Raw genomic sequence first — 57671 nt, forward strand, 5'->3', positions numbered from 1 at the left:
CCGGCTTCGCTGGACTGCGGTTGGCCGTCAGGAAGGTATCGAGGAAGGTATTGAGAAAGGTATCGAGGAAGGTATTGAGAAAGGTATCGAGGAAGGTATTGAGAAAGGTATCGAGCAGGGAAGGGAAGAGGTTGCCGAGCGGATGCTCAGGAAGGGGTGTACGGTCGATGACATCCGGAGCTACACCGGGCTGACAGTCCGGCAGATACGGTCCTTGCAGGGTGGTGATTAGGTGGTGGCGGTCTGACCGACGACCTGTTAGCGCTTCTGTCCCTGATCAGTCAACATCGCAGCGATTGACTTTACGCGGGGAAGCCTGGCGGTTACGGTCCATGCGGATCACGGTGTCGGATGATGCCTGCACAAGACATGGTGCTCGTCTGCGCAGCCGCGCCCGGCCACCGCTACGCGTGTCTCGGTCCTTTAAGCACTGATGCACGATATTGTTGACCGTTTACCTCACAGAACTTCGTACCCTCGTCGAGCTTGCCCTTTCAAACCAACACCCATTCTGTACGTGAGTCAATTGTTCATATTGACTTAGCGCAACAAAAGACCCGCCCTGAAGCCTCTCCGTCAAGCAACTTTCTTAGCTGATTTCACGGTTATAATTGCCCCGACACCAAGTCCTGATCAACCAACTCAGCGCGATATCATGTGTGGAATCATCGGAGCAGTTTCGCATCGCAACGTCGTACCAGTTCTTCTGGATAGTCTGCATATCCTCGAATATCGCGGCTACGATTCGTCTGGAATCGCTGTGATCAACTCTGACGGCGTCATGAGCCGGGAGCGAAAAGTTGGCAAAGTCAAACAACTCGCACACAGCCTCAGCAACGGCATCGTGGTTTCGGGCACAACCGGTATCGGCCACACACGCTGGGCTACGCATGGTGAAGTCAGCGAAGCCAATGCCCATCCACTGTCGTGCCACGAAAAAATTGCTGTTGTCTGCAATGGCATAATCGAAAACCACGAAGAGCTTAGAGCGGAACACTTGAGCGAAGGTTGCGAGTACAACTCAGATACGGACACTGAAGTCATTCTGCATGAAATTCACAGATTTCAGGAGTCTGGACTCACCGTGTTGGATGCTGTCAAGAAAACCGTCGGCAGACTGGCGGGTTCCTTTGCTTTTGCAGTACTGTCGATTACGACTCCCGGGAAGATAATCGTCGCAAAGAACGGGAGTTCCTTGCTGATCGGCTTCGGCGAAAATGAGACATTTATCGCATCCGATACATTGGCACTCGCCAAAATTGCCAAGACAATGATCAATCTGGAAGACGGTGACATAGCTGAAGTTTCCTCACAAGCGGAAACAATTATTTTCGATCACTCAGGATCCTGTGTCCAAAGACCCGACGAGAAAATCCCGGTCAATGCAGGGAATATCGACCTCGGTCCTTATGCCCACCATATGCAAAAGGAGATCTTTGAGCAGTCCTCAGCAGTCGCAAGTACGCTTAAGGATAGGATTACCAGCGACAGCGTGGTGGAAACCGAATTACTGACGGGACAGGAAACTGGAATCTTGGATCGCGTTGAGGCAGTCCGGATCGTAGCCTGCGGTACGAGCTACTACGCCGGGTCAATTGCAAAACTGTGGTTCGAGTCGTTTGGCATACCATGTGAGACAGAGATAGCCAGTGAATTTCGATATCGAAAACCGGTAATCCACGACAACACTCTGTTGATCGCAATCTCCCAATCGGGAGAGACTGCGGATACGCTGGCAGCCCTCGAGTACGCCTCCGAACTCGGGTGTCGATATACACTGGCAATCTGCAACTCACCCGCCAGCAAGATAACTCGTATGGTTGATCTGGTCCTTCATACCCGCGCTGGACCTGAAATCTCAGTCGCTTCAACCAAAGCCTTTACAACACAGCTCGTTTCACTGCTGCTGTTGATGATTGTGTTGGCAAGACGCAAAGGCTTGACGGCCAATGATGAGTCCAAGATTGTTCAGGAAATTCGCGCACTGCCTTCTCGAATCGATGCGGCACTTCAGATGGATCGAAAAATCCATTCACTCGCCAAGCACTTCGTGGATAAGGAGCACACCTTGATGCTGGGTAGAGGTACGCATTACCCGATTGCTTTGGAGGGGGCGCTGAAGCTCAAGGAAATTTCATATATTCATGCGGATGCCTATCCCGCCGGCGAACTCAAACACGGTCCATTGGCACTGATTGACGCAAGCGTGCCCACGGTTGCGGTCGCGCCCAACAATCATCTGCTCATAAAACTGAAAAATAATATCCAGGAGGTCAAAACCCGCGGGGGCAGACTATTTGTTTTTTCGGATGCCGGTGACTCAATCAGCAGTGACGATCTGATCGAAGTGATTGATGTAGTCCAGTCGGGGCCTTTCACATCTCCGATTATTCACGTGATTCCCTTGCAACTGCTCGCCTACCATGTCGCTGTCATGCGCGGCGAGGATGTAGACAATCCCAGAAATCTGGCGAAGTCAGTAACTGTTGAGTAGATTGGGCCACTGTGGGTGGCAGACTCCGACATGGCACGACCACAGCGTGTCCGTTCGCATAAGCAAAACCCCGTCGGCAGGTGAATTTCATCTGCCGACGGGGTTTTATCCTTTCCTGACAACCGAAAACTGATCAGGTCAGTACCGGTTGCCGGCTATTTCACAGGCTATCCGCCTCCGGACCTGTGATGCTTGTCTTCCTCCTTGAGGTTCGATGTCTCCCTGGACAACTGGCATGCATGCCATGCCACCCAGAAGACAACGCCCGCCAATACGAGCAACCATTCGGTTCCTACGAAAGGATATATCGGACCAATCTCGGCAATTGTGCCAGCCCAGTCCGTAAATGATCCTGTCATCATTTCAATATACCTCCAAAAGTATCAGTTAGCCGCTTCTGGCAGCCGCTTCCGCGTCGATAATCGCTTGTTCATCTGCATCAATCTGTGCTTGTACGTAGGTATCAAGTCCAGCAATCTCAACAGAAGGCGGAATGCGAAGAATGCCAAATACGTTCAGAATCTTTGCGATGATGTAACCGGGGATAAATCCCAGGACACCGAACATGATGATCGCACCGATAAATTGACCAATCGGATTGATCGAGGCAAAGGTGGGATCCGGCGATGAGGGGTAACCCCAAAGCATAAATCCGGCAACCACCACACCGAAGAATCCGGCGTAACCATGAACTGCGACGGCGCCGACTGCGTCGTCAATCTTGAATCGTCGTTCCATGTAGTAATGCATCTTGTACATGAACAGTACACCGATAATGGCGATGAACATCGCTTGAATCGGATGGTAAAGGTCATTACCGGCCGAAGCCGCGATAATTCCCGCAAGACCTGACGAATAGGTCCAGAACGCATCACCCTTGGATACCCAGTATCCGGCAAGCAGACCGCCTGACAGTGACATCAGGAAGTTGAATGTGATTGCACTCAGGGTTGTCGGACCCAGGTAGATATTGGTGGCTGAGAAAAACTCACCGTCGCCGGCCTGAACATCCCAGATCGGAACATTACAGGCGACATAAAAGCCCCAGAATCCGGTATAGATCAGGAACAGCCCGATCGTTACCAGCCAGGGATTTCTCGGATGGATATCGCGTGGCGTACCATCTGGTGCGAATTTTCCGATTCTCGGACCGAGAACGAGCAGAACACCCAAGGCGAAACCTCCGGCTATTCCGTGAATCACACCTGATGCGTATGCATCATGGTATCCGAGCAATTGGACCATCCAGCCCGCTGAGTGCCAGCCCCAAGCCGCATCTATGATCCAGAATACCGATCCGATCGCTACCGCCAGAATCCAAAATGCACCTGATTGGATCCTTTCGATTACTGCACCGGAAACGATCGACGCCGCTGTCCACGAGAATAGAAGAAACGCGGCCCAGAATACACCGTTGATTCTTTCCCATCCATCTCCGCCGGCACCCATGTGGGCACCCATGAGCTGGCTCCACGGCTCGGCCCAAGGCGCAGACTCGATTCCACCTGTTATCCAGGGACCGTTTGGAAAGGCGAAATAAATCCACCATCCGAAAAAGAAAAATGTAATCGTTACCAAGGGAATCAGCATTGTGTTCTTCATCAATGTATGAATGTGGTTTTTCCGGCGGGAAGCACCGACCTCATACATACAGAACCCAACGTGAATCAGGAACATGATAACAACGGTGAGCCAATAGTAGAACTCAGTAAATATAACTACGAGTGCCGTTAATTGGTCGTCCATTTGTTAACTCCTCACTATTGTGAATCCGCAAGTGTTAATCTTGTAACGTTTGCCCAGTCAGAATAATCTGACGCGGAACTACGCTTTTTTGTTTTATTCATTTCAATTTTACCGCAAATTTACGGCTAATTTGCAATGATGTTACAAGTCCGCTGAGTCAGACAGAAGCAAGAAAGTACACATCACGCTGACCGCAGTGAGTGTCGATGACGAGGTGGGGTTGACTGGCGAAAAGAACAACCGGCTCACTCCCCTACCCAGCTGATCTGTTCGGAACTAAGTTCCAGATCCACCGCGGCCGATATCAATGCCTGGGTGTATGGGTCTTGGGGGTTGTCAAATATCTGATCCGTGCTGCCCTGCTCGACAACCAATCCTTCCCGCAGCACGATTACCGAATTTGACATCGCGCGCACGACAGCAAGGTCGTGACTGATAAACATGTAGGCCAGGGCATAGTTTTGCTGAAGACGCCGCAACAGCTCAATAATCTGTGACTGGACAGACCGGTCCAATGCCGATGTCGGCTCGTCGAGGACGATAAACTTCGGTTTCAGAATGATTGCACGCGCGATCGAGATTCTCTGTCGCTGTCCACCGGAGAACTCATGCGGATAGCGATGACGGGTGTCCGCGTCCAGCTCCACTTCGTTCATCACCTCAATCACTCTCTGCTCCCGATCGGTACCCGTCATGTGCCTCTCATGTACACGCAACCCTTCCGCAATGATTTCGGATACTGTCATCCTTGGGCTGAGACTGCCATACGGATCCTGAAACACGATCTGCATGCCGCGGCGCAACTCCCGAAGTTCCTTCGACTTTCTTCCCTGGATCTCCTCACCTTCGAACCGTATGACGCCGCGACTGCTGATCAGCCTCAGCAAAGCCAATGCGAGCGACGACTTTCCTGAACCGGATTCGCCGACCACACCGACAGTCTCGCCTTCGCGCACCGTTACACTGACATCATCAACCGCTTTGATATGACCGACAGTCCTGCGCATGACTCCCCGTCGGACCGGGAACCACACCCGCACCGACTCCGAGTCCATGATTACCGGTGCCGCAGCCTTCGGATTTTCGGATCGTCCGGAAGGTTCCGCATCAAGCAACATCCGCGTATAGGCATGCTGCGGCGACCCGAATACCTGTGCCCGGGTGCCGATCTCAACGAATTCACCGTGACGCATTACGCATATCCGGTCAGCCAGCTTGCGCACAATGTTCAGATCATGACTGATCAGCAGCATCGACATGCCCAGTTTTTGCTGAAGATCGCGCAGCAACGAAAGAATCTCTGCCTGTATGGTGACATCCAGTGCGGTCGTCGGCTCATCGGCGATCAGCAGTCCCGGTTCGTTGGCTATCGCCATAGCGATCATGACCCTTTGACGCTGGCCACCGGACAATTGATGGGGATAGGAGTTCATCCGTTCGCTGGCATTTCGGATCCGAACCAGTTCGAGCAGTTCCAACGAACGGGCAGCAGCGTCAGATTTGCTCATGCCGCGGTGGATGATCAATGTCTCACTGATCTGCTTTGAGATTGTATGAAGAGGGTTCAGGGATGTCTGAGGCTCCTGAAAGATCATCCCAATCCGATTTCCACGATACTCCTGCAGCATTTCCGGCGCTGCACCGAGCAACTCCTGACTTTCGTAGCGGATGCTGCCTGAAGGGTGATAGGCGTTCGGATAGGGCAAAAGCTGCATGATCGAAAGTGCTGTCACAGTCTTTCCTGATCCGCTTTCACCGACTATGGCCACGGTCTCACCGGGAAGTATGTCGAACGATACGTTGTTCACCGCGTCGCTCGTTTCCACAACCGTTGTGAAGGACACAGACAGGTCGCGAACTTTCAGCAGCGCAGAGTTTTCCGGCGCGTTTTTCATCGCTCTGTTTTCCTGGGGTCGAAGGCTGCCCGTACCGCATCACCGATAAACATCAGCAGGCTGAGCATCACCAAAATGATGAAAAAGCCAGTTAACCCCAGCCAGGGTGCCTGCAAATTGGCTTTGCCCTGTGCAAGCAGCTCACCCAAAGAGGCAGAACCCGGTGGCAGTCCGATTCCGAGAAAGTCCAGGGAGGTCAGAACAGTAACCGATCCTGCCAGCGTGAAGGGCATGAAGGTCATCGTCGCCACCATCGCATTCGGCAGCACATGCTGAAAAATAATTCTTGAATTCTTCGCTCCCAGTGCCCGGGCTGCCCGGACATAGTCGAAGTTTCTGGCACGAAGGAACTCCGCTCGCACCACACCGACGAAACCCATCCACGAAAACAACAGCAGCAACCCCAGCAACCACCAAAAATTAGGTTCGACAACGCTGGCCAGTATGATCAGCAGATAGAGCGTAGGGAGTCCAGACCACACTTCAATGAACCGCTGAAACAGTAAATCCAGCCAGCCGCCAAAAAATCCCTGCACTGCGCCTGCCGCCACGCCGATTATCGCAGATATGACAGTCAGCGTGAATCCGAACAGTACGGAAATCCTGAATCCGTACAGCAGTCTGGCCACAACATCCCTGGCCTGATCGTCTGTACCCAGCCAATGCTCCCGGTCCGGGGATGACGGCGCGGGCGATGGCAGATTCCAGGCCACCGTCTGATGGTCATAGCGGATCAGCGGCCAGATAATCCACCCGTCCTCTCGGATCAGTTCCTCTACGTAAGGATCCTTATAGTCCGCTTCCGCCTCAAAAATACCTCCGAACTCCGTCTCCGGGTATGACTGAAGGATCGGGAAATAGAGGTTGCTGTTGTATCGGATCAGGAGCGGCTTGTCATTGGCAATGAATTCCGAGAACAGTGAAATGCCAAACAGTACCAGAAAAACCCACATCGACCAGTAGCCGATTCGATGGGCACGGAAACTGTCAAGCCTCCGCTTGGTGAGCGGCGTGATCTGCATACCAAAGAACCGGGCCTGATTGCTGGCTGGCAGTTCGCGCATTGTGTCAGGTCTCCCTCGATTCGAAGTCAATACGCGGATCAATGAACATGTACATCAGGTCGCCTACCAGATTCATGACCAGTCCGAGCAGCGAGAAAAAGTAAAGCGTCGCAAACATGACCGGATAGTCCCGCTCAAACGCCGCCTCAAATCCCAGCAGACCCAGCCCATCGAGTGAGAAAATGATCTCAATCAGCAGCGAACCGGTGAACAGGATTGAAATGAATGCGCCGGGAAACCCGGCAATTACGATCAGCATTGCGTTGCGAAAGACGTGGCCATAAAGGACTCGGTGTTCGGTCAGTCCCTTGGCCTTGGCAGTCAGGACAAATTGCTGGCTGATCTGGTCGAGGAAAGAATTCTTTGTCAGTATCGCAAGTCCGGCGAATCCACCGATGACCATAGCGACCACAGGCAGGGTGATATGCCAGAAGTAGTCCAGTATTCGATGCGGCCACGACAGACTGTCCCAGTTATCGGACGTCAGCCCGCCAAGTGGAAACCAATCCAGATAGCTGCCGCCGGCAAAGACCACCAGCAACAGCACCGCAAACAGAAATCCCGGAATGGCGGTCCCCATGATCACCGCCACCGTGGTCCATGTATCAAAACGACTGCCGTCCCGCGTCGCCTTGAGCACACCGAGTGGAATAGAGATCAGATACACCAGAATGGTTGTCCACAAACCAAGTGAGATCGACACCGGCATCTTATCCAGAACCAGATCCGTAACCCGCTGATCCTTGAAGTAACTGCTGCCAAAGTCAAAGAAAATGTAGCTCTTCATCATCTGGACGAAGCGGATGTGCAACGGCTTGTCGAAGCCGAATTGCTTTTCGAGTTCAGCAATGAACTCTGGGTCCAGCCCCTGTGCTCCACGATATCTGCCGGTCGAGTTCTCGACCGCTATCGAGACACCCGTATTATCCATCTGCTCAATCGTCTCACCGGTTCCAGTGCGAGTCACCCGCTCGACGATGTCGCCGCCCACCCCGGTGATTTCGGCAATGATCTGCTCAACCGGGCCGCCAGGTGCGATATGAATGACGATAAAGTTGATGATCATGATCGCGAACAACGTCGGAATCATCAACAGTATGCGACGAATGATATAGGCGGTCACCGGCCATCGCCCTCTACGTCGTCAACTCCATTCGGGGCCAGCTGTCAGCTGGCTCACTGGGTATCCATTTTCTGTCTGAGCCGCGCTTGCTTGTCCGCATCGAACCACCAGCGAGAAGTCACAGCACCTTGCATGACAGGAACATCAGGTCGAGAGTACTTATCCCAATACAGCACCCGATCGAATCGGATGTGCCAATTCGGAATCACGTAATAGCCGAACAGCAAAACCCGATCCAGTGCACGAGTGCGCTGAACCAGCGACTCCCGATCGGAAGCTTCGATCACCAGTTCAATCAGTTCATCGATGACGGGGTCCATAATACCGGCATAATTGCGGGTTCCGTACTGATCGGCTGCATATGACCCCCAATAGCTTCGTTGCTCATTGCCGGGCGACAGGGACTGACCCCAACCGCTGACGATCATGTCGAAGTCCTGTTCCCGAATCCGGTTCACATACTGACTTTGGTCAACGGTACGGATATTCGCCTCAATACCGAGTCGCTCGAGATTTTTAGTGAACGGAAGCACGATTCTTTCAAACGCCTGCGATGTGAGCAGGATCTCGAACTTCATCACTTCACCAGTCTGTTCGTTGACAAGCTTCAGATCATTCACTTTCCAGCCGGCCTCAGCCAGCATCTTTCGCGCCGTCAGGAGATTCTGTCTGGAATTGCCGCTGCCATCGGTTACGGGCACGCTGAACGCTTCGGTGAAAATCTCCGCAGGCAGCTGGTCACGATATCGTTTAAGAATTTCAAGCTCCTCATCCTGAGGCAGGTCCCGGGACGCAAGGTCAGCATTGGAAAAATAGCTTGTCGTGCGCGTGTACTGCCCATAGAACAGATTCTCATTCGTCCACTCGAAGTCAAACGCATAAGCAAGTGCCTTGCGGACTGTCCTATCGGAAAAAATGCTTCTGCGTGTATTCATGACGAACGCCTGCATTCCGGTGGACATCTGATGCGGAATCTTCTCCTTGATCAGCCAACCATTGTTGACTGCCGGCGTGTCGTAGTCGGAACTCCAGGCCTTGGCCTGATTCTCGAATCGTATATCGATATCTCCCGAGTTCAGTGCCAGTCTGATTGCGGTATCGTCCCGGTAAAAGTCAGTCCGGATGGTGTCAAAATTGTAAAGCCCCTTGTTGACCGGCAAATTCCTGCCCCAGTAGTCCTCGACTCGTTCCTGAACAACATAGCGGCCGGGTTCGAATTCCTTGATTCGGTAGGGCCCACTGCCGAGCGGTGGCTCCAACGTGGTCTTCTCAAAGTCCCGGTTCTCCCAGTAATGCTTCGGCAGTATTGACAATTGCCCGACAATCAGGGGCAACTCCCGATTTTCCGTCTCCTTGAAATTGAAACGGACTTTCCTTTCGCCAAGCTTCTCGGCGGATATCACATCCTCATAGTAATACCGCAAACTGGGGCGGCCCTTGGTGGTGATGGTTTCGAAAGACCAGACCACATCATCAGCCGTAATGGGCATGCCGTCGTGCCACCGTGCCTCAGGCCGCAAGTTGAAGATCACCCACGAGCGATCTTCCGGCACCTCAAGTGACTCGGCGATCAGTCCATACTCCGTAAATGCCTCATCAAAACTGCTAGTGAGCAGTGTTTCTGTCGATCCGGTACCAATTGCATTGCCTTTGGGAATTAATGTGTTGAAACTGTCGAACGTCCCGCGCGCCGCCTGAAACAGGGCCCCACCCTTGGGTGCATCTGGATTCACATAATCGAAGTGTTCGAAATCAGGTCCATACTTCGGCGCGCCGTGCATGGCGATTCCATGAACCGGCTCGACTGCCTGTTCGGCCGTTGCTGCATGAGCACCGAACATCAGTACCGCACCAGCCAGGATATGAACCACAAGATTCCTTCTCGCAGTCCGTCTTTCAGGGGATATCAGAACCTTCAAAATACGCACCTCGCCAATTGTTGGATGTTGAGAATGATCCTCCACGTGTCAATTTTATTGGAATTGGCAGTTAATACGATTAAATCCCAATAAATTTTCGTGAACAATCCCGACCGAAGCGCATGGATCAAAGTCATAACTGCGCAGTTGAACGCGTTGCAACATGTCTTGACCGAATCAATTGCGAATCCCTGCTGTCAAAAAGCCCTGTAGCTGATTCGACGGCAGCAGACTTGTCTGGCACAGTGTCTATTGAAAAAATTGGCAACAGTCAGGATAGATGGAGAATTGCTTTGTTCGCCAGAAATCATGTTCATTCATTATCGGATTATGCAGGCGGCAGATCATGGCAGTGAGATGCTAGCTGTCCAGTGCGACTGATTCAAGCGCGCTCGCGTCAACAGCCCTGTCAGCGAAGCCTCATCTCGTTGAAAACCGCTCAGCACAGAAAATAGCAGGCTCGCCATCAATCCGATGATCTCGACTTCCACTGCGATACGAAAGTCCCACCACCGGTAGATGCGGGAAAGTCTCGTCCTTGGGTCCAGCCGCCGCCGAACGGGAGACGACGGATTGATCCGGACCTGCGTCCCATCCAACCCAGCGCGAACGAAGTTGAATTCATGACCAGTCGATAGATTGGGGGATGCAGGGTCAGCATCTTCCAGGTCCATAGTCCGAGGCGTGACTTCCAATCGATCAGTCCGCGCTCGAAAATTTGATTTCTAAGCGACCGAAGCAACTTGGGCAAAGGAATCCTGACCGGACACACCTCCTCACAACGACCGTTCAGCGTACAGGCGTTGGGGAGGTTGGCCGCATTCTGCAATCCAACAAGCAATGGGGTCCAGACCGACCCCATCGGTCCGGGATACACCCAGCCATAAGCGTGTCCGCCAATGGACTGATAGACTGGACAGTGGTTCATGCAGGCCCCGCAGCGGATGCATCGCAACATTTCCCAGAACTCGCCCTCAAGCATTTTGGATCGGCCGTTGTCAAGCATCACAACATGGTATTGCCTGGTTTCATCCATACCCTCGGCACTGGCGGAACCCCCATATATGCTGGTATACGATGACATTTCCTGACCGGTCGCACTGCGTGCCAGTATGCGAAGGAACACGGAAAGGTCGTCAATCGACGGAATCAGCTTTTCGATCGAGGCCGTTACAATGTGGACCTTCGGTAATGTGCTCGTCAAATCACCGTTTCCCTCGTTTGTGACGAGAACAGAACAGCCGCTGTCCGCCAACAGGAAATTGGCACCTGTAATACCGACATCCGCCTTCACGAACTGTTCCCGCAAGACTGTCCGTGCCTCATTTACGATGGTCGCAACTTCCTCAACTTTCTGTGTCAGTCCATACTTGGCGTGATGTTCGTGAAACAGTTCGGTAATCTGATTGCGGGTTTTGTGAATCGCCGGTGCGATGATGTGACTGGGCCTCTCTTTCGCCAATTGGATGATGTATTCGCCGAGATCCGTCTCGACAACCTCAATGCCCTGCTCTTCGAGCGCGTCATTCAGACTCATCTCCTCGCCGATCATCGACTTGCCTTTGGTCACGCACCGGGCATCAACCCCTCGGCAAATATCCAAGATGATCTCAACAGCTTGCTGCGGCGTGGAGGCCCAGTGCACGTGACCACCGGCATCGATTACGTTATTCTCATACTGTTCCAGATATCGATCCAGGTTCGTCAGCACTTGATTCTTGATCGCGACCGCCCGATCGCGCAAGTGATCGAAGTCAGTCAGGTCATCGACGGCGGTCTTGCGCTTGTCAACAAATCCACCGCGGGCTTTTTGCAGTGCGGCCTGCAGTTCCTCATTCAACAGGGCGTCTTTCGAACGACTTCTGAATTGTGCCGATGCGACTTCCATGACATCCTAGCGGGGTTGCCCGATAGCAGGTTGGTTCGTCTGACCCGCGAGTACTTCGGCAATATGTCGGACGCGGACGTTGCTGCCGCGGCGCTTGAGCATGCCTGCAATGTTCATCAGACAGCCCAGGTCACCGCCAAGGAGAACCTCTGCACCGCTGGTGTCAACATTGTTCGCTTTTTCGGTAGCGATACTGTTCGAGATCTCTGGATACTTGACGCAGAATGTTCCGCCAAACCCACAACAAGCAGTGGAATCGTTACATTCGGTAATTGTCAACCCGTCAATCTGCCCGAGCAACTGACGCGGCTGACTGCAGATACCCAACTCCCGGAATCCCGAGCACGAATCATGGTAGGTGCAGTGAAGTTCATGTCGGACACTGAGCTGGATGTCGGCAACATCTGTAAGAAACTCAGTCAGCTCATAACATCTGGAAGCAATGTCCTTGGCTCCTTGCAAGAACTTCGGCCGATCGGCGAGGATTTCAGGGTAGTGAATTTTCACCATGGCTGCACAGGACCCGGAGGGAACAACGACATGTTCGTAGCGCTCAAAAACTCGCACAAAACGTTCGGCGATTCTGACAGAATCGACTAGCGCACCACTGTTGAAATGCGGTTGCCCGCAACAGGTCTGCCCGTCCGGAACCTCCACCTTGTAGCCGGCTTGCTGAAGCAGCCGAGCGGTCGAAAACCCAATCTCGGGCCTGATCAGATCCACCAGACAGGTGGCGAAAAGTCCGACGATCCCCTTGGTGCTTGCCACGATGATTTATCCGGATAGTCGCAGGCTAGTCAAAATGCTTGCTCGGCAACGCCATCGCGACTTGTCGGCGTCATAACCTGTGTCAGCCCGGTCAACTGCAACCCCTGCAAACGGCAAAGTGTCCCTGTAGAATTTCGCGACCCTGACTTGAGGTGGGGCGGCACCTTCCATATGCCACAAGGCAAACCTGGATGGCGGCGTCAGAAAACTTTTCTTCAGATCAACAGCAAACAATATGGCAAACCGGCAGTCGAATTCGATTTTCGCAATGTGATCGCCGAATTCGAGATGTTCCATGATCGATGCGAACACATCCAGCACGATACGCGTAATTTCGATCCAGTGTCTCCGTGACGTCCAGCCGCAAAGTCTTTGACTACATCAGATTTTCCGGTATCCAACTCGCCATTCGCCATCGAACCCTGGCAACGCAAAACGGTGCTGAAGCAAGTCCTGCAAATGTGCGGTCGAATAGAAATAATGTTCGAAAATCACATTCTTGAGTAACAGATATCATACTGATTTACTTTCAGTAAGGTCAGAAAATTTGGAAATTCGCTGTTCAACAGGAAACTCAAGGCATTTTGCAGTTTCGTGACATGCTCCGTCTGGATTGGTGGCGGCCAACCGACGCACAGGACAATCCTCATGACTTTCCCTCATACAGGAAAACTGCAACACATGCACTCACCTGATTCGCTGCAATGGCAGTCATGAAATGCCAGGTAAGGCACACTTACGCCAAAAACGATAAAATCAAGGTGTAATTGATCGTTCATCCCATGACAACTATGAACACAGACAGCAGCAATACAGTAACGGACACCTTGAACCGGCCGATCAGAGACATACGAGTCTCGATTACCGATCGGTGTAACTTTCGCTGTACGTATTGCATGCCGAAAGAGTTCTTTGGATCCAATCACGCGTTCTTGCATCGTAAGCAGTTGCTGACGTTTGAGGAGATTGAACGCTCTGTTCGGGCGTTTGTAGCCAATGGCGTCAAAAAGGTCCGGATCACCGGTGGCGAGCCTATGGTGCGCAAAGACCATCCTGAACTTATTTCCATACTATCGAAAGTTCCTGGGATTGAAGACTTGAGCATGACGACAAATGCCTCCCTGCTCACCACTCAAGCAGCGCACGACTTATACAAGTCCGGCTTGCAGCGCATCACCATCAGTCTGGATGCGATTGACAATAAAGTCTTTCACTCAATCAACGATGTGAAATTTCCTGTAGATCGAGTACTTGCCGGAATAGACAATGCCCGGGTTGCCGGGATGTCGCCCATCAAGGTGAACATGGTTGTGGCACGTGGCATGAACGATCAGGAGATTTTGCCGATGGTGCGCCAGTTCAGAAATTCCGGGGTTATTCTCCGCTTTATTGAGTTCATGGATGTCGGCAATACGAATGACTGGCAGATGGACAAGGTCATATCCGCAAAGGACATCCTCAAGACAATCAACAGTGAATATCCGATCGAGCCGGTCTCTCCCACCTACCGAGGTGAGGTTGCCAAGCGCTGGCAATACAAGGATGGAGCGGGTGAGATTGGAATTATCTCGTCAGTCACAGAACCTTTCTGTGGTGCGTGCAATCGTGCCAGACTGACTGCCGAAGGAAAAATCTACACCTGCCTTTTTGCAACTGATGGATTCGATCTGCGCGAACACATCCGAAACGGAGCGGATGTCGATGAGTTGGCGGGAATCGTCAATGAACTGTGGCAGTCCCGAACCGACCGTTATTCCGAACTCAGGTCCAAGCAATCGGTTGCAACTCCGAAAATCGAGATGTCCTATGTTGGCGGGTAGGAATCGAGGGATCGACTAAACTTCTGTCAACACACCAGTTGAGTGATCACTCCGTTACTGCCTGCTATGGCGCGGTCCGCTCTGAAATATGAGAGAGTCAAGCAATCGCGTCAGCAATTTTTGCCAAACTCGGGAGTCGAAATTGATGTCGTACTTCCCTGGACATTCCAGCTCAAATTACGGACTGCAAACTCCCAGTCGGTTTGACTGAAATGAGATTCCGGGAACCTTCGTTCTGTTCTCGGTATCGCCGAACCGGGTTGGATTTGCCTTGAAAAATTTTTCGTTGTGCGGGGCGATTGAATTTAATTGTGACTGTTTAGTTTGTAAGGAAAGTTTAAGCGCGAGATCAAAATAAGTCGGTTATCCACAACAAGCTTGAATCTGGCTGGTTGTCAATGGATTGTAGAACGACGATCACAACCGATCAGTATTTTGACTTGTCAAGTTGAGAGGTCGGCGCAGTCAGGGGGCAAACATTGAAGACGGGTATTTTTGACTGGAATAAAAAATAATCACGAGTATTTTTGACCTATGTCTAAAAATCATATAATATTGCTCTATGAAACGTTATCTTGAATCCTGTGTAACCGAAGACCTAAACCGCAAAATGGTATTTGTTGGTGGTCCTCGACAAGTTGGGAAAACAACACTTTCACTCAACATTGCACCCGATGGGCATCGATACCTGAATTGGGACGACGTGGAAGATCGAGAATTCGTTCTGACAGAAAAGTTTCCAATTGAGTCATTTGTGATATTTGATGAGATCCATAAATTTGGTAATTGGCGAAACTACATCAAGGGGTTTTACGATAAACACGGCGATAAGAAAAGAATCCTGAGCACTGGCAGTGCGAGGCTTGATTACTATCGTCATTGTGGCGACTCGTTGCAAGGCCGCTATCACTACTATCGATTGCATCCATTGACTGTTGATGAACTCCAAATTCGGTCGCAATCGGATTTTGAAAGTCTCTTGACATTGTGTGGATTTCCTGAACCATTCCTGTCTGGGTCTCAACAGCAGGCACGACGTTGGATGCGAGAATTTCGAACAAGAGCAGTCAACGAAGATATCAGGGACCTGGAATTGACACAAAAACTGTCATCCATGGAACTGCTGCTATTGCGATTGCCTCAATGGGTCGGTAGTCCTTTATCGATCAACGCGCTTCGAGAGGATCTCAACTGTGCGCACAAGACAGTCTCGAACTGGCTGAATATTTTCGAGCGAATGTACCTGATCTACCGGCTTTCGCCGCTGGAATCACCAAAGATCAGAGCCGTGAGGAAAGAGCGCAAACACTATCACTATAACTGGGCGGAAATAGACGATGAAGAGGCAAGATTTGAAAATCTGATCGCCAGTCACATCCTGAAGTGGGTTCATTTCATTCAGGACTGGACCGGCCGCGATGTCGATCTGGTGTACTTTCGGGACATTGACGGACGGGAAGTAGACTTGATCATTACGGAGAACAAACAACCTGTCTGTGCGATCGAATGCAAACTTCGATTCAGAGGTGTCTCCAAGAATTTGAAGTACTTCAAGGCAAAATTTCCACAATGCGATGCTGTTCAAGTGCATCAGTTCGATCTTCAGGAATTCACTACCAAAGACGGTATTCATGTAGTGAATTGGAGGAGGCTGCTATCGGATTATGGGCATCAGGTCATGCATACGAACTCACTGACATTCTCGTGATGTGATAAGAGTGGTACCCAAGTAATCTGCTTCTTGCGGTGAATGGCTGAGCATTGCCATTTGCGTTCCGGTGGTGTTTCTTTGCAACTTCGACTCGACGTGAGTCGTTCCACCTCCGACTGTATTGGGCTCAACCGTCAGCAATCATTCAGCAAGTCGAAAACCTGCGTCGGTCAGTGCGTTTAGCAGATCAGTGTGCTCTGAGGACGACAATTCTGTGAGAGGCGGACGAACGCGCCGCCAACCGGGATCATCGCGCAATTCAGCGTGCACGGACTTCAGCGCAGCCGATAGAGGATAACGAGAGACAATCTCACGGATTCGGTCTGCAGCGATTTGAGCTTCGGCGGCATTGCAGCCGTCAGTCCAAAGATCAAAGATGCGTCGTATGCCGTCAGGATTGATGTCAGCTGTGGCGGTAATGGTTCCAGCACCGCCGATCTTAAGTGATCGCAGCAACAATACATCAGTTCCGGGAAATATATTGAGCGCGGGAAAGTTGCGAATATATCGTTCGACACTATCCCATTCACCCGAAGAGTCCTTGAGACCGGCAATCAATTCGCCGTGAGACTCAATCAGGGCTTCGATTAATTCATGACGGATCGGCACCGCGCTCATTTTGGGAAAGTGATAAAGCACGACCCGGATGTCGGAAGACTTCAACTGATCCAAAGTGTTGCGATAACTGCGACTGACCCCTTCCAGGGACGGATCCTTGTAATAAAACGGCGGAAGCATCAGAACTTTCTTGCAGCCTAGCTGCAGGGCGTGTCGGGTAACCGTCACCGTATCGGTTATCGACGGAAATCCGTTGCCAATCATCAACTTTTCGGGGGCGATCCCTGATTCAATCACCCTTTCCAGCGCAGTCATTCTCTCGTTTGCCGAAAACGAAGAGGCTTCACCTGTAGTACCAAACAATCCGACACCGTGACATCCTGACGAAAGCAGCCAGCTGATGTGGTCACATAACTTGGAGAAGTCAATGGAGCAACTGTCGTCGAGCGGCGTCAGACAAGGCGCCCAGACTCCGTATAGATCTGACCGACCAGCCTGCAGCTCCTTCACTGCTTCAGCCGCAATGGTTGAGGCAGTTCCGTTCTGACTGAGCGATTCGGCTTCAAACGTATTCATATCGCCGCCGGCACTGTGCCAATTGAACCACCTTGTTATTTTTTGACCAGGTGTTCGAGCAACCGGGGCATCAGCTCAACCAGATTGCATGGCCGACTCCGATAGTCCAGTTGGTGCTCGATCAGCATATCCCACGCGTCGGCACACGCTGAAGATGACCCGGGCAGACAAAAAATGTAGGTGGCGTTGGAGACGCCGGCAAATGCTCTTGACTGCAGCGTTGATGTCTTGATTTTCTCGTAGGATAGAACTCGGAACATCTCTCCGAACCCGCTGATTTCCTTGTCGAGCAATGGACGGATTGCCTCGGGAGTACCGTCTCGTCCGGTCACACCAGTTCCGCCCGTTGACAGTACAACCTGAATCCTCTCGTCGACAATCCACTGACAAACCTGAGCTCTCACCCGATGAATGTCATCTGGAACAATCTGCCTGTCAACACAGACATGCCCTGATTTTTGGATTCGCTCAACCAACAACGATCCCGACTTGTCATTCTCTTGCGTTCGAGAGTCTGAAATGGTCAAAACCGCTATCGAAACTGGAATGAATGACCTGGACTGATCTTTCGCTGACATATTCAATTCTGTACGCTGATACGATGTTAGTTGACACCTGCCATCAAAATAGTGCTGACGGTGGCCATCACAGCAATATTTGCAATCGGACAATATTCTACCAGTTAAGCGCCGATCGGGGCTATTTGAAGGAACTGATCAAATGGACAGCATGATGTCACGAATCTGATTGCTTCTTCGATCTCCAGTTCATACGAATGCCAGATTGATCCTTCCAGAGCGCTACGCCGATATTCGAGCTCCCATGTGTCTGTATCAATGAACGGGCCATCACTCCCATCAATCACTGCGCTGCGCGGGTCGGCGCATTTCGGTATCAGCGGTGATGTAGTTTACAATGGCTGTGTTCAGCCCAACCGGCCTCGCACTATGCAAGGCAAAGTTCTTGAAATCGGAGACAGATGTTATGGCACAGCCCCATGTTGCACAAAAACAACCCTATGAAATGAACCTTGAACCCGGTGATTACTGGTGGTGTCGCTGCGGGCTATCAAGCAATCAGCCATTCTGTGACGGCTCACATAAGGCAACAGATCTCAGTCCGGTACAGGTAACCATTACCAAAGCACGCAAATACTGGCTTTGCGGATGCAAGCACACCCAGAAACAGCCGTTCTGCGACGGAACACACAATTCACTCGACTGAGTTGCCACCGCACATTGCTCGTCTCCTTTCAGTATCAGCTTGATTCAAATTACTGAATTGCCTCCGTGGACCGAATCAGAGTACTGGCATATACACCGGGTGACCCGGCCGGAATCGGTCCAGATCTGACACTGCAATTGGCAAGCCAAATTTGCCAGCATCGCATTGTCGTCATAGCAGACCGAAACGTACTGAAGGAACGTGCGAAACTCCTTCATGTCAATCCTGCATTGCGTGAATATGATCGCAGCCAGCGATCGACCGGCGAGATTGAGTGCCTGCATGTGGACTGTAGTGCGACAGTGCATCCCGGCCAGCCCGATACCAAATATGCCGAGTATATCCTTGAAACGCTTGACATCGCAATTGATGGATGCCTGTCGGGGGAATTTGATGGGTTGGTAACCGGCCCGGTAGGCAAGGAGATCATCATCCGCGCCGGTACCGCCTTTACCGGTCACACTGAATACCTGGCGAAGAAAACTAAAACCGACTGCCCGGTCATGCTGCTTTGCTGTGGTAATCTTCGGGTAGCGCTTGTAACAACCCACCTGCCATTGTCAAAAGTTCCGAAGGCTGTCACCAAAGACCGAATCCTGTCTGTCGCAAGAGTGTTGCAACATGATCTTGTGAATCGTTTCCAGATCGCCTCACCCCGCATCGGAGTCTGCGGGCTCAACCCCCACGCCGGAGAAGGCGGGCAACTGGGCACGGAGGAAGTCAGCGAAATCCGACCGGCAATCAAACAACTCCAGGCCGAGGGATTGGAGATTTCAGGACCATACCCGGCCGATACTCTTTTTACCGGGAAAATGCTGGACCGGTTTGATGTGATCCTCTCCATGTATCACGACCAGGGACTGCCGGTGGTCAAACACGCGGGGTTCGGCGAGGTTGTCAATGTCACGCTCGGTCTTCCAATGGTCAGGACCTCTGTCGATCATGGAACCGCTTACGACATCGCAGCTACCGGTCAGGCCGATGCCGGTAGTCTGTTGAGCGCGATTACGATGGCTGCCGAACTCAGTTCCGCGGTCGAGGCATGAGCGCGCCGACCAAAAGAAAACGGTTGGGACAGCACTTCCTGACCGACCCCCAGACCATCGATAGGATTGTCAGATTGATCAACCCAAGCCCTGACGAGACCATGGTTGAGATCGGACCGGGCCGCGGTGCACTGACTGAAAGACTCGCAGGCAGAACAGCTGAATTTCACGCAATCGAAATTGACCCGCACCTGTTCGGTGAGATCCACAGGAAAATGGCTTCAGAGTCGGTACAGATTCATCACGGCGACGCATTGAGTTTTGACTATGGATCGCTGATGTCCGCCGGTCAGGGGCTGAGAATAGTTGGCAACCTGCCTTATTCGATCTCATCACAACTGATCATGCGGTTACTCAAGTTTGCCGATGGAATCAAGGACCTGGTCTTCATGCTGCAGCGCGAGGTGGCGCTCAGACTGACTGCGCCCTGCGGCAGTCGCCACTACGGACGCTTGACTGTCTGCGTAACACGGGTAATGCATGTGGAAATGATTTTCGATGTCCCTCCTGGTGCATTTTCGCCGCCACCCGAAGTACAATCAACCATGATTTACATGCGACCCGAAGAGGTCACTGATACTGATTCGAGAACCGAGGAAGCTTTCGCTGCCCTGGTTCGACTGGCGTTCAGCAACCGGCGCAAGACATTGAGAAACTCCCTGGCAAGTCCTCTTGGTGAAACACACCTCGCCCAATGCGGCATTGACCCAGGCCTGCGGGCTCAGAATCTGACTGTCGGGCAGTATCTGCGTCTTGCCGAATATGCGATCTCAAACAATCTCGACGTCCGATGAAAGATCTCACACGCGCCAAATCGCACATACTTCCGGGTTTGCTGTTAATCGCAACAATAGTCACACTTGCCGGAACCTCTTCCATCCGGGCCGGTTATTTTGACTGCAGTGTCGTCTATGACGAATTTGATCAGTTGATGCTGGCTAACTTTCTAGTGGAGCCAAACCGATACGTAGATTCGCTCGAAGACAGCATCACCCGGCAGGAACATGTCACCTATCAACAGGATACATTCAAACTGCGCAAAGGCCGGGAACAGTCGGGAATCGGTGTCTTTGTGACAAATCAGAATCTGTACGGCAAGATGCTGTACGTGTGGCGGGAAAAAATTTGGGAGGAAAGGACACCTCTTGTGCTCGAGGAGATCATCACGTTTGGCCGCGTCCGAGACGGATATGCTCCCGTTCGGCAAAGATCAGTTTACCTTACACCCGGCTTGGCAGTTGACCTCGATCGCGCAATGACTGTTGACCCGCTCGACGATGCTGCGGATCTCATGTATGTCTATGAAGACGGATTGTATAGCCTTCGAGGCATCGAGCCTTCAAAGGTCTACTTTCCGATCGAATCCATGTGCCACGAACTGGAACATAGTCAGTAATAACTGCCGGCACATTGTGTTGTTTACAGTGTCTCGTCCGGCAAGTCGTCGGCAGCGTACGCCGGACTGATTTCGGGCATCGTCTTGCGAATCCACTGTTCCGCCATCTGGTTCATCTGCCTGGGTTTGAGTTGATCGGGGTAGATCGGTTCGCCGATTCGAACACGGATCGTGCCGGGACGTTTCCTGAATTCCCTGCGACGCCAGAAATCACCGGCGTTGTGTGCGACGGGTACCAAGGGAACACCAGCGCGTACCGCCAACAGTGCGGCACTGGCCATATAGGTGCCATGCTTGCCCGGATCGATTCTCGTCCCTTCGGGAAATACAACAACCCATCGTCCTTCCTCAAGCACGCTCTTGCCTTGCTGGATCACCTCCTCCAACGCTCTGCGCACCTCACTGCGGTTGATTCTGATCGGATGCGTAGCAGCCAGACCCCAGCCAAAAAATGGAATATGCAAAAGCGAGCGTTTCAACACCCAGGCCTGGGGTGGAAATATAGTCTGATACGCGATAGTCTCCCACGCGGACTGGTGCTTGGAAAAAATCACTGAGGGAACAGATGGCAGATTTTCCAAACCCTCCACCTCGTGGCGCAATCCGCACACGACCTTGAGCAGCCAGATCACAAAGTACGCCCACAGACCGATCACCCGGGATCGAAACTTGGCCTCGCAGAAATATACGGCAACGGCAACCGGCCAGTACAGCACCGCGGCCGAGATCATGCCCGTCATGAATATCAATGCTCGGATATTACCGATCACAACCCGGTCCGGTTGAAGTCGAATGTCTCTGAAAAGTACGCGTACCAGTCAGGATTCAAAGTCCGAGACCCGCAAGGTCCCATCGATGATCCTGCCCTCGCGTTCAAGGATTCTGGTCATTTTCGCCCAAAACGCATCATTCAGGTCAAAGTCAGCCGCAATTGAAGTGCCGAGCAGCAGGATCAACAAGTCCGCACACTCCTCGGACAGGGATTCGGTGCCTTTACCCTTGGTCACTGCAGCAGAAATCTCTCCAAGCTCCTCAGCCATCAACGCGACCCGAAACCGCAGGTCGTGCCCGCCGGTATTTTCAAAGTCGTGCTTGGTGTGGAACCGTCTTACCGCATCCAGCATTTGCTCGTAAGAATCCTTGCTCATCGGTTACACCTTGGCGGGCTTGAGAAGCGATAATTCTGCGACCTCGCGAAAAAGACCGCTTACAAATCTCACCAGCGCAACACGATTCCTGCGAACTTCAGGATTTTCATCCATAACCATCACATCGTCGAAAAACCGGTCAATCGGATCGCGCAGCACGGAGAGCTTGAGTAGAATCTCGCCATGCTGGGATTCGCTGACCAAGGGAGCGATCCGGGCATGCAGTTTCACGGCATCCTCATAAAGTCGCCGTTCGGAATCATCAGCCAAAAGATCAGGATCCACCTCGGCGATGTCCGAATCCCCGCTCTGACGCAGGATATTGCTGATCCGCTTGTTGGCCGCAATCAGATCGGAATACTCGACCAGTTCCCTGAACTGACGCACTGCCCGAATCCGCTTGTCGAATTCGAGCGGACGCGGCGGACGCAATTCGTAGACCGCTGCAAACTCGTCCGCACGATACCCCTGGTCAAGGTAGTAAGCTCTGAGACGCTCAAGCATGAACTCGAAAATTTCCCGTACCAGCCCATCGTCCGCGGATACCTGTATCGCACTGCCCGGCTGTCCCTTCTGATCCAGATATACGGCGACCGACTGCTGCAGCAACTCGATCAGGTCCAGATCGGTACCGCACTCAATGATAATTCGAAGGATTGCAATCGCCGAGCGCCTCAGCGAATAAGGGTCGCGATCACCTCGCACTCGTTCACCGGCTGCCATCAGCCCCGCGATCGAATCCAGTCGATCTGCGATAGCGATCACCCTGCCTGCACTGGAGCCAGGCAGCGAGTCCGTTACATTTCGCGGCTTGTAATGCTCCTCGACAGCTTTGGCGACCGCCGGTGATTCCGCGTCAAACTGGGCATAATAGCCGCCCATCACACCCTGTAAGTTCGGAAATTCACCGACCATTTCTGTGACTAGATCCACTTTGGCGAGCTGGGCTGCTCTTTGAGCCTCATGCCCATCCGCCTCGAGCTTCGAAGCGATAAATGCTGCCAGCATCTCAATGCGCTGCGTTTTTGCAAAGACAGATCCGAGCGACTTGTGAAACATGAGATCATTGAGCATCGCGGCCTTGCTCGCAAGCGTTGTACGACAGTCCTGTTGCCAGAAGAATTTGGCATCGGAAAGTCTCGCCCGCAAAACACGTTCGTTGCCTTTGGCTACCCGGGATTCAATGTCAGCATCGGCAAGCTCAATGTTGGCAACACCGATGAATCGGTTGGTCAGATTGCCCGCTTCGTCAAACATCGGAAAAAATTTCTGATGGTGCCGCATTGATGTAATCAGGACTTCCGGCGGAAGTTTGAGGAACGATTCGTCAAACGACCCGCAAAAGGCGTGTGGCAGCTCAACCAGATTGGTCACCTGATCCAGCAATTCCTCATCGTCAGGGGCGACCGCGTCGAACGCCTTGAGCAGAACATCCATCTGGTCCCGGATCATGTTCTTGCGTTCATGCCAATCAGTCACCACTCGTCCGTGTTCAAGCAGTACTTCGCGGTATGCGGACGCGGCAGGGATTGTGACGGGATCGTTCACGTGAAACCGATGACCGCGACTCAGTCGACCGGACTGTACCGCAAAAACTTCGCACGGAATGACATCGTCGCCGTGCAGCAGCACGAGCCAGTGAACCGGGCGGACAAACTCACTGTCGTAGTCCGCCCAGCGCATTCGTTTTGGTACCGGCAATCTGGATATCGCGCGGGTTACGCAATCCGGCACGAGCTCGTCCGCATCACGGCCCGGCTCAACAATCTCACAGGATACGAAACTGCCTTTCTCCGATTCTGTCACCACCAATTCGCTGGGAGTCACGCCGCATGCAGTCGCGAAACCGATTGCCGCCTGGGTCGGTTTGCCATCCTTGTCGTAGGCCCGCGAGACCGCAGGTCCTCGTCGCGGTCGAGTGATGTCCTCGCGACGCGAGCGAACGTCATTGATCACAACAGCCAGTCGCCGGGGGGTGGCATGCCATTCGGACTTGACGTCCAGCGAATCGACCAGTCCCGTTTCCAGCAATTCCTTTCTCAACTCACGGTCCAGGGTCGAACCCAGTCGATGAATCGCATCAGGGGGAAGTTCCTCGGTACCGATTTCCAAAAGCAGGGGTCGAGCTGTACCTGGCCGATCGGATACGGGTTTTCCGACCGACGGACTGCTTTCGGTTGCGATGGTCTTTTCGCGGTGTCGTAAATTCGGAAACTGCTTGTCTTGCAGACTGTTGTAGTAAGTCGCCGCGACATCGCGTGCAAGTGCCCTGACGCGTCCGATAAACCGGGCCCGTTCGGTTACCCCGATGACCCGTCTGGCATCCAGCAGGTTGAACGTATGTGATGCCTGAAGTGTCTGTTCGTAAGCCGGTAACGACAGCCCAAATCCAACCAGTTTCCTGCATTGCGCCTCACAGGCATCGAAACGTCGGAAAAGCTCTTCAGTATCGGCATGTTCGAAATTGTAGCTTGACTGTTCCTGCTCATTTTGCAGGTGCAGGTCGCCGTAACCGAAGCGGTCGTTCCAGCGCAGGTCAAATACGTTGTCGACTCCTTGCACATACATCGCGATTCGCTCAAGTCCGTAGGTGATCTCGCCGGTTACAGGCCTGCACTCAAGCCCCCCGACCTGCTGAAAATAGGTGACCTGCGTGATTTCCATTCCATTCAGCCACACCTCCCAGCCCAGGCCCCAGGCCCCCAGAGTCGGAGACTCCCAGTCATCCTCAACGAACCTGATGTCGTCCCTGAGCGGATCAATCCCCAAACGGGCCAGAGATTCGATGTACAGATCCTGAAAATCGATCGGTGACGGTTTCAGGACCACCTGATACTGAAAGTAATGCTGCAGGCGGTTTGGATTCTCACCGTATCGACCGTCTGTCGGTCGACGGGAGGGCTGAACATAGGCTGACCGGGACGGTTCCGGTCCGATCGCGGCCAGAAATGTCGCTGGATGAAAGGTTCCAGCTCCGACCTCCATATCGTAGGGCTGCAGGATCACGCATCCGTTTTCCGCCCAGAATTCATTGAGCGAGAAAATTATTTTCTGAAAATTCAAATGCAACCCCTGGAAAACGATACTGTGAATTTAGACGATCAGCCATTCTGTTTAATGGACTTTGAGCGTGGCAGACCAAAACCGAAGAGATCAGACCGAAGTTCTTGCCTTGTGTGCGCGATTATATCGTTATACTCCCGGACGCCGCGACAGGGTTGAGGTTCCACCGATTCCGATCCAGGTCGCAACCACGCTGATTGGCAGCGGTCCGGTCCCGCATACAAAACGAGAACCGCTCTGACCGTGTCATTTTCCAGATACGGATTCCCAACGGCAAGTAATTCGAACCGCCAAATAAGTACAATATCTGCGAAATCCACTGTTCTACCCGCTTATTGTCATGACAACCCAGAGAAAAGCAATCGCATTGATATCCGGTGGCCTGGACTCCATGCTCGCTGCCCGCATCATGCAGGAGCACGATATTCATGTGGAAGGACTGAACATCTTCACAGGATTCTGTGTGGAGGGACACACGCATGCGATCCGCAACAAGGATCGCAAGAAGAAAAAGCGCAACAATGCGCTGTGGGCCGCCGAACAGATCGGAATCAAGCTTCATATCGTAGAAGCCATCGAACCGTACAAGCAGATTGTCCTCAACCCGAGACACGGCTACGGTGCCAATCTCAATCCCTGCCTCGACTGTAAGGGGTTCATGGTCGGCATGGCCAAGGAGTGGATGGAAGAAAACGGATTCGACTTCATTGTGACCGGTGAGGTCATGGGGCAACGGCCGAAGTCGCAAAGACGCTCTACCTTTCCCGTTGTCGCCCGGGAGTCCGGCGCATTCGATCGCCTGCTGCGTCCGTTGAGTGCAAAACTACTGCCGCCGACCCTGCCTGAGCGTGCGCGATGGGTCGATCGCGAACAGCTTTATGAGTTGTCCGGACGATCGCGGCGAGGGCAGATTGAGCTTGCAGACCGGTTCGGCATCACCGAATACTCACAGCCGGCCGGTGGCTGCTGTTTCCTGACCGACGAGGCCTACTCAAGAAAGCTTCAGGACTTCTGGGACCATCGTACGGATCGCAATTATGAGTTGGACGATATCATGCTGCTCAAGGTCGGACGCCATCTTCGCCCGACCGATGACTGGAAACTGATCATCGCCAGGGACGCCGGCGAAACCAACTACCTGAGCGGATACAGGTCCCAGTTCGCCCACTTCTCGATTACAAGTCATTCCGGACCACTGACCCTCGTCGATGGTGACATACCGGATGCGGACGTTGAGCTGGCGGCCCGGGTTGTCGCCCGCTTCGGCAGCTCGCGCGACGCCGAGCGCGTCGATGTCCGCTTTACACGAACCGATGGTCGCGAGCATACCTTGACCGTATCACCGATACGTCCCTCGGAAATTCCTGAACCATGGTACGTATAGATCAGACACTGGATGCGCGTAACCTGATCTGCCCCATGCCGGTCATCCGAACCCAGCAAAAAGTGGAGACGCTGGATGCAGGACAGATTCTGGAAGTACATTGCACCGACCCTGGCGCGCTCGTCGACATCCCTGCCTGGTGCAGAGTTCATGGACACCAAGTGCTCTTCGCCGAAACACTGAACAACGAATCCATCGTCCGACTGCAAGTGTGCAGGTAAAGCTCCTGCCGGTCTGAATCTCGCCCCGCGACAGTTCTTTCTGCGGGCTGGTTTTCAATCGTCACACATCGAGTCGCGACGTTTCTTTTCGGTCAATCGCTATATATTGGTGCATAATTTAATTTATGCACTAAAATAGTGCTGATACAGCCCCAATATGGTGGCTGGCGGTTCATTTTGCATTGGCACAAAAATTGCTGATAAATAAGAGTTACGTAACTTTTATCTTCATTTGGGAGGAAAAATTCAATGTCAGTTGAAAATGTCATGCAGATGATCAAGGATGTCGATGCCAAGTTTATCAGTCTGCGCTTTACAGACACCCGCGGCAAGGTGCAGCATCTTGATATTCCAATTTCCGCATTCTCGGAGCAAATGTTCGACGAGAATGTGATGTTCGATGGCTCGTCGATTGCCGGGTGGCAGCCGATCAATGAGTCGGATATGGCTATGAGGCTCGATCCGACAGCAGTCGTAGTTGACCCGTTCACACAGGAGTCCACTGTTGCAGTGCGTTGCAGCATCTTTCACCCGACCCGGAACGAGTGGTACGAGAAAGACCCTCGCAGCATTGCACAGAAAGCGGAGAATTACCTTGCGTCAACCGGGCTGGCTGACACCGTCTATTTCGGACCGGAACCCGAGTTTTTCATTTTTGACGGGGTTCGCTGGGGCACCGCTATGGAAGGAGTCTTTTACGAAATCCATTCGTATGAAGGCGCATGGAATAGTGCCCAGGACTTTGATGAGGGGCCGAATCTGGGACACCGACCCACGGTCAAGGGTGGATATTTCCCGGTACCGCCGATCGACTCGCTGAGCGATGTCCGGGCGGCCATGTGTCAGGCGATGATCAGCATGGGTGTTGATGTCGAGAAACATCACCACGAAGTCGCGACAGCCGGTCAGGGCGAGATCGGTGTGGTCTACAACACCCTGGTCAAGATGGCAGACCGCACACAGCTGTATAAGTTCTGCGTCAAGAACGTTGCTGCCGCACACGGAATGACCGCAACTTTCATGCCCAAGCCTCTGGTCGGTGACAATGGCTCAGGAATGCATACGCATCAGTCGCTGTTCAAGGATGGAAAAAATCTGTTCACGGGTGATGGTCCTTGTGGCCTGAGCGAAATGGCACTGCATTACATCGGCGGAATTTTCAAGCACGCCAAAGCCCTCAATGCGTTCACCAATCCATCAACCAACAGCTACAAGCGGTTGGTACCGGGCTTCGAGGCTCCGGTCCTGTTGCGGTACTCGGCAGTCAACCGATCCGCTTCGGTCCGTATCCCGTTCTCACCGGAAGGTGGCCGCCGCATCGAGGTCCGTTTTCCGGATCCATTGGCAAATCCGTATCTGGCGTTCTCCGCGATGATGATGGCGGGACTGGACGGCATCAAGAACAAGATTGACCCGGGGAGTCCGGCCGAGGTGGACTTGTACGAGCTTTCCCGCGAGGACGAAAGAAAGATTCCGCACGTCGCAGCTTCCCTGCGCCAGGCGCTGGAAGCTCTGGATTCTGATCGGGATTTCCTCAAGGTTGGAGGGGTATTCACAGACAATACCATTGATTCATATATCGAATTGCTGTCAGACGATGTCGATGCCATGCAGTTGGTCACGCATCCACTGGAATTTGAAATGTACTACAGCGGCTGATCCGCTGCCGGCCGTCCTTGAACTGTTGGTGGGACTGTGCCATGAACTCAGGTTAGTCAACTCGCTTGATCGGGTTGTGCAGATTCCGGGAATCCGATCAGATTCCCGGGCCTGCGCAACTGTGGCAGCTGGAAGGGAGCGGGAGCTGATTCGGTCTGATGATTGAAAATCCGCATGAATGTTGACTCAAACTCATTTTCGGAACTGTTCGATTCGACCGGGAAAGCTCGACAGACACCCGGAATTGTGCACAATCTCGGTACTGCAATCGTCGTCTGCAATGAGCAGCTGAACGTCGTGCTGCTCAACCCATCGGCCCAATCGTTGCTGGATGTCAGCGAAAATCAGGCTCTGGGGCAAAGTATTGTGACCCATTTCGGGCACGAGGACACGGAGCAAATCATGCAACGATGCCTGCACGAGCGTCGATCGACCACACTTCGCCATATCGAACTGATCAATGCCAATCATCGAATTCGGCGCGTCGACTGCATTCTGACTCCGACATTCTCCAACGGCTCGCCGCACCTGATATTGGAGTTCAATGAAGTCAATACGGTTGTGGGGCAACTGCTGGAAAGTTCCGCGACGACGGGCGAGAGCGCGAACGCAGCGGTCTTGCGATCGATCGCGCACGAGATCAAAAACCCGCTGGGCGGTCTTCGCGGCGCGGCGCAGTTGCTGCAGGAGGAACTAGAAGGGAATTCCGGCCTTAAGGATTACACGAGAATCATCATTCGGGAAGCCGATCGGTTATGCAGTCTCGTCGACGACATGTCAGGACCTCAGATACCGCTCCGAAGGGCAAGGGTCAATATCCACAAGGTACTTGAACACGTGTGCAGGCTGGTTCTCGCGGAAAAGTCCGAAGGACTCGATGTGGTCCGGGATTATGATCCAAGCCTTCCTGAGATTTCCGGCGATCACGAGCAGCTGATCCAAGTGTTTATCAATATCGTAAGAAACGCGATGGAAGCGTTCGACAATTCAGGCCGACTCACAGTCCGTACCAGGGTTCAGCCCCAGGCTACCTTGGGCAAGAAACGCTACCGTAACGCGGCTCGGATTGAAATCGAGGATGACGGACCCGGCATACCAGCAAACCTGCTTGATCAGATTTTCTTTCCGCTGATCTCGGGCAAGGCGAACGGAGAGGGGCTGGGATTGGCCATCGTCCGGCAGATCATCACCCGCCATGAAGGTTCAGTGACGGTTGACAGTCGACCGGGACGAACCTGTTTCACAATCCTGCTCAAGTTTGCCGATCAGACCGGGTACCCGGAACAGGCCGTGCAATACGGAGAAACGGCATGAGAAAGAGTTCCGCCGCGCCGGTCTGGATCGTCGATGACGACGAATCAATTCGTTGGGTGCTGACCCGAGCCCTCAATAACCAGGCAATCGAGAGCAGATCATTTGCCAGTGCCAAAGACGCGCTGGATCAGTTTGATCAGGAGTTTCCGCGGGTTGTCATCACTGACATCCGAATGGAAGGTATCGACGGTCTTTCGTTTCTCGATCGGGTGCAAGCGGTGGCGCCGGAATTGCCGGTCATAGTCATGACAGCTTATTCCGACCTGGATACAACTGTTGAGTCATTCAAGCGCGGAGCCACTGAGCATCTGCCGAAACCATTCGACATCGAAGTGGCGGTCACCCTGATCAGACGGGTCATGGACGAAACCTCGAGTGACAATGCGCCGACCGCCTCACAAGAGCCGGCACGCACATCGATGATCGGCGACTCCGTCGTCATGCAGGAAGTGTTCCGGGCGATAGGCAGACTCTCCAAGTCCGATCTGAATGTTCTGATTACCGGAGAGTCAGGGACCGGGAAAGAACTGGTTGCCCGCGCACTGTTTGAGAGCAGCAGCCGCAAAAGCCAGCCCTTTGTCGCAATCAACGCGGCTGCGATTCCAGCCGACCTGCTCGAGTCAGAGCTTTTCGGGCACGAGAAAGGCGCCTTCACCGGTGCCAATCAGCGTCGTGTCGGCCGATTCGAGCAGGCGAATCACGGTACACTGTTTCTCGACGAGATCGGCGACATGCCACACGACCTGCAAAGTCGTCTGCTCAGGGTGATGTCGGAGGGGAAGTTCTATCGCGTGGGCGGTGTCAATGAGATCAGCGTCGATGTGCGTATCATCGCGGCCACCAACCAAGATATCGAATCCCGGGTTGACAGCCAGTCATTTCGCACCGATCTGTTTCACAGACTGAATGTTGTCCGAATCGCACTGGCTCCGGTACGTGATCGCGGAAACGACATTCCACGGTTGCTCCGTCACTTCATGAGTCAGGCTGCAAAACAGTTCAAGGTCGAGGAGAAGTCATTCAATCAAGGAGCCATGGCGTGCCTGTGCGCGTATGCATGGCCGGGCAATGTTCGGGAAATCGAGAACTTCTGCCGTTCGATCACGGTCATGAGCCCTTCCAGAGTCATCATGTCCCGAGACTTGCCGCCGCAGATCGAAGAGTGCCGATACGGTGCGGGAAATACTGAAATGGCACCCGACGATTGGGAACAGTCGCTGCAGTTTGCGATCGGACAGATGCTGGAGTCGGATGAACTGGTACAGAACGGCCAGATAAGAGATGAGATCGAACGCGTCATGCTGGAGTGTACGCTGCAGAGTACTGATGGTTCAAGGCAGAAAACTGCCGACATTCTGGGATGGGGACGAAACACCATCACCCGCAAGGTCAAGGAATTGTGACCTGATGCAGTCGTCTCAAGCTTCGATCGTTGGAGTGGAATGACGCAGTACCATACTGTGCAGCCGGTATCGTCGGATGCGACATCAAATTCAATTTGAAACGGGTAAAAACTAGTAAAATATCCGCTCTTTACGTTGCAATTTTTCACCCTGTTACCGATGCCTGGCAGTTTCATATTCACTTCAGAATCTGTTTCTGAAGGACACCCCGACAAAATGGCGGATCAGATTTCTGACGCCATTCTCGATGCCCTGATTGAACAGGACCCGAATTCCAGGGCCGGTTGTGAGACACTGGTCAAGTCAACCAGTGCCGATGGCGGATCTGGCGGGTTGGAGCATCATGCCATACTGGCCGGCGAGATCTCCACCACCGCACAAGACATCGACTATGAGATGATTGTTCGCGGGACCATCAGGGACATCGGATACGATTCGGATTCGCGGGGATTCGACTGGCAGACGGTCCAGGTCACCAATTTGCTCAACGAACAGTCACCCGACATTGCGCAGGGCGTCAACGAGGGTGAGGGTGAGGATACCGAACAGGGTGCCGGTGATCAGGGACTGATGTTTGGCTTCGCGTGCGATGAGACAGATGTACTGATGCCATGGCCGATCACCTACGCACACAGACTGGTGCAGCGACAGTCAGAAGTCCGAAAAGGCGGACGGCTCGACTGGCTCGGGCCCGATGCCAAATCCCAGGTCAGTGTGGTCTACGAAAACAATAATCCGGTGTCGATCGATACTGTGGTGCTGTCGACGCAACATGATGCAGACGTCTGTTTCCAGCAGGTCAGGGACGGTGTCATTGAGGAGATTATCAAGCCTGTCATACCAAATGACATGATGCCGTCGAAAGACAGGATACTGGTCAATCCAACGGGTAAGTTCATTGATGGCGGTCCGAAAGCTGATTGTGGACTCACCGGACGAAAAATCATCGTCGATACGTACGGCGGTACAGCCCGTCACGGTGGCGGCGCGTTTTCCGGCAAGGACCCTTCGAAAGTCGACCGGTCCGCTGCCTATGCGACCCGGCATGTGGCGAAGAACATCGTGGCGGCGGGACTCGCGAAACGCTGCGAGGTGCAGATCGCCTACGCGATCGGAGTCGCCAGACCGGTTTCTCTCATGGTCAACACATTCGGAACCGGAAAACCCGGTCTCGATGACGACAGGCTTTCAGCCATTGTCGATGGGGTTTTCGACCTTCGGCCGAAGCAGGTAATCGACGTTCTTGACCTATTGCGGCCGATTTACAGAAACACCGCCGTCTATGGTCACTTCGGACGAATCGAATCGGAGTTCACCTGGGAACTTACCGATAAGGTTGACGAACTGAAACAGGCCGCTGGCTGAGCCGCAGCGATGGAAAAATTGGAATTGACTGAACGGAGGCGGAAATGACCGCAGTGCTGAAATCGGTTTCGGAAGACTTCAAGGTCGCAGACCTCGCACTGGCGCAATGGGGACGGAAGGAAATTGCCATTGCCGAGACGGAAATGCCCGGATTGATGGCGCTTCGCGGCAAGTTCGCCGAGCAGCAGCCTCTCGCAGGTGCGCGCATAGCCGGTTGCCTGCACATGACGATCCAGACTGCGGTGCTGATTGAGACACTGCAGCACCTCGGTGGCGAAGTCCGCTGGTCTTCATGTAACATCTTTTCCACCCAAGACCACGCGGCGGCGGCTATCGCTTCAGCCGGCACACCTGTCTTCGCATGGAAAGGCGAGACAGAAGAGGAATACTGGTGGTGTGTGGACCAGACAATATTCGGCCCGGACAACTGGCGTCCGAACATGTTGCTGGACGACGGCGGCGACCTGACCCTGGTCATGCATGAGAAGTATCCGGAACTGATGGCTGACGTTCGCGGACTGACTGAGGAAACTACAACAGGTGTCCATCGTCTTTACGAGATGATGAACGAAAACTTGCTTCAGTGCCCCGCGTTCAACGTCAACGATTCAGTCACCAAGAGTAAGTTTGACAATCTTTACGGTTGTCGAGAGTCGCTGCTTGATGGAATCAAGCGCGCAACCGACGTGATGATTGCGGGGAAGATCGCGGTGGTATGCGGATACGGTGATGTCGGCAAGGGGTGCGCCCAGTCCCTGCGGGGCCAAGGTGCCAACGTGCTCATCACAGAGATCGACCCGATTTGCGCATTGCAGGCAGCCATGGAAGGTTACCGGGTGGTCACCATGGAAGAGGCCGCGCCGATCGCTGACATCTTCGTGACGGCGACCGGCAACTGGCACGTCATCAAGATGGATCACATGCACAAGATGAAAAATCAGGCAATCGTCTGCAACATCGGCCACTTCGATGGCGAAATCGATGTGACCTCACTTCGCGAGTTGGAATGGGAAAATATCAAGCCGCAGGTCGATCACGTTATTTTTCCAGATGGAAAACGTCTGATTCTGCTCGCCGAGGGGAGGCTTGTCAATCTTGGCTGTGCAACCGGGCATCCGAGTTTTGTGATGTCGAACTCATTCACCAACCAGGTGCTGGCCCAGATCGAATTGTGGGAGAACGCGGACAATTACCGCAACGAGGTATACGTACTGCCGAAAATCCTGGACGAGGAGGTCGCCCGGCTTCACCTGGACAAGATCGACGTTACGCTGACCCGTCTGACCGACGAGCAATCGCGGTATATCGGTGTCCCGGTCGAAGGTCCCTACAAACCGGAATATTATCGCTATTAGGAACGTCCCGGACGTTCCCGAGCAGTCTTACTTTCCTGCTGATACACCAGCCAGCGACTGGCTTTCCAATATTGTGATGGTATCCTTGAGCTGAAGCTTTCGCTTCTTCAGCCGCCTGATCTGGAGTTCATCTACGTTCAGATCTTCCGACAGTCTCTTCAACACATCGTCAAGATCCCTGTGTTCTGTTTTAAGTTTCTCAATTCTTGTCTCAATATCCTCGGTAGTATTTTCAAGCATTTATATCTGATCCCTGGAACGTTATAGATAGGTTTGGTTTATCAATTCGAATTTCAAATTTCACCTGCTCCGCTTACACCAGCGAATGGTGCGATATGCCACAGTCTGATAATTCATTATAGTATCCAAAAATCTTGCATAGTGCAAAATCAAGCGTTGTTATTTCAGGGAATTTTTGACTGAATCGGTTAAAATTGTCGCTAACCGATTCCGATTTCTGACAGCACTTGGCGGGCATATCTCGGGACCGGATGATTTCGAAGAGGCAGTGACCGATGGGTTGACACGGGTAGTGTTGACCGAAATTCCATGATTGGGGAAAAAGGACAGACGATGAGAAAATCTCTACTGATAGCTGCAATCGTATTGAGTGCTTCAATGGCAGGTTGCGATCGCGTCAAAGATGCGTATGAGAAGGCGAAGTTCTGGGAAGGAGGCAGCAAGTCAGACGAGATACAGGTCAAAGTCACGAACATCACATCCGGCACATACCTGACACAGATTCTAGCGGTGGGACACAACCGCGAGGACGAAACGATGTTCGAGTATGGCAGTGCGGCATCCACAGAATTGCAGGCTGTTGCTGAAGGTGGCAACATCGAGCCCATCGCAGGCACCTTCAGCACGGCCGACAGTCAGATCGTGAAGGACCCGAACAACGGCTTGCTGGGTCCGGGGGAGTCAACAACCTTCACGATTGGCAAGGGATACTCGCGACTTTCCCTGATTGCGCAGATACTGCCGACAAATGATGGGTTTGTGGCGGCGAACAACATTGTGATCCGGGAAGGCATCCAGGAACTCTACGCAATTGATGCCGGGACTGAAGCCAACGACGAGCAGATTACCGGCGGCGGTGCGCCCAATACACCTGGAATTCCAGCCGACCCGGGCGGTCTGGCAACTGGCGGAGCGACTGGAATCGCATCGGCCGTCATTGAGGGCAAGGTTGATCGGCATCCTGGAATCAGTGGCGGTGAGGGGTCGGCTCTTAATCCGCAAATCCATGGCTGGAGCGGGGCTATTGCCGTCTTGAACATTGAGATGTAGCTTTCTGAGGAAAGACATCACAGACAGACACGAACAGGAATTTGGAGGTTCAATCAATGACCAGCAGTTCGGAAATGCTTGCACTGGACAAGTCTCATCTTATCCATCCGCTGCACGTAACCGGTGCACATGATAACGCCAGAATCTGGGTGGAAGGTCGAGGTTCGACACTGATCGACTCCAACGGCAAGGAATATATCGATGGCCTGGCCGGACTTTGGAACAATACCGCGGGGCACAGTGCTCAGGAACTGATCGATGCGGCAGCACAGCAGTACGCCAGATTGCCGTATGCTTCCGGTTATGTGGGCAGTTCCAACGAGAAAGCGATCGAACTTGCGGAGAAACTTGCAGCCATCGCCTATCCCGGCATCAACCGCTTCTATCTGACTTCGGGCGGCGGTGAGGCGACAGACTCCTCCATCAAGATTTCCAGGTACTACTGGAAACTCAGGGGCAAACCCGAGAAGACCAAAGTCATATCAAGGATGCTTGGCTATCATGGCGTCACATTCGCCGCGATGTGCGCGACCGGAATTCCGCCGTACTGGCCGATGTTCGAACCGAGAATTCCTGGATTCTCATTCATTCAGTCGCCGTATCCATATCGCTACGAGTCCGCCGATTCCAGCGTGAGTCAGGGGATCGCTGCGGCAAACGAACTCGAGAACAGAATTCTTGCGGAAGGCCCGGATACCGTAGCAATGTTTATCGCAGAACCGGTACAGGGTTCCGGCGGTGTCATTCCTCCGCAGGATGATTACTTTCCTAGAATCCGTGAGATCTGCGACCGGTACGATGTGCTTTTTGTAGCCGATGAGGTGATTACAGGATTCGGCCGTACCGGCAAGATGTTCGCGTTGGAACATTGGGGCATTGAACCCGATATCGTCCAGTTTGCCAAGGCGATCACATCGGGATATTTCCCATTTGGCGGAATCGGCATCAGCGATGCGATTGCCGATGCCATGGACGCCAGTAACGAACCGTTCATGCATGCGTACACCTATAGCGCTCATCCCATAGGAAGTGCGATCGCATGCGCAATGATCGATCTGATTCAAAGAGAGGACTTTCCGGGCCTGGCGGCCGCAAAAGGCAACCGGCTGATGGACAACCTGCAATCCGCACTGGGCGATCATCCGCACGTCGGCGAGGTTCGGGGGCTGGGCCTGCTGGCCGGTGTCGAGTACGTCAGGGACAAGGCGACGAAAGAAGCATTTGATCCAGCCGAACAGGTTGGCAACAAGATTCTGGATGCGGCCATGGAGCGCGGTCTTTTCAGTCGCGTGAGAGGAGACGTATTCTGCCTGGCACCGCCGATCATCACCGAAGATTCGGAATTGGACCGGCTTGCCGCCATATTGCGGGCCGCCACGATTGACGTACTCGGAACATGATCACATGAACTCGATCGATCGCTCTGCCAGCCGAACACAGCCGGAGCGGACGCGTCAGTAGTCCGTTCGGGTGATGCCGGGGTACGGTGTTGGGAAGTGGACATCAAATCGTGCATTCGGACCATCGTCGACTACCCTGAACCCGGGGTGCGGTTTCGCGACATCACGCCTTTGCTGAAAAACCCTTCGGCATTTCGATTGTGTGTCGATCGGCTGTACCAGAGATTCCAGAATACCGAACTTGATGTCATCGCCACGCTGGATGCCAGGGGGTTTTTATTTGGATCCGCCCTGGCCTATCTGCTGGGCGTACCACTGATCCCGATTCGCAAGCAGGGCAAGTTGCCGGGCGAGACGGTCAGCTTGGAATATGAACTGGAATACGGCACCAGCTGTATTGAGGTACACGCTGATTCGATCCAGCAGGACGAACGCATCATCCTGATTGACGATCTGATCGCGACCGGAGGAACCGCTCAGGCAGCGATTGAATTGCTGAACAGGATCGGTGGCCGCATTGTTGAGTGCGCGGTCGTCGTTGAGCTGGTTGAACTCGGAGGAAGATCAAAGATCTCGCCAGTGACTCTTCACAGTCTCGTTACATTCACCGAAGACGAGATCTGAACAATTCTTCCCTGCGGATTTTTCACACACTGTATCCCATCTGCCACAGACCGGCCCAGACCTGACGGCTGCTGAAAGGGTCCTGTCGCTGCGCACAGCCTGCCTGATCCGGGGAAATCGTTTTTTCTTGATAACATACTTTTGTATGTTATCATATCACCTCATTTGATCAGCCTGGATTCAAGTCATGGCATACACCAAACCCGGACAAACCCGGAACAGAATCTACCGGTTCGTACGCGAACGTCTGCTGGAAGGTCAGCCGCCGACTGTGCGGGAGGTCCAGGAAGCATTCGCAATGCGTTCGGTACAGTCTGCCAGAAATCAACTGGACATTCTGGTCCGTGAAGGGCTGCTGATCCGGCAGCCGGGCAAGGCACGCGGATTCAGGTTGCCCGGCATGCATCGTCCGGGCAGCCTGGTCCCTGTTGCCGGAAGCGTGTCGGCAGGGCACCTGAACGTCGCCGTTGAGGACATTGAGGGCTACATTCATGTCCAGTCGTTTTCGGACGAGAATATGCTGTTCGCGCTTCGGGTCCAGGGGGAAAGCATGGTGGGTGCCGGCATTATGCACCGAGATATCGTGCTGGTCCGACATCAGGCAGAGATACATTCGGGTGACATCGTTGTGGCCATGGTTGACGATGAGGCGACCGTCAAGGAATTCTGGAACATGGAAGGAAAGATACAGCTGCGAGCGCGAAACGAGAACTATCCCACTCTTTTGCTGGACCCGGAGAATGTCGTCATTCTCGGAAAGGTCATCGAAGTACGACGACATCTGGAGGCAGGCCAACTGACCGCGGGACATGTCAATGCCTGAACCGGCCCTGCAGCCACTATCAAGACTTGTCCAACCTCTTTCGGGTAACAGACCCGGATGGAATTTCCAGGAGGTTCAAGGCAGGCTGGTTGAGATTTCCGAACCGCATCCGGTTGCGGCACTCAGTTTTTGCTTCCTGCTCGTGCATGAGGTGCAGATGACGGGCGGCAGTGCGGTTTGGGTGGGTTCAACAGACAGTACTTTCTACCCGCCGGACGCGGAAAAAGGTGGAATTGATCTGCGCAATCTGCCCATATTGCGTCTGGCCGACACACGAAGTCTGGTCAGGGCGGCGGAAATCCTTCTGCGGTCGGGTGCGTTCCAGCTGGTACTGCTTGATCTTGGCCGCAGCCACACCATGCCGGTTGCGCGCCTGGCGCAACTCAATGGACTGGTCCGCAAGCATGGTGCCTGTGCTGTGTTCCTAACCCGCAAACCGCACAACGAGCAGTCGGTGGGACCGTTGATCTCACTGCATGCCCGAACATCCCGGCAACGGGTCGAGACCAATGCCTTTTTCTGTGAGCTCCAGATACTGCGCGACAAGCGGCGCGGCAGAAAATGGACCTGGCAGACCTGCCTGTGCGGTGTCAAAGGATATTTTTGACGGCTTCATCGATGACCGGTGTATCGTCTGATGTCTGCATCGCTTGCATCTGCATCCCCAGCCTTCCCATGCAGCTGGCCAGGCGCGACCTGCCAGCGGACTTCAGGATGCCGATCGCACTGGTTGACCGAAATGACAGCCGATCAAGCGTCATTTCAGTCGATCCGCGGGCGGCACGCCAGGGAGTCCATTCCGGCATGTCCTATGCCACTGCAATCGCGCTGTGCCCCGACCTGCACGCAGTCTGTCCGCATGCCGAGCAGATCAACCAGGTTCACCAACGGCTTGTTCGTCACCTGAACGAATTCAGTCCGGCTGTGGAACCGGTGCCGGAAATTCCGGGCGCGTATTATCTTGATGTGCGCGGCATGCATCATCTGGAACCCGACCTGCATGCATGGGGGCAGCGTATGCAGAGCATCCTGTACGAACGCGAGCAATTGCACGCAGGCATTGTCTTCGGATTCACCCGCTTCGGGGTCCGAGCCACGGCATGCCAGACACGTTCCATCACCGTATTCGAATCCGCTTCCAGCGAGTCGCAGGCAGTCATGTCGATACCACTTGCAGGACTCAACCTTTCCGCAAGGCCACCTGAGGAACTTGAAAAACTGGGTGTCTGCACTATCGGAGACTTGCGAAAACTGCCTGAGTGGGAAATCAGGTCAAGATTCACAGAAGAACTCTTCGACCTGGCAAGAAAGGCGAAGTCAGAAGACGCCTCTGTATACGGTGTCGAACCGCCCGCACCCTATTGTGTGAGAACCGACCTTGATTACTCGGAGCCTGATGCAGACCGACTGGTCGAGATCATTCACAGGACCTATCGGCCTGTGCTCGGTGAGATGAGAAAACGATCCGAGGGGGTGGACAGATTGGACATCCGAATGATCAGGGACTTGGGCGGCACGTGCAGGGAACTGATCAAGACCGCGCAACCCACACTTGATGAATCGACACTGCTGGATCTTCTCCGTTTGCGAATGCATGCGATCACTCTGGACGATGGTATCACTGCGCTGGCGATCAATATCATCCCCGGAGCGCTGCCGGACCCCCAATTGAGTCTGTGTCAGGACTTCACCAAATCGGAAAACAGCCTGTTGGCCGCGAACAGGGCGCTTGCCCGTGTCCGCGCCGAGTTCGGACCGGATCGCGTACTGCAGGCACATTGTCGGGCCTCACATCTGCCGGAAGAGTCCTTCGGATGGAAGCTGTTCGATCAGATCAGCAAACCGTCACCGGTGGAAAAGCACACCTCATGTCTTATTCGCCGGATACTCGACCAGCCTATCCGGATTTCCACGCCGCAACGTGCCAGACTGCGACGTGTTTTCGGCCCTTATACGGTCAGTGGATTGTGGTGGCGCAATCACAAGATCGATCGAAACGAATATTTCATTGAGGACTCCAACGGCTGTACACAGTGGATTTTCTACGATAATCTCAGGCGACAGTGGTATGAGCGGGGACTCGTTCAATAATCATGCCGGACCGGATCATCTATGCCCCCCTGTGGTGCAAAAGCAATTACTCGTTTTTGAAAGGCGCGAGCTTTCCGGAGCAATATGTGAGCACGGCAGCGCAGTTGGGACTCCCATCGATCGCACTGACCGACATCGATGGACTGTACGGTATCGTCAAGGCGCATCTGGCAGCAGTTGAGCACAACATCCATCTGATCGTCGGCTCACAGATTACGGTCAACGACCCCGGTCTGCCGGTTTTCAGTATTGTGTTGCTGGTCCGCAACCGGATAGGATACGCGAACCTTTGCAGCCTGATCACTATCGGGCGACTGCGATGTGAAAAGGGCAGGAGCGAGGTCACGCTTGAGGAATGCTGCCAGCACTCAGAAGGACTGTACGCGATATGGCTGCCTCAAGGTATCCGCGCTGTACAAGGTCAGGATTCAACTGGCGTTCTCAATACCATGAGACAGGCATTCGGTGAGCATCTGTTCATGATGGTCTGCCGACATCGACAGGCGGGAGATCCGATTGTCGAGGCCCGGACAAGGGCATACGCGCAGTGGTGCAGCATCCCGACCGTTGCGGCGCAGGAGGTCTTGTATCACGACCGGAACCTACGGCCGGTACAGGACATACTGTCCTGTATCCGACAGCGCCAGACCCTCGCTGACTGCCAGCGCCTGCTTGAACCGAATGCCTGTCACGAACTAATTGACGCAGACCGGTTCAAGAACATTTTCAGGGACGATCCCGCTTCTGTAGAGGCCTCTGTCGCAATCGCCCGCGATTGCGATTTCCGAATGGATGAAACGCACTATATCTACCCTGAGGAGAGGGACCCGGATGGAATGACTGCCAGCCGGCGGCTGCGAGACCTTGCCCGACGCGGCGCACTGCAACGATATTCAGGTAATCCACCGAAGGTGGTCAGCGACCAGATTGAGAAGGAACTCGAACTGATCAGGGAGCTGGGGTATAGCAGCTATTTTCTGACCATGCATCGAATCGTCAGGTGGTGCAGCCAACAGAACATCATGTGCCAAGGGCGCGGGTCAGCTGCCAATTCGGCTGTCTGTTACTGTCTTGGCATCACGCATATCGATCCTGTTGACATGGACCTGCTTTTTGAGCGGTTCATGTCGCGCGAGCGCGATGAACCGCCGGACATCGACCTTGACATCGAACATGAAAGACGAGAGGAGGTCATTCAGTACGTCTACAGAACCTATGGCAGAGATCACGCCGCCATGGTGGCGGTTGTCATCCGATATCGAAGCCGATCGGCGATTCGGGATGTCGGTACTGCTCTCAGCCTTCCCGAACACGCGATACAGCGACTCTCGAAGCAGGTTGATTCATACGGCACCGTCGAAACCGGCGACTTTGAGCGGGCAGGTCTGGATCCTTCATTACACGCTCATCATCTGCTGAAGGCATTGGCCAATGCCATTGTCGATTATCCAAGGCATCTGTCCATTCATCCCGGTGGGTTTGTGTTTGCCTCCGGTCCGATCTATGAAATGATTCCGGTGGAAAACGCGACCATGCCGGAACGAACTGTCATCCAGTGGGAAAAAGATGACATTGAAGCCATGAGAATCTTCAAGATCGACCTGCTCGGACTCGGTGCGCTCACCCAACTGCATCGGTGTTTTGATCTGATTGCGAACCATCGGGATATCACCGTCAGCATGGACAGCATGCCAAAGGATGATGAACAGGTATTCAAGATGCTGTGTGAGGCAGATACTACAGGCGTGTTCCAGATCGAGAGTCGCGCACAGATGAGCATGCTGCCCCGGCTGAAACCCCGGCAATGGTACGATCTTGTGGTTCAGATCGCCATTGTCCGTCCGGGGCCGATTTCGGGTGGCATGGTGCATCCTTATCTACGCAGACGCGCAGGAGAGGAACCGGTCACCTACCCTCACCCCTGTCTGGTTCCCGTACTGGGCAAGACGCTTGGAATTCCGATCTTTCAGGAACAGGTCATCAAATTGGCAATGGTCGCGGCGGACTATCAACCCGGTGAGGCTGACCAGTTGCGGCGCGACATGGCGGCCTGGCGCAGAACCGACCGGTTGGAGCAACATCGTGAGAAGCTGATCTCCCGGATGACAGCAAAAGGCATTGAACAGAGATTTGCCGAGCAGGTATTCAACCAGATTCGGGGGTTTGGAGAATACGGTTTCCCGGAGTCACATTCCGCCAGTTTTGCCCTGATCGCTTATGCCGCCTCATACATGAAATGTCATTATCCGGCCGAGTTCGCATGCTCGCTGCTCAATTCGCAGCCGATGGGGTTTTACTCACCGGCAACAATCGTCGAGGATGCCAGAAGACATGGCGTACGAATTCTCCCGATCGATGTGTTGCGCAGCCAACGAGACTGCACAATTGAAAGCGATCCGGACAGTACCGGTGACTTCGCCCTTCGTATCGGACTGCGTTATGTCAAGGGTATCAACAGCAAGGACCTTGCCGCACTGGCAGCGATTCCCAGAAACCCAGGTTCGATTGAGGAACTGATCCATCGGACCGGGATATCCAAAACTGCCGTACAGAAGCTCGCTGAAGCCGGTGCGTTCAGGAAACTGAGCCTCAACCGCAGAACTGCCCTGTGGGCGGCTCTTGGTGCCGGTACCCGCCAGGACCTCATCCCTGCTACCGGCAGCACAATCGGATTCGCGCCCTTGAGCGCACATGAATCGACCACCTGGGACTATCAGAGCACGGGCGTCAGCAGCAGTGGGCACATGTTACGACATTACCGACAGCAGATTCAGGCACAGGGACTGCCGGATGCCGCGCAAGTCAGCAATATGCCGGATGGATGCCATGTGCGGTATGTCGGGATCGTCATCTGTCGACAACGCCCGTCAAGTTCCGCCAATGTGGTTTTCATGACGCTGGAAGATGAAACCGGCTTTGTGAATGCGGTATTCTGGCCGCGCTGTTTCGATCGTTATTCAGCACTCGCGAAATCACTCTCACTGATGGGCATTGAGGGAACCCTGCAGGTTGCTGAGAATGTAGTCCATCTGATCGTTGAACACGTCTGGGAGCCGACTGAACTTGTCATGTGGAAAAACTTCGAGTCGCGTAATTTCCACTGAAATGAATCCCCTGCCCGGAACACTCCGGCATCAACTGAAATTTATCGGCAATGCGAAACTCAATTTCAGTTTTCACCCGCATTCGTTAGCAACCTGCATAACGGTCGGTTGATATAGTAAAGATTCCGTCCGGCCCGCAGTGCACTTACAAATCCTTTTTCCTGCATCTGATTCAGATACTTTGTTGCGGTCGGGCGGGTCACTCCAAGGTTTTTTCGCAGGCTTTCTATGCGTGTGTAGGGGTATCGAAATAATTCGTTGATCAGATTCTGGCTGTACATATTTGGAAACTCACTACGCAATCTATGTTTTGTTTCCAGCATAAGTGACACAATTTTTCTACAATCACTGCGTAGACTGAACGGCTGTTCAGGAAGTCAGGATGATTGTTCACGATTGTTGGGGACATCGGCAGGATTGTTTTGCAGGGCAATTTGCATGGCGGCCGGGAGGCTGATTCCGACAAGACTCAGGACTGTCCAGGCAATGGCAGATTGAGGACAATCCAAGTCCTGTTTGAATGTTCACCATGAATTGAGATGAGAGTCCCGCCAATTCTCTTGCATGCCTGCTCAGGTGCCTGGCGTAAAACCCGGATACCACCCGCAGCTGGAATTGACCCATTCTCACTTTTTTGCCTTCGTTCTTCAAGCGACAATCAGTCATACTCAGCCACACTCATTAACAAGTACAATAGCAATCTGAATTCTGACCACAAGAATCAAGGCGGACGCAATGAATGAGGCTTTGGCTACATGGGAGTTGATAGCGCTAGGCGCGATCGGATTGGTCGTGATCTTTCTATTCTTTCCCGGGCTGAGACGACTGAGCGAGGAGAGCAGGAATGCGCCGAAGGACTGGCCTGGGTTCCTGTTGCCGATCGGCGCTGTCATTTTGGTCGTTGTTCTGCTTGTCATGGTGGTCTGACCCCGTATCAATCCCAGAATCAAATTTGAGACATATGCCGAGAAAAGTCATCAACCTGCGACATATGCAGGACCGGCGAGATGATCATGTCGCCAAGTTTCTTGATCGCGAAAACATCACGCAGCTGCATGTCAACCCGGCTCACGGAGTCCCGCTGCCAGCGGATTCAAGCGGCTATGATGCGCTGATCATCTATGGCGGAATCCAAAGCGCTAACGATGGTCCCACCAGACCCTATATCACGCAGGAAATTGACTGGATCACCGATTGGCTCGCTTCCGGCCGCCCAGCACTCGGAATCTGCCTCGGCGGACAGTTGATCGCCAAATGTCTCGGCGCACGGGTTGGTCCGCATCCTGATGGAATCAGAGAGGTCGGATTTCATGAATTGGAGCCTGTTTCGGATTCTGATGGTTTCCTTAAGGCACCGGCACACTTCTATCAATGGCATGGTGAGGGGTTTACTCTACCCGATAACTGCGAACTTCTGGCCCGAGGAAAACAGTTTCCCAATCAGGCCTATCGATACCAGTCCAATACCTACGGATTACAGTTTCATCCGGAAGTTCCGCGGGTGGTGATGAAAAGCTGGCTTGAGAGCGGAAGCGAGGCGCTATCCTTCGCTGGTGCCCACTCCGCAGAGCGACAACTGCAAGATGAGTCGCAATACGGAAAGTCAATGGAAAACTGGTGCCTTGACTTCATCAATACCTGGGCCGAGCGCTGGTAGCATCCTATCAGGCGATCAGACTGCGAGCCGCGATGCATTCCTATTCGTCAAACCAGGTGGAGCGAACCTATCTGGCCGACTATCAGCCACCGCTATTCCAGGTGCCCGATATCAGTCTCGAATTTCAGCTGCACGCGACCGACACCTGGGTCAAGTCAACAATGACGATCATTCGAGCATCACCGGGCGACGGCGGATCATTTCTTCTGAACGGGAAGAGATTGAAACTCGAGTCAATCGAAGTCGACGGCGAAAGACTCGATGACAGTCAGTACAGTCTGAATGAATCCGGACTTACCGTGCATGATCCGAAGGACTCGTTCGAACTGTGCATCACGAACAGGGTGGATCCGTCCCAGAACAAGGAACTCTCCGGGCTTTATTTTTCAGGCAACATGCTGTGCACCCAATGTGAGGCAGAGGGGTTTCGCAACATCACCTACTTCCCCGACCGACCTGACATTCTGAGTCGATATTCGGTCAGGATCGAAGCATCGCGTTTGGAATTCCCGGTTCTGTTGTCCAACGGAGAACTCGTTGACAGCGGGAATATTTCCGAATCAAGACACTTTGCCAGCTGGGTCGACCCTCACCCGAAACCCAGTTATCTGTTTGCTCTGGTTGCCGGTGACCTGGCAGTGCTGGAGGATCAGTTCATCACACAATCCGGCCGGCCGGTGAAACTGGAGTTCTATACACCGCAAGAACACCTTGACAAATGTGATCATGCGATGAGTTGTCTTAGACGTGCGATGAAATGGGACGAGGACAAATACGGGTGTGAGTACGACCTGAATCGATACATGATTGTTGCGGTCGATCACTTCAACATGGGTGCAATGGAAAACAAGGGATTGAATGTCTTCAACTCGAAATATGTCTATGCAAAACCAGATACGGCAACCGATCAGGATTTTCATGCGGTAGAGTGTGTCATCGCTCACGAATACTTCCACAACTGGTCGGGAAACCGCGTGACATTGCGCGACTGGTTTCAGCTCAGCCTGAAGGAGGGCTTCACCATTTTTCGCGAGCAGCAGTTCAGTGCGGATATGGGGTCTGCGGCAGTTCAGAGAGTTCGCGACGTCCATATGGTCAAACTCCACCAGTTCCGGGAGGATGCCGGGCCGGCAAGTCATGCTGTCCAGCCCGACTCATACATGACGATCGACAACTTTTACACGATCACTGTCTACAACAAGGGCTCGGAGTTGATACGAATGCTTTATCTGATGATCGGAGCAAAGGCGTATCGTGCCGGAACTGATCTATACTTCGAGCGATATGACGGATCGGCCGCCACCGTCGAGGACTTCATCACATCGATGGAACAGGCAAGCGACCGAGACCTGCGCCAGTTCCGAAGGTGGTATCAGGTCGCTGGCACGCCAAAAGTTTTCGTGACGAGGCAATACGATAAGGAGAACAGGTCATACACATTGACATTTGAACAGAGCCGACCGGATTCGGGAAACGGTCGCGAATTAGAGCCGATGCATATTCCGATCATGATGGCGTTGCTTGATAACCAAGGCAGGCGGGTGCCGATCACGACTGATGCCGGTAACAAACTGTCAGAAAGCGAATTGCTTTTTGAACTGACTGATCAGAAACAGTCGGTGACCTTTCGCAATATCGACTCCAAGCCGACACCATCTGTGCTGCGCGGATTTAGCGCACCCATCATACTTGAAGATCCGGAATCGGAACGTGAGATGCACTTCATCATGGCCCACGACGATGATGCATACTGCCAGTGGAACGCGGCGCAAAATCTCTCGAAAATCCAACTGCTGAACCTGATCGAGGACTACAAGCATGGCCACGTTCCGAGTGTCGATGAGAAGTTCCTGAGTTCATTTGGCGCGGTGCTGGTGAAGGCCGCTGACAGCCCCCAATTCAGTGCGATGCTGCTTGAGACACCGTCGGAAATTTCGATCGCCCAAGCGATGAAAGTGGTTGATCCTGTCGCCGTTCATGATGCGCGCAAGTTTCTGGTGCGTGAACTCGCCAATCATTTCAATACCGAGTTTTCAAACCTTTACGGTCAGCTTCAGGGTGATTGGGGCGACGACCGGCAGGCCGCTGGCAAGCGTGCGCTTCGCAACCTGTGTCTGTCGTACCTGATGGAAATCAACGACGCCGCAGTCCACGAACTTGCTTACCTGCAATTTGACAATGCAGCCAATATGACAGACCTGTCCGCGGCACTGACCGCGCTTGTGAATTCCGATAGTCCGAAGCGACAAACGGCCCTGGATTCGTTCTACGAGAATTGGCGTGATGACCAGGGAGTGATCGACAAGTGGTTCCGCATCCAGGCAACGGCGGCAAGGCCGGACACCTATCAGAACGTGATCGAACTTTCGCATCACACCGCATTCAGCATTTCCACTCCAAATCGGGTTTACTCGTTGATTGGCGCCTTCAGCAACTCCAATCCCTACTGTTTCCATGCGAAGGACGGGAGCGGATATGATCTCCTTACCCGCTACGTGCTGGCCATTGACCCGGACAACCCGGTCGCTGCAGCGCAACTGGCAGGAGCGTTTTCGGAAATCCACAGATTCGATGACCGCCGGCAGAGAGCCATGCGGCATCGAGTGGAATCTATCGCTTCAAACAAGACGCTGTCAGTCAACGTATTCGAGGTTGTGGAACGAATCCTGAAATCGTTCGCTGCATAAGCGGGCAGTTCAATCATGTCAAAGTCAGACAGCACCCAGCTCACCCGATCATCAAACAAGGACATTGATGATTTTCTGCGTAAGGTGGAACTGACACCGCGACCGGTACCGAGTTCAAGACGCGGGCGATTAATATTTGGCATGGATGCGACGGCCAGCCGCGAGCCCATGTGGGATCAAGCCTGCCATATCCAATCTGAAATGTTCACGGAAACCGCAGCGCAGGGCGGACTGGATGTGCAACTTTGTTACTATCGCGGATTCCGTGAGTTTTACGCGAGCAAGTGGGTAAGTGCGGCATCTGAGCTGCATCGGTTGATGAGCAGTACGCGTTGTGCCGGTGGACTGACACAGATTTCAAGGCTCTTGGATCAGACGATACGCGAGACTGAGAAAAGTCCTGTCAATGCACTGGTCTTTGTAGGGGACGCCATGGAGGAGGACGTCGACCGGCTTTCAGATAAAGCAGGCCAGCTGGGGCTGAATGGTGTGCCGGCTTTCATGTTTCACGAAGGACACAATCCGGTTGCTGAGAAGGCGTTTCGGGAAATTGCCACATTGAGCGGTGGCGCCTATTGCAGATTCGATTCCTCAAGTGCACGGCAGTTGCGGGATTTGCTCGCGGCGGTCGCAGTGTTTGCCGCAGGTGGGCGCCGGGCACTCGAAAACTTCAGTAGCAAACGTCGTGGAGTAACCGGTCAGCTGACTCATCAGATCAACCGAAACAAGACATGATTCTGAGGTTGATTCTAATCCTGGCCGTAGTCGTCGGCCTTATGTGGTTTTTCGGACGCCTCGGAAAGACAAATCCCCAGGACCGCATCAAGTTCCTCAAGCTCGCTGCTCTTTACGGCGGTGCGGGAGTCCTGTTGGCACTGATTCTGACGGGCAGACTGCCCGCGATATTCGCAATCCTGGCTGCGGCAGTTCCCTGGATCCAACGTGTCATCATCCTGCGGAGCGCTTACAACATGTTCAAGTCGTGGAAGGGCCCTGTTCAGGGGTCAAAACCCGGGCAGACTTCGGATGTACGGACTAAGTTTCTCGAAATGACGCTTGATCACGATACCGGCAATATCACCGGTACGGTGAGATCAGGCAGTCATAAAGGCCGTTCACTCGAGGACATGCAAATTGCGGAACTCGCTGACCTGCTGGTTGCGTGCCGAAAGAAAGACCCCCAATCCGCTTCCGTTCTCGAAACTTATCTCGACCGCATGCGCCCCGATGAATGGGCAGAGTATGCCGATGAGCATGGCGAGGATCAGTCCTTCACCAGCGACGATGACATGACGCGGGAGGAGGCGCTGCAGATTCTGGGCCTGAGCGAAGGCGCCACACGCGAGGAGATCGTCGAGGCACATCGGGTGCTGATGCAGAGAAATCATCCTGATCGAGGCGGGTCGACGTTTCTGGCTGCCCAGATCAATCGCGCAAAGGACCTTTTGCTGTCATGATGCGCGCGAAATCAACCTTGCTTGGGTTAATGACTGCCGTGATGGTCGTCGCGACACAAGCTGTGCTCGCCGACAACCCGGTGAGATTGCACGAACAGATCCTGACCCACTCGCGGATCGGGCAGGTTCACGTCATGGTTCCGGAAAACTACCAGCTGGAAATCCTGAACGACCAACTGAGACGACCGAGATTGATCACATTCGCACCGAACGGCGACATGTTCATCGGCTCGGAGTCCCGCGTGTATCTACTCAAGCCGCCCTATGAGCAAGCCATCGATTACCTGTACCTGGATGGATACCCTCACAGCGTTGCGATACGCGGTGAGGAAATGTTCATTGCGTCAACCGGCGCACTTTTCAAAGCGCATTACAAACCTGAGACCGTTCGAATCAACGCTGTCGACCTGACGCTGGTAACTCGCCTGCCTGGCGGGTTCGGACACAGCTCAAGAACTGTCGCGGTCAGTCCGGGCAACGAAATATTTGTCAGTATCGGAATCAGTGGCAATTGCAACAATCAGATGATTTCGGACAGTTATCCGTTCAAGGATCGCCGCGGCGGTCTGTTCCGGCTGGATGAGTCTTCCGACCCCGATCGATTGGTTCCCTTCGCTTCGGGGTTGCGTAACCCTGTAGGATTCGACTGGCATCCGACCAGTCACGTAATGTACGCCACCAATAATGGGCCCGACCATCTTGGATTCGACCAACCGCCCGAATATTTCTCCAAGATCACTCCGGGATCGTTTCATGGAATGCCTTGGTATCAATACGATGGACAGTCTGTCAGGAAAGACCCCTGCATTACTGCCAAAGCACCTTATCCAGTTGGTGAGGTCAGTATTCCGGTCGCATTGTTTCCATCCCGAAATGCGCCGCTGGGCGTCGCGTTTGTCCCGACCGAGGCGATGGACAAGAGGTTTCAGAGCAATGCCATAGTCGCCTTGCACGGTTCCTGGGGCACACAACCAGACGGTCTGTTTACAGGGTCGGCAGCAAGTCGCAGACCACCTGCAGTCGTGATGGTTCGATTTATTGGTGAGGAGAGCGCCGGTGTCGAGCCGATTGTCACCGGATTTCAGAATGAGGATGGACGTCGATGGGCCCGGCCTGCCGGCGTTGCAGTCGGGCCGGATGGTTCACTCTACATTACCAGCGACAGCGGTGATTTGCATGGGCTGTTGCGACTGCGCCGCAAGAATAATTGACCGCACGGGTTCGTCATGAGTCCGAAATTAGATCAACTGCGACTGAATGAGGTGTGAACAAGATGCCAGATGTACCGCTCAACTTCCAGATTTCCGAATATGAGGATCGAATTAGTAAGACACGACAGGCCATGGAGTCGTCTGGTGTCGAGTTGATGATTACAGTCGATCCATCCAACATGGCATGGCTCACGGGTTACGATGGATGGTCGTTTTACACGCCGCAGTGCGTGCTTCTGACTCTGTCCGACGGACCGATCTGGTTTGGTCGGGCGATGGATGCAAAAGGCGCGCTTCGTACCGTGTTCATGCCGGAACATGACATTTGGTTCTATACGGACGATTACGTCATGACACCCGAACGTCATGCGATGGATCTGCTGTCGCAGAAGATCACTGATCGGGGTTGGGGAGCATTGAGGATCGGGGTTGAGATGGACAATTACTACTTCTCCGCGGCAACTCACCAGTCGTTGGAGAAGGGACTTCCGAATGCGACTTTCATTGATGCCAACTTATTGGTGAACTGGCAACGTACAGTCAAATCTGAGCAGGAGCTCATTTACATGAAAAGGGCTGGACGCATCGTTGAAACCATGCACGAGATGATTTTCGAGAAAATTGAGCCGGGAATGCGGAAAAATGATCTGGTCGCGGAAATCTATCGCACCGCGATTGCAGGCACGGACGGACACGGTGGGGATTATCCAGCAATCGTCCCCATGGTACCGTCCGGAGTTGACACCTCAACAGCCCATCTTACGTGGAATGATCTTCCGTTCAATTCCGATGAAGGTTCGTTTTTTGAGATTGCCGGGTGTCATCGTCGCTACCACTGCCCGCTATGCCGCACGATTTATCTCGGAGAACCGCCGCTTAAGTTTCTAAACGTGGAAAAAGCAGTTCTGGAGGGAATGGAAGCCGGACTCGAAATGGCACGTGCCGGAAATCTCGCGGAAGATATCATCATCGCATTCAATCGCGCACTGAACAGGTACGGAATTACCAAGGATGGCCGCTCAGGTTATCCGATCGGGCTGAGCTACCCGCCGGACTGGGGCGAGCGTACGGTCAGTCTTCGTCTGGGAGACAGAACAGTCCTTGAGGAGAACATGACCTTTCACTTCATGACGGCGCTGTGGTCAGATGACTGGGGATTTGAAATTACCGAAAGCATCATCATCAAACAGAGCGGTCCGGAACTTCTTGCCAACTATCCTAGAAAATTACTGGTAAAAAAATGAGTTCAAACATACAACTGTACACGTGGGGCACACCGAACGGCAGAAAGATCTCGATCGCATTGGAAGAGATGGGGGCGAGCTACGATGTTCAGTCGGTCAACATCCTCGAGGGCGAACAATTCAGTGAAAGCTTTACCGCGATCAGTCCAAGCAGCAAGATTCCCTGTATTGTCGACCCTGAGGGAATGCATGGTCAATCGACCTCGATCTTTGAATCGGGTGCCATCCTGATCTACCTCGCACGAAAATTTGGAAGGTTTGGCGGATCAGACCCAGCCAGTGAGTTGGAAATCCTGCAATGGGTCATGTGGCAGATGGGCAATGTCGGTCCCGTACTCGGACAACTGCACCATTTTCGAAAGTTTTCGAAAACCAAAGTACCCTATGCCATCAAGCGATTTGACAACATCGCAGACAAGCTTTACCGGGTGCTTGACTCCCGTCTTGCGTCCCGCAATTATGTGGTCGACGACTATTCGATCGCAGACATGGCCATCTATCCGTGGGCTGCGCGATTTGAATGGCAGAATATTGATCTTCGAACCTATCCCAACGTCAAACGATGGTTTGACATGCTGTCGGAACGTCCTGCGGTGAACACAGGCATGCGGGTGCCATTTCTGAACTGAAACTCTCCCAAATCCACAACCGTCTGCGCAATGTCAGATTCGCATCCCGAAATAACTTTGTTTGGCAGCTTCAGCAACTTTACCCATTGTGCCCTGAAGTGCCTGATTGAAAATGACTTTTGCCCGCAGCGGCTGGTGATGTCCGCATATGGCCCGGGCGATGCTCCGCCCAGTGACAGTTTGCCGGTTCTGTTCCAGTCGGGCACCCCCGGCATAGTTGAACTGAGTGAAGAGTATGGGATACCCGTCACTTACAGTATGCAGCAGCACAGTCTCGAGGGGATTCTGTCGGAGCATTCCTCGGATTTTTTCGTACTCGCCTGCTATCCGAAAATTCTACCTGACACGACCACCCGCATCCCGACCGCGGGCTGTATCAATATCCACCCGTCCCTGTTACCTCGGTACAAGGGGTTAAATCCGATTTTCTGGCAGTTGCGCAACGGCGAGACTGACACTGGCGTGACGTTACATCAGGTCACCTCGGAAATTGATGGCGGGAATATCCTGATGGCGAGAAAGCTCACCTATCCGGATGGTTGCAGCATCAATGAAATTGAGGATGCTCTTGTTGGCACGGCAATTGAGGCGTTGACATCACTGCTATGTCAAGTCCCGTCCGAATGGGCCGCACGAGAACAAAATCCCGCCCAGGCTACCTGGCATCCGGCGCCATGTGACAACGATTTTGTAATTGACGCCACTTGGCGCAGCAAGACGGTCTGGAACTTCGCCCGAGCTTATGCGGGAACAGGTCGGCCAATGAGATTCATCAATCGGTCGCAAACCCACCGGATTGCAGATGTGCTCGAATACGGAAAAAATACCAAGTTTTCGGATAAGTCATCGGACAATTCGACAGTTTTGGCGCATCTTGCTGATGGATATGCTGTATTCACTGTTGAAAACCCTGAACCGAAAAAACTAAAATAATGGGAAGAAAATCATCTGTCCGCCATAATTTCGGTGTCCGACCATCTGATGAGAACGAGTTCCACATTCCGTAATTCGATAGTTATCGGCTACAGAAAAGTCAAGCCACCTCCCCGGCGTCATTATCAATTTGAAGAAAATCGATTCGCCAAAAGACGGGGACATTCTTCGGTTGGCTCTTCGGTTGGCTATCTGGGTTTGGTGCTCAAATGCTGTGTGATGGCTACTCTATTCGTCGGCGTTCTGCTATATCCGCCAGAATCCGCTGAGACCGGCAGTATCAAGTTAACCAGCATATGGAACCTGGATACCCACCACGTCGCTAATTCAATCACGCCGTTCGTTCGTGAAAATGAATATCCCGAGGTGGTCCAGCTGAGGTCTGACCAATTCATGGTTGAAGCATCCGTGGAGTACCATCTGGATCCGCAATTCAAGCAGCACATCGATGATATTCTCACACACTACAAGCCAGATTTTGCGGCCGTAGTCGCCATTGATCCCGAAACCGGGAAGATTCTCGCATTAAACAGCTTCGTCAGGGACGGAGAGCCCGTCGGCAATCTGACTGTTCACTCCGGTTTCCCTGCCGCATCCCTGTTCAAGATTGTTACCGCAACGGCAGTTCTCGATCAGAACATCTCTACTCCGGACACTCTCTATCAGTTCAACGGGAAAGATACTTCCCTGTATAAAAAAAATGTGTTGAGACATAAGAAGAACAAATGGACCAGGACTGTCACGCTGACGAGCGCTTTTGGACGATCGATCAATACTGTGTTCGGGCGAATGGGAGTATTTGAAGTGGGCGGCGACGCATTGATTGATTACTCCAGGACCTTTGGATTCGATCACATGCTTCCGCTTGACCTGGTTATTGATAAGAGTCAGGTAAAGATCGACCCCAGTGATGAGTGGCAAGTCGCCGAGGCAGCGTCAGGTTACACGAATTCGATCACGATGAGCCCTTTGCATGCAGCAATGATGGTGGCAACGATTGTCAACGATGGCGTAGCAGTCGAACCGCGGCTGATCAAGTCTGCTCACTACCCTGACGGTCCGCCGCTATACACCTCTGAAAAAAACTCCAAGCAGATATTGGATGTGTCGACCGCGCAGGATATGCGGGTGCTGATGCGCGATACTGTCGCAAAAGGTTCTGCACGAAAACGATTCCGAGGATTTTTCAAAGGCGAGTATGCCGACCTGGATGTTGGCGGCAAAACCGGTTCCCTGACAGGTAACAATCCTCAGGGACGAACTGAGTGGTTCGTCGGTTACGCGGACTCGGGAACCAAGCAGATTGCCGTAGCCGCAGTCGTCGTCAACAAGGACAAATGGCGCATCAAGCCTTCTGCACTGACGCGCAAGGTTTTTGAGGAATATTTCAAAAAGTCAAATGCCAGCGGCTGACTCTTGCCGCCGCGATACCGCGGGGATTTCTTTGCCACGTTTTTTTGCCCCCGTTGATATGACCTCAATTTGCTCCGAGTCTGAACAGTTCGCAGTGACGCATCACCAAAGTCTTTCAGCATAAGCAATCCGAACCGCACAAAGTTCCGCAATGCCTGAGTGAAGACAGACTCGAGTGCAGTCAGCGGCAGCCTGTGCAGATTCAACGCAGGAAATTGTCGCCACCGAAGGCTACGCCTTCTTAACGTGCTGCTTACACGACTCCTTCCAGGCGAATACCCAGCTTACTTTGCATTTTCCGACTGACACTCTGTGTAATTCGGTCCGCGATCATTGCAATGATTGCCATGCCGATGCCCGCAGTCATTCCAACTGCAAAATCGCCGTCACCCAGTCCGATGTAAATCTGCTGTCCAAGATCATCAGTTCCGACCAGTGCGGTAATCACCAACATTGAAATGGCGAACATAATTGTCTGATTCAATCCCAGCATTATTGAAGGCACCGCAAGCGGTAGTTTCACCTGGAACAGCAATTGCAAGCGTGTGCATCCGACTGTTGTCGCCGCATCGATCACGTCTTTGGACAGATTGCGCAGTCCATGTTCCGTGTAGCGAATAGCCGGGACGATGGCAAAGATCACGATTGATAAAAGTGCCGTGAACTCGCCGATCTTGAAAACCATTACAAACGGGATCAGAATGACGAACAGCGGCATGGTCTGCAAGGTGTCGATTACAGGACGTACGACAACAGAAACCTTTTCGTTCTCCGATGCCCAGATTCCTATCACACCGCCCAGAATGAACGCAATGAGAACAGCCACACCACACAGGTAGAGAGAAACAACCGCAGGAGCCCATATACCTGTGAGCAGAATAAACGCCAATCCTGCCACGATCCAGATTGCAAGACTTCTGCCGCCCGCCTGCCAGCCAATCGCGATGATGATCAGACTCAAGGCGGTCCAGGCTGTTCCCGTCAAACCGCTGTAGAGCAAAAGTGCAATCAGCGCAACCCAGATAGCCTGCAGATAGCGGGCTTTGAACGCCAGCACTGCCACAGGAACGATCGCCAGTGCAACATAGATCCCTGTCACCAAAGGTGTCATCGCAAAACCCCATGAAAACGGACTGATCGCCTGTTTCAGTCCGATCTTGATCGGCAGCATCAGATAGAAGAAAGCTGTTTGCTTGATCCCTTCCAGAAAGACGCGGAATTCAACAAACAGCCATTCCAGACTGGCGTTCATCGCCGGAGCCGGATTGATGATCAGTTGTTTCGGCCATACCGCCAATATCGAGATGAACTGTGCCACAATCCCAATCAGCAATGCGAAACCGGCACAAATCAGCCAGCCAAGCCGTCTCCTTTTTCGCTCAAGCGGGTCAACAGCCGCGCTGTGCATTGCGAAGCCCGATGTAATTCGGTCAAGAATCATCGCCATCAGGGCAATCACAATGCCGGCCAGGATGCTTTCGCCAAACAGAGCTTTGCGTATGGTTGACAGAACTTCCCAGCCAATGTCGTTCGTGCCCCCGATAATTGAGGCGATGATGACCATTGACAATGAAGCCATGGTGGCTTGATTGACTCCCAAAAGCAACTGGCGGCTCGCTGTCGGTACTCGAACGCGCCAAAACAATTGTGACGGTGTTGCACCACTCATCAAGCCTGAGTCGATAATGGTTGCGGGCACACCGCGCAAGCCTACGATGGTGTTGCGCACCATCGGCGGAAAAGCAAACAGCACGGAAGCGACGAGTCCTACCGTTGTTCCGAATCCGAAAAGTAACAGAATTGGCAGCAGATAGGCAAAAGCGGGAACAGTTTGCATCAGATCGAGTACCGGCATGATGACCCGGAAGGCTCGTTCTGACATGAACCCCCACGTGCCGAGGGCAAATCCCACTGCAACTGCAAGCGGGATGGAAATGACAACGAGCGAAAACGAGTTCATTGACTGTTCCCAAAAACCGAAAGTCACCATGTACAGGATGCTCCCCGCGCAGAATACTGCCAGTCCGAATCCTTTTGCCTGATAGGCTGCATAGGTTGCCAATATCAGCGCGGCAGCCCAAGGAATAGCATTCAGGACAGTCTTCGCGAACAGTATCGGCCAATCGAATACCCAGGCGATTGCCTTGAAGAACCAGCCAAAAGCCAGAACAAACCAGCGCATGGCGTTGTTCATCGGTTCAGTCAACGGTAAGACCAAACTCTCCGGATATCTATACAGTACACCCAGACTGTCGCCCAACACCACACAAATCGCGGTGAAAATCACCGCGCCAGACCAAACGTAGAGAGACTGCTTTGTGTTGCCGTTCACGGGTCAAATCTTTGCTGTTGCAGTCGACATGCCGCTCGCCAGTGCGGCGATGACATCATGCCCGGTCATGTGGAAAAGAGCATTGTCATTGGAGCGGACAGCCACCCCAGACTTATTCTTTACGAGTTCCGGCAGCAAGTCGGAGACCTTGGTATCTGCACTCACTTCCTTCAGTCCTTCCGGTGGAGGGCTGTCGGACGCAATGTCACCGGCTGTCAGAATCATTTCCCATGGCACATCATTGGTGAACTCGCGGACATACGAGTCCGCTGGATTCAGGATCAGGTCAACGGGTCGGCCAACCTGAACCACCGCACCATCTTTCATGATTGCCATACGATCTGCAACACGCAGGGCTTCAAGAAAATCATGTGTGATGAAAACAATAGACTTGTGCAGTTCCTGCTGCAGTCGCAGGAACTCGTCCTGCATTTGCCTGCGAATGAGCGGGTCCAGCGCACTGAATGGCTCATCCAGAAACCATACTTCCGGCTCAACGGCCAAGGATCTCGCGATGCCAACCCGCTGTTGCTGTCCACCTGACAGCTGACTGGGGTAGCTTTCTTCCCGACCTTCAAGACCGACCAGGGCAATCACGCGTTCGACCCGTGTCATACGCTCCTGCATGGCCATACC

50 protein-coding genes (1 of these 50 running past the window's edge) are annotated in these 57671 nt (G+C 53.2%); 32 read left to right on the forward strand and 18 right to left on the reverse strand.

The features are described 5' to 3' along the window. Both OXI60_11600 and glmS read left to right on the forward strand, forming a co-directional pair. Nucleotides 1-232 (forward strand): hypothetical protein (locus OXI60_11600; protein MDE0310454.1); only part of this gene is annotated, 232 nt, incomplete at its 5' end. A gap of 423 nt (nt 233-655) precedes the next feature. Next, a complete protein-coding gene (gene glmS, locus OXI60_11605) occupies nt 656-2494 on the forward strand; it encodes a glutamine--fructose-6-phosphate transaminase (isomerizing) (protein MDE0310455.1) in 1839 nt (612 codons plus the stop codon). A 167-nt stretch (nt 2495-2661) separates the two neighbouring features. Here the strand turns inward: glmS and OXI60_11610 are convergent, their stop codons facing one another. The 9 genes from OXI60_11610 to OXI60_11650 form a co-directional block, all read right to left on the reverse strand. Beyond that, nucleotides 2662-2856 carry a hypothetical protein gene (locus OXI60_11610; GenBank protein ID MDE0310456.1) on the reverse strand — a complete coding sequence of 65 codons (195 nt, stop codon included), beginning with the start codon at nt 2854-2856 and terminating at the stop codon, nt 2662-2664. Between the two features lie 25 nt (nt 2857-2881). Beyond that, a complete protein-coding gene (locus OXI60_11615) occupies nt 2882-4240 on the reverse strand; it encodes a hypothetical protein (GenBank protein MDE0310457.1) in 1359 nt (452 codons plus the stop codon). A gap of 245 nt (nt 4241-4485) precedes the next feature. Next, a complete protein-coding gene (locus tag OXI60_11620) occupies nt 4486-6135 on the reverse strand; it encodes an ABC transporter ATP-binding protein (protein ID MDE0310458.1) in 1650 nt (549 codons plus the stop codon). Continuing rightward, a complete protein-coding gene (locus OXI60_11625) occupies nt 6132-7199 on the reverse strand; it encodes an ABC transporter permease (GenBank protein ID MDE0310459.1) in 1068 nt (355 codons plus the stop codon). Before OXI60_11625 ends, OXI60_11620 begins: the two co-directional genes overlap by 4 nt. A 4-nt stretch (nt 7200-7203) precedes the next feature. Next, nucleotides 7204-8322 carry a microcin C ABC transporter permease YejB gene (locus OXI60_11630; GenBank protein MDE0310460.1) on the reverse strand — a complete coding sequence of 373 codons (1119 nt, stop codon included), beginning with the start codon at nt 8320-8322 and terminating at the stop codon, nt 7204-7206. A gap of 53 nt (nt 8323-8375) precedes the next feature. Continuing rightward, a complete protein-coding gene (locus tag OXI60_11635; protein MDE0310461.1) occupies nt 8376-10241 on the reverse strand; it encodes an extracellular solute-binding protein in 1866 nt (621 codons plus the stop codon). 466 nt (nt 10242-10707) lie between these two features. Next, nucleotides 10708-12129: a LutB/LldF family L-lactate oxidation iron-sulfur protein gene (locus OXI60_11640; GenBank protein MDE0310462.1), complete on the reverse strand. Its 1422-nt coding sequence runs from the start codon at nt 12127-12129 to the stop codon at nt 10708-10710. A gap of 6 nt (nt 12130-12135) precedes the next feature. Continuing rightward, nucleotides 12136-12897, reverse strand: a complete 762-nt coding sequence (locus OXI60_11645) for a (Fe-S)-binding protein (protein ID MDE0310463.1) — start codon at nt 12895-12897, stop codon at nt 12136-12138. Nucleotides 12898-12903: 6 nt separating this feature from the next. Beyond that, nucleotides 12904-13194 carry a hypothetical protein gene (locus OXI60_11650; protein ID MDE0310464.1) on the reverse strand — a complete coding sequence of 97 codons (291 nt, stop codon included), beginning with the start codon at nt 13192-13194 and terminating at the stop codon, nt 12904-12906. Nucleotides 13195-13688: 494 nt separating this feature from the next. On the opposite strand from OXI60_11650, the gene moaA reads away from it, so the two are divergent. Further along, on the forward strand, nt 13689-14717 hold the full coding sequence (gene moaA, locus OXI60_11655; GenBank protein ID MDE0310465.1) for a GTP 3',8-cyclase MoaA: 1029 nt from the start codon (nt 13689-13691) through the stop codon (nt 14715-14717). 610 nt (nt 14718-15327) lie between these two features. Then, entirely contained in the window at nt 15328-16425 is a 1098-nt protein-coding gene (locus OXI60_11660) for an AAA family ATPase (protein MDE0310466.1), read from the forward strand. Nucleotides 16426-16569: 144 nt separating this feature from the next. On the opposite strand, the gene OXI60_11665 is transcribed toward OXI60_11660, so the two are convergent. Together OXI60_11665 and moaB are read right to left on the reverse strand one after the other, a co-directional pair. After that, nucleotides 16570-17562 carry a dihydrodipicolinate synthase family protein gene (locus OXI60_11665; protein MDE0310467.1) on the reverse strand — a complete coding sequence of 331 codons (993 nt, stop codon included), beginning with the start codon at nt 17560-17562 and terminating at the stop codon, nt 16570-16572. A gap of 35 nt (nt 17563-17597) precedes the next feature. Next, a complete protein-coding gene (gene moaB, locus OXI60_11670) occupies nt 17598-18140 on the reverse strand; it encodes a molybdenum cofactor biosynthesis protein B (GenBank protein MDE0310468.1) in 543 nt (180 codons plus the stop codon). A 406-nt stretch (nt 18141-18546) separates the two neighbouring features. On the opposite strand from moaB, the gene OXI60_11675 reads away from it, so the two are divergent. The 4 genes from OXI60_11675 to OXI60_11690 all read left to right on the forward strand — a co-directional run bounded on the left by OXI60_11675 (nt 18547) and on the right by OXI60_11690 (nt 21228). Further along, a complete protein-coding gene (locus OXI60_11675) occupies nt 18547-18786 on the forward strand; it encodes a CDGSH iron-sulfur domain-containing protein (protein ID MDE0310469.1) in 240 nt (79 codons plus the stop codon). Nucleotides 18787-18851: 65 nt separating this feature from the next. Next, a complete protein-coding gene (pdxA, locus tag OXI60_11680) occupies nt 18852-19832 on the forward strand; it encodes a 4-hydroxythreonine-4-phosphate dehydrogenase PdxA (GenBank protein MDE0310470.1) in 981 nt (326 codons plus the stop codon). Beyond that, a complete protein-coding gene (gene rsmA / locus OXI60_11685; protein ID MDE0310471.1) occupies nt 19829-20626 on the forward strand; it encodes a 16S rRNA (adenine(1518)-N(6)/adenine(1519)-N(6))-dimethyltransferase RsmA in 798 nt (265 codons plus the stop codon). Before pdxA ends, rsmA begins: the two co-directional genes overlap by 4 nt. Continuing rightward, nucleotides 20623-21228, forward strand: coding sequence for a hypothetical protein (locus tag OXI60_11690; GenBank protein MDE0310472.1), 606 nt, complete (start codon nt 20623-20625; stop codon nt 21226-21228). Before rsmA ends, OXI60_11690 begins: the two co-directional genes overlap by 4 nt. Before the next feature lie 23 nt (nt 21229-21251). On the opposite strand, the gene OXI60_11695 is transcribed toward OXI60_11690, so the two are convergent. The 3 genes from OXI60_11695 to glyS are packed head-to-tail and all read right to left on the reverse strand — an operon-like array spanning nt 21252 to nt 25439. Further along, complete coding sequence (locus OXI60_11695; GenBank protein ID MDE0310473.1) at nt 21252-21998, reverse strand: lysophospholipid acyltransferase family protein; 747 nt, start codon at nt 21996-21998, stop codon at nt 21252-21254. 48 nt (nt 21999-22046) lie between these two features. Then, nucleotides 22047-22376, reverse strand: a complete 330-nt coding sequence (locus OXI60_11700) for a nucleoside triphosphate pyrophosphohydrolase family protein (protein MDE0310474.1) — start codon at nt 22374-22376, stop codon at nt 22047-22049. Nucleotides 22377-22379: 3 nt separating this feature from the next. Continuing rightward, the gene (gene glyS, locus OXI60_11705) at nt 22380-25439 is read right to left on the reverse strand and encodes a glycine--tRNA ligase subunit beta (protein ID MDE0310475.1); all 3060 of its coding nucleotides are present in this window, start codon (nt 25437-25439) and stop codon (nt 22380-22382) included. Nucleotides 25440-25779: 340 nt separating this feature from the next. On the opposite strand from glyS, the gene OXI60_11710 reads away from it, so the two are divergent. The 7 genes from OXI60_11710 to ahcY all read left to right on the forward strand — a co-directional run bounded on the left by OXI60_11710 (nt 25780) and on the right by ahcY (nt 34140). Then, nucleotides 25780-26823 (forward strand): hypothetical protein, encoded by a 1044-nt coding sequence (locus tag OXI60_11710; protein MDE0310476.1) that lies wholly within the window; start codon nt 25780-25782, stop codon nt 26821-26823. Further along, nucleotides 26811-27044: a sulfurtransferase TusA family protein gene (locus tag OXI60_11715; protein MDE0310477.1), complete on the forward strand. Its 234-nt coding sequence runs from the start codon at nt 26811-26813 to the stop codon at nt 27042-27044. Before OXI60_11710 ends, OXI60_11715 begins: the two co-directional genes overlap by 13 nt. 249 nt (nt 27045-27293) lie before the next feature. Next, nucleotides 27294-28703, forward strand: a complete 1410-nt coding sequence (gene glnA, locus OXI60_11720; protein MDE0310478.1) for a type I glutamate--ammonia ligase — start codon at nt 27294-27296, stop codon at nt 28701-28703. Between the two features lie 174 nt (nt 28704-28877). Further along, a complete protein-coding gene (gene glnL / locus OXI60_11725; protein MDE0310479.1) occupies nt 28878-30017 on the forward strand; it encodes a nitrogen regulation protein NR(II) in 1140 nt (379 codons plus the stop codon). Then, complete coding sequence (gene ntrC / locus OXI60_11730) at nt 30014-31420, forward strand: nitrogen regulation protein NR(I) (protein ID MDE0310480.1); 1407 nt, start codon at nt 30014-30016, stop codon at nt 31418-31420. Before glnL ends, ntrC begins: the two co-directional genes overlap by 4 nt. Before the next feature lie 159 nt (nt 31421-31579). Then, nucleotides 31580-32785 (forward strand): methionine adenosyltransferase, encoded by a 1206-nt coding sequence (gene metK, locus OXI60_11735; protein ID MDE0310481.1) that lies wholly within the window; start codon nt 31580-31582, stop codon nt 32783-32785. Nucleotides 32786-32829: 44 nt separating this feature from the next. Continuing rightward, complete coding sequence (ahcY, locus tag OXI60_11740) at nt 32830-34140, forward strand: adenosylhomocysteinase (GenBank protein ID MDE0310482.1); 1311 nt, start codon at nt 32830-32832, stop codon at nt 34138-34140. A gap of 27 nt (nt 34141-34167) precedes the next feature. Here ahcY and OXI60_11745 read toward each other — a convergent pair whose 3' ends face one another. Beyond that, the gene (locus OXI60_11745) at nt 34168-34380 is read right to left on the reverse strand and encodes a YdcH family protein (protein MDE0310483.1); all 213 of its coding nucleotides are present in this window, start codon (nt 34378-34380) and stop codon (nt 34168-34170) included. 333 nt (nt 34381-34713) lie between these two features. On the opposite strand from OXI60_11745, the gene OXI60_11750 reads away from it, so the two are divergent. The 7 genes from OXI60_11750 (at nt 34714) to OXI60_11780 (ending at nt 43472) form a co-directional block, all read left to right on the forward strand. Then, nucleotides 34714-35430, forward strand: a complete 717-nt coding sequence (locus tag OXI60_11750) for a spondin domain-containing protein (protein ID MDE0310484.1) — start codon at nt 34714-34716, stop codon at nt 35428-35430. A gap of 56 nt (nt 35431-35486) precedes the next feature. Further along, on the forward strand, nt 35487-36830 hold the full coding sequence (locus OXI60_11755; GenBank protein MDE0310485.1) for an aspartate aminotransferase family protein: 1344 nt from the start codon (nt 35487-35489) through the stop codon (nt 36828-36830). A 96-nt stretch (nt 36831-36926) separates the two neighbouring features. Beyond that, entirely contained in the window at nt 36927-37454 is a 528-nt protein-coding gene (locus tag OXI60_11760) for an adenine phosphoribosyltransferase (protein ID MDE0310486.1), read from the forward strand. Between the two features lie 187 nt (nt 37455-37641). After that, nucleotides 37642-38277, forward strand: a complete 636-nt coding sequence (lexA, locus tag OXI60_11765; protein MDE0310487.1) for a transcriptional repressor LexA — start codon at nt 37642-37644, stop codon at nt 38275-38277. Next, a complete protein-coding gene (locus OXI60_11770; GenBank protein ID MDE0310488.1) occupies nt 38270-38884 on the forward strand; it encodes a hypothetical protein in 615 nt (204 codons plus the stop codon). The genes lexA and OXI60_11770 overlap by 8 nt, the downstream gene beginning before the upstream one ends. Before the next feature lie 11 nt (nt 38885-38895). After that, nucleotides 38896-40368: a DNA polymerase Y family protein gene (locus OXI60_11775; protein ID MDE0310489.1), complete on the forward strand. Its 1473-nt coding sequence runs from the start codon at nt 38896-38898 to the stop codon at nt 40366-40368. Nucleotides 40369-40370: 2 nt separating this feature from the next. Then, nucleotides 40371-43472, forward strand: a complete 3102-nt coding sequence (locus OXI60_11780) for an error-prone DNA polymerase (protein MDE0310490.1) — start codon at nt 40371-40373, stop codon at nt 43470-43472. A gap of 65 nt (nt 43473-43537) precedes the next feature. Here OXI60_11780 and OXI60_11785 read toward each other — a convergent pair whose 3' ends face one another. Further along, on the reverse strand, nt 43538-43753 hold the full coding sequence (locus OXI60_11785; GenBank protein ID MDE0310491.1) for a hypothetical protein: 216 nt from the start codon (nt 43751-43753) through the stop codon (nt 43538-43540). A 454-nt stretch (nt 43754-44207) separates the two neighbouring features. On the opposite strand from OXI60_11785, the gene OXI60_11790 reads away from it, so the two are divergent. The 10 genes from OXI60_11790 (at nt 44208) to OXI60_11835 (ending at nt 54703) form a co-directional block, all read left to right on the forward strand. Beyond that, complete coding sequence (locus OXI60_11790; protein MDE0310492.1) at nt 44208-44399, forward strand: hypothetical protein; 192 nt, start codon at nt 44208-44210, stop codon at nt 44397-44399. 34 nt (nt 44400-44433) lie between these two features. After that, complete coding sequence (locus tag OXI60_11795) at nt 44434-45129, forward strand: hypothetical protein (protein MDE0310493.1); 696 nt, start codon at nt 44434-44436, stop codon at nt 45127-45129. 32 nt (nt 45130-45161) lie between these two features. Beyond that, the gene (gene pepN / locus OXI60_11800) at nt 45162-47816 is read left to right on the forward strand and encodes an aminopeptidase N (protein MDE0310494.1); all 2655 of its coding nucleotides are present in this window, start codon (nt 45162-45164) and stop codon (nt 47814-47816) included. A gap of 15 nt (nt 47817-47831) precedes the next feature. Then, entirely contained in the window at nt 47832-48551 is a 720-nt protein-coding gene (locus OXI60_11805; protein MDE0310495.1) for a hypothetical protein, read from the forward strand. Then, nucleotides 48548-49273: a hypothetical protein gene (locus OXI60_11810; protein MDE0310496.1), complete on the forward strand. Its 726-nt coding sequence runs from the start codon at nt 48548-48550 to the stop codon at nt 49271-49273. Before OXI60_11805 ends, OXI60_11810 begins: the two co-directional genes overlap by 4 nt. Beyond that, nucleotides 49270-50484: a hypothetical protein gene (locus OXI60_11815; protein ID MDE0310497.1), complete on the forward strand. Its 1215-nt coding sequence runs from the start codon at nt 49270-49272 to the stop codon at nt 50482-50484. The genes OXI60_11810 and OXI60_11815 overlap by 4 nt, the downstream gene beginning before the upstream one ends. Before the next feature lie 62 nt (nt 50485-50546). After that, nucleotides 50547-51728: an ectoine hydrolase DoeA gene (doeA, locus tag OXI60_11820; GenBank protein ID MDE0310498.1), complete on the forward strand. Its 1182-nt coding sequence runs from the start codon at nt 50547-50549 to the stop codon at nt 51726-51728. Beyond that, complete coding sequence (locus tag OXI60_11825) at nt 51725-52357, forward strand: glutathione S-transferase N-terminal domain-containing protein (GenBank protein MDE0310499.1); 633 nt, start codon at nt 51725-51727, stop codon at nt 52355-52357. The genes doeA and OXI60_11825 overlap by 4 nt, the downstream gene beginning before the upstream one ends. Nucleotides 52358-52495: 138 nt before the next feature. Beyond that, on the forward strand, nt 52496-53290 hold the full coding sequence (locus OXI60_11830; protein MDE0310500.1) for a formyltransferase family protein: 795 nt from the start codon (nt 52496-52498) through the stop codon (nt 53288-53290). 219 nt (nt 53291-53509) lie between these two features. Then, nucleotides 53510-54703: a penicillin-binding transpeptidase domain-containing protein gene (locus tag OXI60_11835; GenBank protein ID MDE0310501.1), complete on the forward strand. Its 1194-nt coding sequence runs from the start codon at nt 53510-53512 to the stop codon at nt 54701-54703. A gap of 253 nt (nt 54704-54956) precedes the next feature. On the opposite strand, the gene OXI60_11840 is transcribed toward OXI60_11835, so the two are convergent. Further along, a complete protein-coding gene (locus tag OXI60_11840; protein MDE0310502.1) occupies nt 54957-57035 on the reverse strand; it encodes an ABC transporter permease subunit in 2079 nt (692 codons plus the stop codon). Between the two features lie 3 nt (nt 57036-57038). Then, on the reverse strand, nt 57039-57671 hold the 3' portion of the coding sequence (locus OXI60_11845) for a betaine/proline/choline family ABC transporter ATP-binding protein (GenBank protein MDE0310503.1). Its footprint extends 441 nt past the window's final position; 633 of the gene's 1074 nt are visible here — the last part of the coding sequence; the start codon falls outside the window, past its right edge; it ends in the stop codon at nt 57039-57041.

It is taken from the genome of Acidiferrobacterales bacterium (genome assembly GCA_028820695.1).
Classification (GTDB): Bacteria; Pseudomonadota; Gammaproteobacteria; order Arenicellales; family JAJDZL01; genus JAJDZL01.

Excerpts from the sequence above, each read along its gene's own strand:
- glmS (MDE0310455.1), top strand. The coding sequence starts at position 656 with ATGTGTGGAATCATCGGAGCAGTTTCGCATCGCAACGTCGTACCAGTT.
- OXI60_11610 (MDE0310456.1), bottom strand. The coding sequence starts at position 2,856 with ATGATGACAGGATCATTTACGGACTGGGCTGGCACAATTGCCGAGATT.
- OXI60_11615 (MDE0310457.1), bottom strand. The coding sequence starts at position 4,240 with ATGGACGACCAATTAACGGCACTCGTAGTTATATTTACTGAGTTCTAC.
- OXI60_11620 (MDE0310458.1), bottom strand. The coding sequence starts at position 6,135 with ATGAAAAACGCGCCGGAAAACTCTGCGCTGCTGAAAGTTCGCGACCTG.
- OXI60_11625 (MDE0310459.1), bottom strand. The coding sequence starts at position 7,199 with ATGCGCGAACTGCCAGCCAGCAATCAGGCCCGGTTCTTTGGTATGCAG.
- OXI60_11640 (MDE0310462.1), bottom strand. The coding sequence starts at position 12,129 with ATGGAAGTCGCATCGGCACAATTCAGAAGTCGTTCGAAAGACGCCCTG.
- OXI60_11650 (MDE0310464.1), bottom strand. The coding sequence starts at position 13,194 with ATGGAACATCTCGAATTCGGCGATCACATTGCGAAAATCGAATTCGAC.
- moaA (MDE0310465.1), top strand. The coding sequence starts at position 13,689 with ATGAACACAGACAGCAGCAATACAGTAACGGACACCTTGAACCGGCCG.
- OXI60_11660 (MDE0310466.1), top strand. The coding sequence starts at position 15,328 with ATGGTATTTGTTGGTGGTCCTCGACAAGTTGGGAAAACAACACTTTCA.
- OXI60_11665 (MDE0310467.1), bottom strand. The coding sequence starts at position 17,562 with ATGAATACGTTTGAAGCCGAATCGCTCAGTCAGAACGGAACTGCCTCA.
- moaB (MDE0310468.1), bottom strand. The coding sequence starts at position 18,140 with ATGTCAGCGAAAGATCAGTCCAGGTCATTCATTCCAGTTTCGATAGCG.
- OXI60_11675 (MDE0310469.1), top strand. The coding sequence starts at position 18,547 with ATGGCACAGCCCCATGTTGCACAAAAACAACCCTATGAAATGAACCTT.
- rsmA (MDE0310471.1), top strand. The coding sequence starts at position 19,829 with ATGAGCGCGCCGACCAAAAGAAAACGGTTGGGACAGCACTTCCTGACC.
- OXI60_11690 (MDE0310472.1), top strand. The coding sequence starts at position 20,623 with ATGAAAGATCTCACACGCGCCAAATCGCACATACTTCCGGGTTTGCTG.
- OXI60_11700 (MDE0310474.1), bottom strand. The coding sequence starts at position 22,376 with ATGAGCAAGGATTCTTACGAGCAAATGCTGGATGCGGTAAGACGGTTC.
- OXI60_11710 (MDE0310476.1), top strand. The coding sequence starts at position 25,780 with ATGACAACCCAGAGAAAAGCAATCGCATTGATATCCGGTGGCCTGGAC.
- OXI60_11715 (MDE0310477.1), top strand. The coding sequence starts at position 26,811 with ATGGTACGTATAGATCAGACACTGGATGCGCGTAACCTGATCTGCCCC.
- glnA (MDE0310478.1), top strand. The coding sequence starts at position 27,294 with ATGTCAGTTGAAAATGTCATGCAGATGATCAAGGATGTCGATGCCAAG.
- glnL (MDE0310479.1), top strand. The coding sequence starts at position 28,878 with ATGAATGTTGACTCAAACTCATTTTCGGAACTGTTCGATTCGACCGGG.
- ntrC (MDE0310480.1), top strand. The coding sequence starts at position 30,014 with ATGAGAAAGAGTTCCGCCGCGCCGGTCTGGATCGTCGATGACGACGAA.
- metK (MDE0310481.1), top strand. The coding sequence starts at position 31,580 with ATGCCTGGCAGTTTCATATTCACTTCAGAATCTGTTTCTGAAGGACAC.
- ahcY (MDE0310482.1), top strand. The coding sequence starts at position 32,830 with ATGACCGCAGTGCTGAAATCGGTTTCGGAAGACTTCAAGGTCGCAGAC.
- OXI60_11745 (MDE0310483.1), bottom strand. The coding sequence starts at position 34,380 with ATGCTTGAAAATACTACCGAGGATATTGAGACAAGAATTGAGAAACTT.
- OXI60_11750 (MDE0310484.1), top strand. The coding sequence starts at position 34,714 with ATGAGAAAATCTCTACTGATAGCTGCAATCGTATTGAGTGCTTCAATG.
- OXI60_11755 (MDE0310485.1), top strand. The coding sequence starts at position 35,487 with ATGACCAGCAGTTCGGAAATGCTTGCACTGGACAAGTCTCATCTTATC.
- lexA (MDE0310487.1), top strand. The coding sequence starts at position 37,642 with ATGGCATACACCAAACCCGGACAAACCCGGAACAGAATCTACCGGTTC.
- OXI60_11770 (MDE0310488.1), top strand. The coding sequence starts at position 38,270 with ATGCCTGAACCGGCCCTGCAGCCACTATCAAGACTTGTCCAACCTCTT.
- OXI60_11775 (MDE0310489.1), top strand. The coding sequence starts at position 38,896 with ATGACCGGTGTATCGTCTGATGTCTGCATCGCTTGCATCTGCATCCCC.
- OXI60_11780 (MDE0310490.1), top strand. The coding sequence starts at position 40,371 with ATGCCGGACCGGATCATCTATGCCCCCCTGTGGTGCAAAAGCAATTAC.
- OXI60_11785 (MDE0310491.1), bottom strand. The coding sequence starts at position 43,753 with ATGTACAGCCAGAATCTGATCAACGAATTATTTCGATACCCCTACACA.
- OXI60_11790 (MDE0310492.1), top strand. The coding sequence starts at position 44,208 with ATGAATGAGGCTTTGGCTACATGGGAGTTGATAGCGCTAGGCGCGATC.
- OXI60_11795 (MDE0310493.1), top strand. The coding sequence starts at position 44,434 with ATGCCGAGAAAAGTCATCAACCTGCGACATATGCAGGACCGGCGAGAT.
- pepN (MDE0310494.1), top strand. The coding sequence starts at position 45,162 with ATGCATTCCTATTCGTCAAACCAGGTGGAGCGAACCTATCTGGCCGAC.
- OXI60_11805 (MDE0310495.1), top strand. The coding sequence starts at position 47,832 with ATGTCAAAGTCAGACAGCACCCAGCTCACCCGATCATCAAACAAGGAC.
- OXI60_11810 (MDE0310496.1), top strand. The coding sequence starts at position 48,548 with ATGATTCTGAGGTTGATTCTAATCCTGGCCGTAGTCGTCGGCCTTATG.
- OXI60_11815 (MDE0310497.1), top strand. The coding sequence starts at position 49,270 with ATGATGCGCGCGAAATCAACCTTGCTTGGGTTAATGACTGCCGTGATG.
- doeA (MDE0310498.1), top strand. The coding sequence starts at position 50,547 with ATGCCAGATGTACCGCTCAACTTCCAGATTTCCGAATATGAGGATCGA.
- OXI60_11825 (MDE0310499.1), top strand. The coding sequence starts at position 51,725 with ATGAGTTCAAACATACAACTGTACACGTGGGGCACACCGAACGGCAGA.
- OXI60_11830 (MDE0310500.1), top strand. The coding sequence starts at position 52,496 with ATGTCCGCATATGGCCCGGGCGATGCTCCGCCCAGTGACAGTTTGCCG.
- OXI60_11835 (MDE0310501.1), top strand. The coding sequence starts at position 53,510 with ATGGCTACTCTATTCGTCGGCGTTCTGCTATATCCGCCAGAATCCGCT.